This window comes from Nitrospira sp. CMX1, from assembly GCF_054902215.1.
The window spans coordinates 1-48,296 of sequence record NZ_JBUBKD010000005.1; the positions used below are offsets into that span (position 1 = coordinate 1).

Genomic DNA, 48,296 nt, shown 5'->3' on the forward strand with positions numbered 1-48,296 from the left:
GTCCGGCCGCTGCAAAGATGTCCACGATCTCATCGGACACCACGGCCTTGGAAATGATCTGACGAATCGCGTGGTCGAGTTCTTCATCAGTCCTCTGTTCGCGCGCAGTGCTTTTCGCCAGCACTGCGCGCACTGCCTGGAAGAAACCCACATCATCTCGAATCCGGAATGTCTCTTCATGCGGCACAGCCAACGCAAAGGCTTGCGAGAGATCGTTCACGGCACGAAGGAGACGTGCTTTGCCATCCTGTTGCCTCAAGATATGTTCCTGCGCGGCAGGCAACACAGACAGCCGCTCTTGCGGCTTGCCGGTCAGCCAGGGCGACCAATCAAAGCCCGGCACCATGCCAGAAGGCATCCTATATGAACCAAAGAGGCCTCGGCAGATTTCATAGTGCTTTCGGAGCGCGTCAACGGCATCCGACTGATTAATTGCCGTTTTCCCAGTTCCGCCGCTTTCCGTGTAGACCGCAAGCGCCTGCTTGAGTTCGTCGGCAAGGCCGAGGTAATCCACGACGAGTCCACCAGGCTTATCTTTGAACACGCGGTTCACACGGGCGATCGTCTGCATCAGCCCATGTCCACGCATCGGCTTGTCGATGTACATGGTATGGAGACTCGGCGCGTCAAAGCCAGTCAGCCACATGTCACGAACAATGACGAGCCGAAAGGGATGTTTGGGTGTACGAAACTGGAGCGCCAAATCCTCGCGCCATTTTTTATTCCGGATATGGCCCTGCCACTCGATTGGATCAGACGCCGAGCCGGTCATGATGACCTTCATCGATCCCTGGTGATCCTCCTCAGCATGCCACTGAGGGCGCAGAGCTGCAATCTCTCGATACAGCTCCACACAGATCCGCCGGCTCATACAGACCACCATGGCCTTCCCATCCATGGCGGCCAGGCGATCTTCGAAGTGATCAACCAGGTCTCGCGCGATCAACTTGATTCGATTTTCCGACCCCACCACGGCTTCCAGCTGCGCCCACTTGGTCTTGAGCTTTTCTTTACGCTCGACTTCTTCCCCTTCCGTCGCCTCTTCAAACTTGGGGTCAATTTTGGGCCGCTCGGACGCCTTCAGTTCGAGCTTCGCCAGCCGGCTCTCGTAGTAGATGGGGACCGTTGCCTTATCGATGACCGCCCGCTGGATGTCGTAGATACTGATGTAGTCGCCAAAGACTGCTCTGGTATTGGCATCGATCTTTTCGATGGGTGTGCCGGTGAATCCGATAAACGAGGCGTTGGGCAACGCATCGCGCATATGACGGGCAAAACCATCGATAAAGTCATACTGGCTTCGATGAGCTTCGTCCGCGATCACCACGATGTTGCGGCGATCAGACAGCACGGGATGACGGTCGCCTCTTTCTTCCGGAAAGAACTTCTGAATCGTGGTGAACACCACGCCGCCGGATGCCACGCTCAACTTGGCCCACAAATCAGACCGGTCGGTTGCTTGAACTGGGTCCTGGCGAAGCAGATCACGACAGCGAGCGAAGGTGCCGAAAAGCTGATCGTCCAAGTCGTTGCGATCGGTCAGAACCACGATAGTTGGGTTCTCCATCGTTGGATGAAGGATGACTCGCCCGGCATAGAAGGCCATCGTAAGACTCTTCCCCGATCCCTGGGTATGCCACACCACTCCGACCCGACGATCACCTGGTTCACCACCCGGCTGATGGCCAGACGTGTATTGCCCCAAGGGCTCAGCGGCCCGATGCTCCGCCGCCTGTCGGGCAGCCCGCAAGGTTTCCTCAACCGCTACATTCACCGCATGGAACTGATGGTAGCCAGCCATCTTCTTGATCAACTTTCCATGGCCCTCGTCTTCGAAGACAATGAAATGCCGAACGAGATCAAGAAACCGTCGTTTCTCAAACACGCCTTCCAGGATGACTTGTAGCTCTGTGAGCGTCGATGGCGCGTCCTCACGCCCACCGATCGTACGCCAGGGCTTGAACCATTCCTTCCCAGCCCCAAGCGTCCCAATGCGAGCCTGGACACCGTCAGAGACAATCAGCGCCGCATTGGTGGTGAAGAAGGAAGGGATCTGGGCCTGGTAGGTTTGAAGTTGGTGGTAGGCACTCCAAATCGTCGCGTCTTCGTCCGCAGGGTTTTTCAGCTCAATCACGGCAAGCGGCAGGCCGTTTACAAAAATGACAACATCAGGGCGCCTCGTATGCTGGCCCTCAGAGACGGTGAACTGATTCACTGCAAGCCAGTCATTATTGGCAGGGACATCAAAATCGAGCACCCGCGCTTGTGCCCCTGCGATTGACCCATCCCTGCGGCGATACTCAACCGTGACCCCATCGACCAACATTCGGTGCATTGCACGGTTGCGCTCTATGAGCGACGGCACATCCACGCGAATGAGCTTGCGAAAGGCATCTTCCAGTGCTTCTGCCGGCAGCTCCGGATTCAGCCGGAAGAGGGATTCCCGTAACCGCCTCTCCAGAATTGTGTCGCGATAGTTGGGATCGCTGCGCTCAGCGCCGGGTTCACCTACCGCGATGTCCGAGCCGTGCAGCACGATGTAACCGAGCGCTTCAAGCCAAGCGAGGGCGGCGTCTTCGACAAGGGACTCGGAGAAACCCATCATCAGTGAAACCGCTCCTTGACGTACGCACTCATCTCGCTCATGGGCACCTCATGGGAGGCATTCCCATTGCGCACGTAGAACCTCTCGACCTTCTGACCATTCTTGTCCTTCGCAACAAGAACAATGGGATTGCTCGCTGGTTCAACGTCGACCTGACAGACTTCGCAGCCACCGATTTCGTGAAAGGCGATTTTTACTTTGCTAGCCACGAAGGCAACGCCCAGATGTTCATTGAGGAGATTGCGGAGATGCACTTCAAATCCGTCGCGGGTAGCGCCGCCAAGGGACAGATAGTCATGCTCGAGCCCAATCACATTCCCATCGTCATCCACACCAATCACGAGCGTTCCACCCTGTCCGTTGGCCAATGCAGCCACGGTCTTGACAATGACCTCCTCCATCTTCTTGCTAGTTTCGCCGCTTTTAAGGTCCCAGCGCAGCGTGGACTTGAATTCCAGTTCATCACTTTCTCCTTCTCGAATCAGGTCCTCGATTGTGGTGGGTGCTTCCGGCTCCTGCGTAAGTGTGATCCTATTCAGGAAATCGTTGATGTTGCTCGCAAGTAGCTCGCGCCTCTTCTCCAGGAACTCTTCGTATTTCGCTAGTTGCCACAGCTCGGATTCATCGGGGATGCACTGGAGCACGAGCGCCTTTGGGAACCGAGACTTTACGTCCGCCAGGTAGACGGAGGGCTCCATTGCTAGCTTCGACCGATTCGCAGTCTGAGTCAGAAGGGCTCGGTTTGTGAACTCCTGCGCGAGCGCATACTTCACCCGGTTGCCTTTGTCGTACCCGGCCTTCTTAAGGCGTGAATATGGGAAAATGTGGTCTAATTCAAGCTGGTACTTCTTGCCCATGTTCTTCCGCAGGCTTACACCGGTGGTCAGGCAGACGGCGCCACGACTTTTCAAATACCAGCGCACCATGCTGAACAGCGGGTGCTGAATGGCACGTCCGACGAACTCCATTGGCTGGACGGTAAGCGGACGCTCCTCTGCGATCACCTGCAGGAGGTCGTCAAAGGGCTGCTTACTCTCCGTGAGAATCCTCAAATCACGGTCGAGCTTCTGCGGCAACTGACTCACGTAGCGAACACGAATCTGGGAATAATAGAACCACTTCACCAACTTGCGGGTCTCCAAATCGTTCAGGTGCTTCCCTCGCTTGTCGAAGCAGTAGACGATGATCGGCACCAATGCGTAGGGCGAGCTGATCTCATGCACGTGATCCACGAACGCGCTAGTGCGCAGCAGATTCACAACGTAGTCCAGCACCTGTGAGTCAAGGCGTTGCCACGCGTCCAATAGCGCAGCTTTGTTCTCCTCGCCGTGCAACTTGCGCATGTCGGATCCCAGGTGGTGCAGGCAGCCGAGCAGAACATACATCAGGAAATCGAGTTGGAACGCGAAACCCTCTTGCTCAAGCTGTGACAGCTTCGCTTTGAAGAGATCACGCGCCTTTGGCCAATAGCCCGAGATCTGCGCAAGAGCAAGCTCAGCATCCGTCAGGGCGACACCGCTAGCGTTGACTTTATAGAAGATGTCTATCGCCTCGCGAATATTGGCTCTCACTGGGATGGTCTGCTCCGGAAAGTCGCGCTCCTTGATACGGGTGACGGCATTGATGTTGTCGTTAAGCTTTTTGAGTTCTTCCATCCCGAGAGTTCGCTTCAGCATCTCAAAGGAAGCCTGGAGGTCGAAGGCGCTCACCTTCCCCTGGAAGACATCCGTGACGTTCTGCCAGTACGGATCATTGTCCATTCGCGTCTTCATGTAGTACGACAGCTCAAGTGTCGCAAGGTTGACATAGAGGCCGCGCGTGTCATTCATGATTTCTGCTTGCGTGTAGTACGGCGGGATCTGGCCACGAATCAGCATGTAGAGCGTGGTCACGCGCTGTTGGCCATCCAGCAATAGGCGCACCGCACCTTGCTTCTCATTGTATTTGTGTGGCCCCTTCAGTTCCGGTGGGTTCGCCGTCTCCCAAGTGAGCATCGTTCCAGTCGGGTACTCTTTGATCAGGGAATCAACCAGCATCTTCGCGTCGTCCCTCTTCCACACGTACTCGCGCTGAAACGCTGGCACGAAGAGTTGCTTTTCGTCGATCTTGTCAAGAATAGTAGAAATCTTCATCGGACTCCCTTGCGAATAGCCTCTGCTTTGAGTTCGACCACGGCAATGTCCGGCCCGTGCAGCACCTGGTAACCCATCGCTGAGAGCCAGCCGAGGGCGGCGTCCTCAACCACCGATTCTGTGAAAGTTGTGACAGCCATTGCGATTTTAGGAATACCCCCCGCCACTGCAAACGACCAACTTATTTGGTAAGTACTCGTCCAGTTTCTTGTCATTAATAAAAGTTACTCCTGCATCGGTTAGGGCCTTTACGGTTGGCTCGCTATCTACTCTGGCTGCACGAACCTTTTCGGTAAACCAACCGCGCCGATTAGCCTCATACCCCAGTAACCAATGATCTTGGTGAAATTGGTGAAAGCAGTCTTCAACTAACCATGATTCCCACAGAGGTGACGTAAAATCCTCTGCAAAGACTTTGCGCTCCTTGGTTACCATGGCTGCGACTGCAACAAAGGCGTCATCCATTCCCGCGATCGCTCGCTGAGCATCCGCAGATAAAGTCAGACCGAGTTGTAGTGCCGTCCAAATACTCCAAAGTATTTCGCTGCCATGGCCAACCGGGGCGCTGCTCACTATCAGTGCTTCGACAGCCGTTCTTGCAATATCGCTGTTAGGCTCACGAGATGCGCGATGCTTGTGTAACAACAACACATCGGTCACAAATCTCAGGCAGCCGGGATCAAGCGCAACGCTTTGCCATAAGAGAATCTGGGCAATAGACCAGCACTTTGCTGTGGCTGTAACACCTTGAAGAGCTGCGATTGCATATCGAAGGACGCCTTCCAATGGATGTTCCTTTGCGAGCATGAAGGCGTGATTGAAGTAGTCTATCCACTGGGAATTGGTTCCACCAGTTAACGTCGGTATGTGACGTCGAAGTTCCGTAACATATCTACTTTCGAGCGATTCCGGCAGTTCAAGGATTCTCGTTTTGTTCCCGTTGAGCTGAAGTTCGTATTCATAGAGCATTGACTCAAGTCGAGCGAGCGCCGCCTCCGCGTCAGCCAACTTGTGGAAGTTAAACTCCATGTCGTCGATAAATCTAACACCACCCATGATGCGACACTCATCCTTCAGCCGCCTATCAATCGGTGCGAGAAGAAGCTCAGCCACACCCAAGGAAGTATCTGGCCCAATTGCGATGCCTTTTGTCTGACCCAATTGGCAGGCTTGCAGTTCCTTATCCAAAGCATTTTCCGCAAGACTCATGTCCTTGAAGGCAGCCTTAGCCACCTGCTTAGTATGAAGTGCCCATGAGATCGTATGTGTATAGACAGAAGGATAAAACTGCGAAATATCTGCACGCAGCAAGTATCGCGCACCGACTCTCGCGTTAGCTTTAGCGATGGCACGGTCAGGTGGTTCATTCGCTATACCGCGAGGTCCGCACGTTGAGACTTTTGGCAGGGTCTGTGAGTATGGCGATTTCTTCCATTCCGCCACCAGTGCCGCATTGTGTTTGTCAAAAACTGATGCTAGCCGGAAATAATTCGCAGGGTTGGGAACGGTCAGTCGTCGCCGCAAACCTCCGACTCTTGCAAGATTGTGGTGTGTTGGCTGTGTCCAATCTGCCTTATCCTTTGTTATGCTTGTGGGCAATTCATTAGTTGAACTTGAAAGGGCCGCGAACGATTCTGACCCGAAGAGCGGCGGTAACTCCCGTGGTAAGTACCCAAAAGCAAGCAGTGGTTTAAGCATTCATGGCCTCAGAGGCTGCGATGCGAATCTCGCCCGAGATGAGCTTCGGCAGTAACGTATCGCGCAGGGTTGCGAGCGTACGGGATTCGCGCTCGCTGTCGGCAATCTTCAGCATCATTGGTCCCGTATAGCGCGAGAACACCTCAAGTATGTCTTCATTGGGGCGTATAACCTGAGTGGCCGAAACAACTTCTGGTCGAACCGCCGGATACGCCCCACCGTCTGCAAAGTGAGCTAGCGCTTGGATGTTGTCGGCTGACGTGGCTGCGAGGTAGACGAACTCCGCGTACAGATCGCTTTGCGGTCTGAGCACGGCGAACCCAGTACTGCCCGTTAGCCCATCAACCAATATGAAAGCGTAGGAGCCGTTCCCCGGACGCACAGTACCCACGATCGTGTCCCGCGACCGCAATACTCGTTGCGCTCGGCTCGGCGCATCTTCATAAGCGCAGGTTGTCACCGACTGGATTCGCCCCCACTTTGTGTTCGAGAGATCGACGTAGTTGATAAGAACGGGGCGGGTCTCCTTCGACCAGGATTCGGAGTTCAAAGTTGAGAAGTCGGCGAGGGTACCCACTTCCCACCCCCTCGGAATCTCGCCCAGCTCCGAGTCCTCGAATGAATCCGGAAAGAGGTCGGCGAGGTGTTTGGGCAAGCCAGTGTCACGGCCTTGGGCTTTGGCGCGGACGGGGTCAAAGTCCACGAACCACGACTTGAACAGCGCCCGTGCCATCGCCTCCAGCGTCTCATTCATCCGTCGGTTCAACTCGATCTTGTCGTCCAGCGTGCCAAGGATGTGGGCGATGGCGCGTTGCGCAGCAATCTGTGGAAGCGTGATGTGCATACGCCGCTGGTCGGTAAGGCTGACGTACTCAGCCATATCAGTTTGCCCCGCAACGCCTTTGAACTGAGCGAAGAATTCACTCCCGTGCATCCAGTAATAGAGGAAACGCGATTGGATCAAGGATTGATCAAGCGAGCGCCAAAAGCAAAGCTGCGGCGAGTACACAAACCGCATCGTATCCTCACGAACGAAGGCGAAGCGGCCGACAGTACCCTTCGATGTGAAGACCACGTCACCAGGTTGACTCACCTTGTTGCCAACTCTTGAGAGAGCGTCACTTGGGAAGTGATCGGCTTCAGTAAACTGAAAGCCGTTGTTGATGTTGCCAGCACGAGCAAACGGCAGACCCGTTTGAGACAGTTCGCTATTCTTGGCGCGATATCCATCGCCTATCACGAGCTTTCCGTCGGCGAGCAGTTTGCTCACTTCATGACGCTGCCACTCCAAAGACACTCTCGTTTTGCCTTCCGGCTCTTTGGCCTCCTGCACCACCACATATTCCTTCTGGATGATCTCTCGGAAGCGTTCCGGCACGTCGTCCCAGACATGGAGGTCCACCGGAAAGGGCAGATTGCTTTCGGCAAGAGCTTCTTTGAGATCCGCCACCTGTGGGCGCTGTTCAGGGGTGGTGAAAGCGACGAGATCGAGGTCAGAATTGGGACGGGCGGTCCATTTCACGCGGGACCCATAGGCCCACACGACGACACCGGGCAAGAACCGGCGCAGGAGATCGTTCAGCTGGTTGCGCTGCTCTGTTGTAAGGTCTATCGCATCCGTCATTCCCACGTGGTGCCCGACATCGTCTGGTAGAGGCCGATGGCATCGTCAATGAAGTCGCCCATGAGGGCGAGGGTTTCTTCCGCCTTCTTTCCGCTATAGTCGTGAGCGGTGCTGGTGCGGGCATCCGCGTACTTCAGCCACTGTTCCACGGAAGAGGCAAAGAGATTGTTCTGTCCAGCCAGCTTCCACAACGGCTTGGGACTGTTGGGAACATCTGGCAAGCCAATTTCTTCGATGAGGTAGCGCTTGAGATCTTTCCATAGTGTGTCGTAACAAGTTTCAAATCGCTGAATGACGGATTCCGCGATCGCTTCACGATCGATCTCGGTCAGTTCGGGACGGCTCTGCGCCTGCTGGTGGTTAGCGTATTGCAGTTCCAGATGCTTGAGGGCTTTCTGAAGCTTGTCGTAATCAATCATGTCGCTCGTCCTTGTAATGCAAGTACCGCCGACTCCATCCGCTTACCCTCCATATCCCAACTCTTTTAAATTCTCGGCGATGGCAGCATCGAGCTTGGCAGATTCCTTCTGTTGCTCGCGTAGCGTCGCGGTGAGCCGCTTCATCTTTTCATCAAATGGCTCCCCGTCGTCCTCGACGGCCTCGGCACCGACGTAACGGCCGGGGGTCAGCACGTGGCCGTGCTTGCGGATATCTTCCAGCTTCGCCGCTTTGCAGAAGCCTGGAATGTCTTCGTAAGCCGTTCGCCCTTCGACATGTTCAGGACGAACGTCTTCTTTGTCACCGCGCCAGAGATGATAGGTGCCGGCGATCTTCCCGATATCCTCTTCACTAAGCTCTCTATGGACTCGGTCAATCAGCGTGCCCATCTTGCGCGCATCGATGAAGAGTGTCTCGCCTCGACGGTCACGGAAACCCTGCCCTGAGCCTGCCGAACGGGTTCCATTCTTCTTGTTGCGTGCGAGGAACCACAAGCACACCGGAATCTGGGTGGAGTAGAACAATTGCCCTGGGAGTGCCACCATACAATCGATCAGATCCGCCTCAATGATGTTTTTGCGAATCTCGCCTTCGTTGGATTGGTTGGACGACATGGAACCATTGGCCAACACAAACCCGGCGATTCCGGTCGGCGCAAGGTGGTGGATGAAGTGCTGCACCCAGGCGAAGTTGGCGTTACCGGCCGGCGGGGTGCCATAGACCCAGCGCTTGTCGTCCTTGAGCAGTTCGCCGCGCCAGTCGCTGTCATTGAAGGGCGGATTCGCGAGGACATAGTCAGCTTTGAGATCGGGATGTTTGTCGTTGTGGAACGTGTCACCGTGGGCAATTTGCGCGTCGATGCCACGGATGGCGAGATTCATTTTGGCCAGTCGCCAGGTCGTGTAATTGGACTCTTGTCCATAGATAGAGATGTCGCCCAACCTGCCGCTGTGTGCTTCAATGAATTTCTCGCTGCTCACGAACATGCCGCCCGAACCGCAGCAGGGGTCGTAGACTCTGCCTTTGTACGGAGCCAGCATCTCGACGAGGACACGGACCACGCGGGACGGCGTATAGAACTGCCCGCCCTTTTTCCCTTCGGCGCTGGCGAACTGCGAGAGAAAATACTCATAGACACGGCCAAGTGTGTCTTTTGCACGGTCGGCTGGAGCGCCCAATGCGATGTCGCTCACAAGATTGATCAACTGGCCAAGGCGCTGCTTATCGAGACCTGGGCGGGCATAGTCTTTCGGCAGCACTCCCTTGAGCGACGGATTGTCCCGCTCGATGGCCGTCATCGCATCATCGACGATCGTCCCGATCGTCGGTTGCGGCGCGCTGGCCTTTAGATGTGACCACCGAGCCTCTTTGGGTACCCAGAAGATCCTCGCGGCCTTATATTCGTCTGGGTCTTCCGGATCAGCGCCCTGCTTTTTCTGCGCTTCAAGTTCGGCGTGCTTGGCCTCAAACGCATCCGAGATGTATTTCAAAAAGATCAGACCAAGCACGACATGCTTGTACTCCGCCGCATCCATGTTATTGCGGAGTCCATCAGCCATCTGCCACAGCTTGGCCTCAAAGCCAAGATTGGCACCGGTGTCCTGCTTAGACGCTGTCTTTTCTTTTTTTGCCATTGCTCCCCTTACCCTGTCGATCATCCCATATGCGCTGGCCCCACTCAATAATCAGCTCAGATTCCTCCCGCTCGCCTGCCGTCTACCGTATTCACGAATATGGACGAATTTTTGCCGAAGGATACCCGTTTCCCTCCAAGAAATCACGTACCAAAGGGAAGTGATGAGGACGGAGTGTTAAGTAGAGTATAGTCCGACCTGCAGCAAACGGAGTTGCGTCGAATACCTTCAGGAAGTGGTCCTTGAGAAGGAGTGAGACAGGGTTTGGACCAGACCAGTCGGATCTCGACTGGAAACAACTGGACGTCGCGGAGATCAAACACCAGTCTGCTTTAAAACGCCGCCGGCATGGTCATCGCTGAGACAATGGCACTCGAGTGTGACTGCCGTGTGTACAGCTTGAATGCCCATTTAAAAAGGTTTCCGGGATATCTCGTTATCTTCCCGCCTCAGCCTGAGGATCCGTCCCGGAACGAGTCTGACCTACATCCAGCAGGATGGCAACGAGCATGTCACTCATGACGTTCACGCCCGAACGGGCACGGGCGATGATCCAGTCCATGGTCATGATGAGCGGAATCGCGGCCAGAATGACCTGGTCCGGCAGACCGGCGGCAGCAAGAACGAGGGGCAACACGATCATGCCGGCTTCGGGAATGCCGGCGACCCCGGCCCCGGCAATGATGGAGGCGACGACGATCACGATCTGCTTCGATAATGGTAGATCGTATCCAAGGGCATGGGCCAGGAACAGTGCCGCCATCGCTTCATAGAGCGTGATGCCGTCGTTATTGAGGTTCGTTCCGACACAGGCGGCCAGACGTGCCGATTGAGAAGAGACCTGCATGCGTTCGAGACAGCGAAGCGTGATCGGGACGGTCGCCAGACTGCTGTTACAGGAAAGCGCGGTCATGATGGCATCGGCCCCTTGGCCGATGTAGACGCTGGGAGATTTCTTTCCCACCAGCCATGCGACACAGGGATAGTAAAGCAGCGCATGCACCGCGAGACCGAGAAGCATGGCCGCAAGAAAAATCCACAGGGTCGCGAAGACTCCGATCCCGGATTTACCGACGACATTGGCCACCACGCCAAACACCGCGAACGGTACGACGAGGATCACCCACCAGAGCACCGTTACGAGCCATCCATAGATTCTCTCAATGGCCCAGGCGGTGGTATCCAGCAATCTGTAAGCCCCACCGACCCTCCTCTTCGCCCACCGCAACGTCAGGCCAAGCGCAAGGGCCAGCAGCACGACTCCGATGATGTTATTGCTCCCGAATGGATCAGCGATCGTTCGAGGAATGTAGGCCATCAGGTCTTCGAGGGGATGCGCCGATGCCGTCAAGGCCGGCTTCAACGTTGTACCTGGTACGACTTGGAGTAGTTCCTCGACATGACCTTGCCAGGATTTGCCGGGCTGCCAGAGATTCATGATGACCAGGCCGATCACCATGGCCACCGAGACGTTGACGAGGCAAATCATGAGGAGCTTCGCCCCCTGGCGCAGCGGTAAACTGGCACGGATCAGCGAATCCATGATCGCAAAGAAGATAAGTGGAACCGCAAGGGTTTTCAGCAACCAGACCACCCACAGTCCGAGTTTGCCCAGCTGTTCGTTGCGCAGACCGTTCAGGTAGGGTTCTTGTCCAAAGACCACGCCCAACGTGGCTCCGCACAGGACGGCGAGGAGGACTTGAGCATAGAGAGGAAATGTACTCGTGTGTGACATCGCGAACCTCAGGTCGTGGCAGCATACATGGATGTCCGCTCAAAATCATGTTTCTACGCAGAGGGCTCATGAGTCCTTCGCCGGAACGGCGGCGTTGGGAACGAGTGCCCTGCCTGGCTCTCGCCTAGGAGAAAAAGGTTAGGTCGGAATGTCTCGGTTGCCGTCGTAGGACGTGCGAGACTGGAAGGAGAATTTCACGACATCACCGTCACGAATCGGCGAGTCTTCCGAGCCGATCTTCTTATTGATGGTGATGAGCGCTTCTCGGTTCTGAATGAACGAACGCAGTCCGCCGAGTTGAGCCGGATGAGCCTCGATGAGTTGCTTCACGGTGGTCGTCCCTGAAACGGGAATTTCGAGCTCACTCTCATCAACAGCGGCTCGCAAGGTCTGACCGAAGATCTGTATGGATACCATCAGTGAGTCACCGGGCGAATCAGCCACATACGCTCAACCTGGAAGCGCGGCTACTATACACGATTCTGGAGCGTGACTCAGCTCTTCTCATGTTCACCGGCCCGATAGGCCTCCTGAAGCAGTTGCGCGACATGCTTCACCTGGACGGAATCGTCCACCCCATTCTTGAGCTGAATCATGCAGGCCGGACAGCTGGTGGCGACGACGTTCGCGCCGGTCTTTGTGATCGCACGTGTTTTCCGCTCAAAGATCTTCTGCGAGGTGTTATAGTCCTTGACGAGATAGGTCCCTGCCCCACCGGCGCAGCGGTCGGCATCCGGCATCTCTATAAAATTCACGCCGGGCAACGCCGACAACACCTGCCGTGGCTCCTTGGTCACCCCTGCCGCACGAAGATGGCAGGATGAATGGTAGGTCACACGTTGGGTGACGCCAGAACTCTTCGCCATGGGTGGATGCTGCGACGACCGAGCAACAAACTCTGAAATGTGGATGACCTTCTTGGCCAACTCTTCCGCTTGGAGCCGCTCAGGTCCGTCGGCAAAGAGCATGGGGTAATCTTTCAACATGAGGGTGCAGGAGGCGCACCCAGTCACGATACTGTCGTAGGAAGCAAACGACCGAAGGTTGAATTGCGCCCCATCGCGCGCAAGGTCGACATGGCCATAGGTTTGTACCGGCGTCCCTGAACAACGTTGTGGCGGGAGTGCAGGCTCGACTCCGTGCTTCTTCAAGACTTCGATGACGGCATCGCCCACTCCATCGTCGAAATAATTGGCCGCACAGCCGTGGAAATAGGCCACGGATCGAGTCGGAGAAGAGTCCGCTCCATCGGGAATCAAATGGGCATATCGCTCCCGCAACTGCCGTGGTGCCAATTTCGGCAACACAAGATCGTGCGGCAATCGTGCCGTCGGAGCCAGGCCCTTCATGATCGGCGTCGTCATCCGTTCCAACAGTCGTCTGACGACGGGCCGGTCCCAGAGATGCTGCGTGGCGCCCAGAAACCGCAAAACAGATTCAAAAACGGCGCCCTTCGCCTGAAGCGTAAAGATCCAGCCGGCCAGTCTGTTGGGGTGCTCCGCACGCTTCCGAAGAATCAGATCTGACACGTCTACTCCGGCCGGACAGATCGTGCGACAGGATTTACAGTTCAGACAGGCTTCCACAACGCGTTTGGAATTCAGATAACTGTAGTCCTTTGAAGTGACAATTTCGAACCAGCCGCGTGAGCTCATGTCTTCCGATTGAAAGACATCGTACACGGGACAGACCGCATTGCACTTGGCACAGGTCGCGCAAGACTTGGAGAGTCTCGTGTAATCAATGTGGTCGGTAAAGGAGGCGTTGCTCAGCTTAATGCCAGGATTCAGAACATTCCCCGGATCAAATACCCGTTTGACCTGAACAAAGAGGTCGTATAACTCCTCACCGAACATGGTTTTTACGAATTCCGCACGAATTCGACCATCGCCGTGCTCGCCGCAAATCGATCCACCGAACCGATTCAGCACGGTCGAATGAACCTCTCGATAGGCCTGCACCATTTTGTCGAAATCACCGCGATCGTTCACATCCAACAACGGCACGATGTGCGCATTGCCGTTGCCGATATGGCCGAAGATGGCCACCGGTACGTTTTGTCCTTCAAAAAATTCTTCTAAATAGCGGATCAAATCGCTGATGCGTTGAGCCGGAACGACCACATCATCGACGAAGTTGATCGGCTTCTTTTTTGGATCAAACCGATAGAGGGTTGGATAGAGGGCCTTCCGCGCTTTCCAGAGCTGCTCCCGCCGTTCCGCATCGAACGCCAACGTCGGGGCCGAGGCCAACCGATACGGACGGCAGATCACACCCAGGGCCTCGGCCTGCGCATGTAGACCAACCGCTCCTGAGTCGGCATCCAACTCAAGCAACAGTGTAGCCGCCGCATCCTGCGGAATGCCGTGTTGACCACGCCCGATCAAATTGAGCGTATTGGCATCCATGATTTCCAAGGCACTCGGTTGCAACGTCAGCAATTGCGGCACCGCCTCGCCGACTTCTTCAAGACTCCGGAAATGAATGAGCGCGGTCAACGTCGCAGCGGGCTTCTCAGCCAATGTGAGCGTCGCCTCACTCACGACTCCCAGTGTCCCTTCGCTCCCGACAAAGAGCTTCGGTAGGTCGAACAAGCCTTGGGCAAGCCCATCAGCAAGGCCAAACAGATTGTACCCGGAACTATTTTTACTGACCGTCGGCCGTTTTGCCGCGATAAGTTCAGCATGGGCTTGTGTCAGCACCAGCACGTCACGTAATGCCGGCACCATGGTCAGCACCCGTTCAAGAACGGGATCATCGAGTCCATACGCTCGTGCCTCGATCCATGTCGACGAGGTGAGACACAGACGGAGACTCCGCACATTGTCTTTGACGGATCCATATCGAAGGGTATGAGGTCCTGAGGAATTATTTGCAATCATGCCACCGAGCTTGCACATGTCGCCACTCGAGGGATCGGGACCGAACAGCAACCCCTGGGAGCTGAGTTGTTTGTTCAACTCCACCAGCACGATGCCCGGCTGGACCCTGGCCCAACGCTCCTCTCGATTGACTTCCAGAATGCGATTTAGACGTGAGACGTCGAGAATGATTCCTGAGCCGATCGCGGACCCTGTCAGATTCGTGCCGGCCGCACGAGGAGTGAGCGGAATCCCTCGTGACACGGCATACCTGATTGTCGCGGCCATGTCGTCTTCCGACTCCACAAGAACGACAGCCTTCGGCGGAATCCGATAGATGCTGGCATCCACCGCGTACGCCGTAATGGTCGGCACATCATCTTTGACTTTCGATGAGCCCAGAAGAGCGCGAAGATCGTTGGCGATGGCACGGGAATTGGTCGGCTGAATCAGGATGGAAGATGGCATGAGAACAACCCCATTCTAAACGGCGGGTCCGGAAAGGACAAGGCTGTTGTCGATTCAGAACGTAATCTCCTACAATGTGGGGGAAGACCAGCGAACATGGATCGACCGGCACTCTACATCACGCGTCTCCTCCCTCCACCGGTGCTCGAGGCGATTCCGCAGCAGTACCGATTGCTCACCAGCCCTTCGGATGATCCACCGACCGTCACGGAACTTCGGCAAGGATTTGCGGAAGCTGACGCCGTCATCTGCACACTGAGCGATCGCATCGACGCATCGCTCTTGTCCCACGCAACTCGACTGAAGATCATCGCCAACTATGCCGTGGGGTACAACAACATTGATGTGGTGGCCGCCGCACAGCGGGGCATCGTTGTCAGCAATACACCGGATGTATTGACGGAAGCGACGGCCGACCTGACCTGGGCCCTTCTTCTCGCCGTGGCGCGACGAGTGGCAGAAGGAGATCGCTGGGTTCGAACAGGCACGTGGCCGGGCTGGAGACCGACACAGATGCTCGGAGGTGAGGTCTCAGGCAAGACACTCGGGATCATCGGGATGGGACGCATCGGACAGGCCGTGGCTCGACGCGCGGTGGGATTTGGCATGCCCGTCATCTATGCTGGACGCCATGCCGTCGTGTCCCCACCCGGCGCCGCATGGACACAGCGATCTCTTCCCGAGGTGCTTTCAGAGTCCGACTTCCTCTCACTCCACGTCCCGCTCACTGATGCGACATACCATCTCATCGGCCGACAGCAATTGACCGCCATGAAACCGACTTCGTTCCTTCTTAATACTTCAAGAGGCCCGGTCATCGACGAAACCGCATTGGTCGCGGCACTCGAAGCCCGAACTATCGCAGGCGCTGGGCTGGACGTCTACGAGCAGGAACCGGTGGTCTCATCGAGGTTATTGACTCTTCCGAATGTGGTCCTGCTTCCACACCTGGGATCCGCCACCCTGGAGACTCGCGTTCGGATGGGACTGGTGTGCGTGAAAAATGTTGCTGCCGTCTTGGATGGGAGAACGGCGCCGAATCAAGTGCGCTAAGAAGAGGAGAACCACCACAAGAGTAGTTACGAAGCGTAGCGAAAACCGATATCCCCCCCTTGTTGTTTTCCCTTGAGTGCTGCCAAGCGCTGTGGAACATCGTGAAACGACGGAATCGCTTGAAAAGCACGCGCCGCCTTCTCCCACTGTTCTTGGGCTTCATAGAGAAGTCCCAACTGATACCGAATAGCTTGCCCTTTTGCTCCTTGACAGCGAGGATCGGCTAAGACGGCTTCGAGTCCCACTATCGCCTTGCTGAGCTGTTGTTCGTCCTTCAGGCAAATGGCTGTCATCAAGGCCGAATCGAGATAGAAGGGATCACTACCCATGGAGATACGGAATGCGCTCTGAGCTTCGTCGTACAACCCCATATTCTTATAGGCCACTCCCAATGCATAGTACGTCTCGTAGTCTGGCGGTGGCTCAGCTGGTTCCTTCGCCATGCCCTGCTGCATGGTGGCGGGAATGGCCGAAGTCCGTGCGCTACTTGACGATCGATCACTCGCAGACAGAGGCAAAGGAGGGACCGATGGCTGTGTCTCCTGGACCATCACGGGGGGAGCGACAATCGGAGCAGAGAAGGTCTGTTCTTCCTGCGGATCTGTATCCATGCCTGGTGCCGCACTGAGTACCGATGACTCGTCGTCCCTTGTAAAGATGTTGGCAGAACTCGAGACGGCATCCGGTTCAGCCCCTACGATCACAACCTCTTGTGTTTCTTGCTCTACCGGCTCTCTCTTTACGACAGCTGCTTGCTGATCGATAGACGCCTCTTCGATCCGAACGTCTTCCTGTTCCCCAGGAATTGTTCCCGTGGCCCCCTTCTTCACTCGTTCGGCCAATCGATTCACGAAGTCGGCATCGGTCGACAGGGTTTTCACCTTCTCAAAGAGTTCCTCGTGGAGGCTTTCCATCCCGGGCTCTGGATGAGCTAAGAGGACTTCGACCGCCTTGGCGTATTGAAAGGCAGCCTCTGCGTGGTTGCCTTTTTCTTCGTACAGTTCGCCATTCAGTTCCAACAACGGGACGGAGTTCGGCTCTACGACCAACACTTCCTGAATCAGTGATTCCGCAAGATCCAGATCGCGGGCCCGCAACGCCGCGCCGGCCAAAAAGCGATATTCTCCGACCGCGACTTGTACATCTCCCCGTTGTAGATGCAACCGAGCCAGGAGTTGGCAGACTTGCGGGTTGCCAGGTTCTCGCGTCAACAGCTGGTTCAGAATGGCTTCTGCGCCGTTGTACTGCTTTTCCGTAATGCGCCGAACCGCTTCGGCCAGTAGATCAACCGGCTCCGTGGGTTTCTGAGTCGGTGTGAATTTCAGGGTGGATGCAGAAGCGGTCGGTTTGACGGTTTTGGCTGATCCGTTTCCACCCTGCTTGAGGCTTTCGACAAATTGCGCTGCTTCGCTGTTCTGTGGATCAATTTTCAGGACGGCCAGATAAGCATCCTTCGCCTCATCATATCGTCCTTGCGCTGACTTTTCTCGACCCAACTGGAGATAGACCTTCGTCGCTTCATCCTGCTGATTCTCCTGAACACACAGTTCGGCGACGCGTTGCTGCGCGTTGAGGTTCGATGGGTCGTGCGTGATGATCTTTTTGTAAACTTCGAGGGCGTCCTTCCCACGGCGCTCTTTGAGGTAATACTTCCCGAGGGTGAGATAATCCTGCACGGCACTGCTGGTGAGGCCTCGTTCTACATTCAAATCCCCAAGATGACGGTAGACCTCATAACGTGTCGGATCACACTTGAGCACCTTCTTGAATGCCGCGATGGCCTTGAGGGTTGCTCCTTCCGCACGAAAGGCAGAAGCCGCCTGCAGATAGGCTGCAGCTGCATCGGCCGGCACATTCCGCTTTAAGTGCAAATCACCGATCGTATTGTGGATACTGCCGTCGGACGGATTGTCGTTAGCGAGTTTTTTCCACTCCGCGATCGCAGCCTCATACTGCCCTCGAGACGACAGCAGCTGAGCCTGTTGAAGGATACGGCCTCGATCCGGTGGCACAAACATGCCCTCCATATACGGAACAGCCAAACGCTAACAGCCCCAATGGGTTTTGTCTAGAAATTGAGGGAATTAGACAGGAATCTTGCTGTGGCAGAAGAGACGACTCCCCTTGTCTACGACCAGGAGAGCCAGTCCTTCTGCCCAACAAGGCGCACGAAGAAATGACTACGAAGCAGCAATGGCTGCCTTCAGCACATTGGCCGCTTGTGGGCCCTTGGCTCCTTGCACGATATCAAATTCAACGTTTTCACCCTCTTTGAGTGTCTTGAATCCATCTCCTTGTAATGCAGAGTAGTGAACGAACACATCGTCCCCATTATCCAACCGAATAAACCCAAACCCTTTTCGATCATTGAACCACTTCACCGTACCTTTTGTCTTCACGGACTCCTCCTTTTGTCAACAACGACGAATAGTTACGTAGCGCCTCCACCCATATTTTGCTCGATGAGAGCTGAAGAAGTAGGACGAACATGCACTCGGCTGGGAGATAGGGACGGGCACCTGAAGGAGTGATGAATCGCTCACAGAACCCATACATCTCTAGTAGGATCAAATTCGCGCTGCATGTAACATAGGGCGTATGCTCTGTCAAGAAAATCTTTCCTGACAAGATTTTCTCCTGTGTTTACAAGGGAGATAGACTCTCCTATAGTGTCTTCAATTTCTCCGTCTTTAGAAACTCTGTGATCTTACGCACGCTACTTGATCGTTACATCTTCACCGAGCTTCTTTCTCCGTTCGGGCTCAGCCTCGGCGCCCTTTGTTTTGTCATGCTGACCAGAGAACTCTTGCGTCTCGTCGAGCTCTTGGTTTCCAAAGGAGTCGGGATCTGGGCCGTACTCAAAGTGATTGCCATGCTGCTTCCCTCCGGACTCGTCCTCACGCTTCCCATTGCTGGGCTCATCGCCTCGGTGACCGCCTTTGGCCGGTTGTCCTTCGATAAAGAACTGATCGCCATGCGAGCGGCCGGCCTCAGCCTCGTGCGTTTGTCGCAACCCGTGGTCTTGTTTTCTGTCTGCGTCTTTACCTTGACGTTGATCTTGTCTCAGTGGGGACAGCCCTGGAGTTCACTCAATCTCAAGAAGGTGGCGCTCAATCTGTTGAAAGATCAACTCGCGCTGGCCCTCGAACGCGGGACCTTCAACGAACCGATCCCCAATATGATGATCTATGTTCCAGAAGGTGAACAGGGACGCCCGGCGCCCGGCATCTTCATCTCGGATGAACGTCTCCCCAATGAGCCACGTGTCATTGTGGCGGAACACTATCGTATCTTTATGGATGCTGAACATGACCACGTCGCACTGCAATTGGAGAACGGCATGATTCATAGCCGTCCGCCTCAGATCGATCAGTCTCAACAGATTGCCTTTTCCAGCTACGACATCAAGATCAATCTGAACCTCAGCAGTTACGCGGCGACTGAGGAACGCCCCTCGTACGACCAAATCATGGCACGCCTCGCTGAAACCGACGGCAAAGATGCCGGCGCACTCCGGCGCATGATGGAATACTATCGAGACTTGGCCTTCCCCACGGCCTCCTTTGTCTTTTGCCTCCTTGGCGTCCCGGTTGGGATCGTGTCGAAACGATCCGGTCGTATCGGTGGCTTCGCTGTCGGTGTCGGTATCATCATCGCATTCTACATCCTGAACGTTGGATGCGATTTTCTGGTGACAGCCCTCATCCTTCATCCGTTCTGGGGGGCGTGGCTGCCCAACGTGATCTTTATGATTGTCACCCTCATGATGTTCTACCGGGTAAGCAGGCAGTAGCACGATGACGATTCTGTTCCGGTATATCCTGCGCGAGTATGCGAAAATTTTCGGTATGTGTTTTTCTGGTTTGGTGACGATCTATGTGGTCATCGATTTTTTTGAGAAAGTCCGCCGATTTCTTCGCTATGAATCCGGCATCCTGCCGATTCTGTTGTACTTCACACTGAAGATTCCCTCGATTTCTTTCCAGGTCGCCCCTTTTGCCGTGCTCGTCGCCACCCTGCTGACGCTTGGTCTGCTCTCCCGCAGCAATGAAATCACGGCCCTGCGAAGCTGTGGAGTGAGCCTGCTCTGGATGTCTTCTCCTTTTCTCCTCTTCGCCGGCAGCATGTCAGTGGTCCTTCTCAGTTTCAGCTCAACGATTATCCCGCTCGCCTCCGAAAAGGCCGAAGAGGTTCGTGCCATCCAGATCGAACAGAAACCGGCACCCGTCACCATTAAAGCCGTTCAACCATGGGCTCGCATCAGTACCAACAGCCTCATGAAGGTAGCGGAAATCGATGCCGCGGGCAAAACCTTGCGCGGGATACGCATTTTTTACTTTCGCCCGCCCTTCCAGCTCGACCGAATTACAGAGGCTGAGGAAGCTCGCTATGCGACTGACGGTTGGGTGCTTCGGAATGGGCATCACCGCCAATTTCACTCGAGCGAGAATGTCGAGCTTGCTCGGTTCTCGGAACAGCCCATCAATATTCCGTTGATTCCCGACGATTTCACGAGTTCACTCGTAGGAAACTCAGAAACGATGACCTTCCGGGACATTCACAACTACCTAGAACGGTTTCGCCATGAAGGATTCACCTTTTCCCGGTTGCTCACAGACTACCACGATCGTATGGCGCTGCCCTTGGTCACAGTCGTGATGGTCCTCATCGGCATTGCGCTGAGTCTGCGGCGAAGCGGTGTCCGTGGCGGGAATATGACGGTGGGAATCGGACAAGCCTTCATTGTGGGATTTTGCTATTGGACCACGCATTCCGTTGCCATTGCGCTAGGACGAGGAGGAGCTCTGGCACCCATCGTAGCCGGCTGGATGGCGAATGCCCTGTTCCTGAGCTTCGGTCTGTATTTGTTGCTAAAAGTTCGCCATTAGACATCCGTTTCTTAGTTGACTGTCCACCGGTCTTCCGGTAAGAAAGGCGCCGTGGCGCCACCATAAGGAGGAAGAAGCATGGCCTCACGTGTTGTGATCACAGGTCTTGGGGTGATATCTCCGATCGGAATTGGCGTCAGCGAATTCTGGAAGTCGGCTCTGACTGGTCGATCGGGAGTGACCGCCATTCCGTCCTTAGGGTGGGTCCCCATGTCGGACTACCGTTCTCGGGTCGCCGGCCAGGTCCACAATTTCTCACCGGAGCAATACCTGACCACCACCCAAGCCAGTCGTGTCGATCGTTATGCGCAGTTTGCGTTAGTCGCAGCCAAGGAAGCAGTGGCCGACGCCGACCTCAATATGGCGAAGGAACGCCCTCACCGCGTTGGCGTCATCGTCGGAGCGGGTATGGGCGGGATGGTCATGGGCGAGCGTGAGATTACGCAGCTCTTTAAAACCCAACGCCCCCATCGCGTGCATCCCAATTTTATTCCCACCATTACCCTCAATTCCGCCTCAGGGATTGTCGCCATGGCGCATGGCGCAAAAGGCCCTAACCTCACGATCTCGACGGCCTGCTCGTCCAGTGCTCATGCTCTCGGCCAAGCACTCCACTGCATCCGCACCGGTCAGGCCGATGTCGTCATTGCCGCTGGTGCCGATGCCAGTATTACCCCGCTGGTCTTTGCGGGATTCTGCTCGCTGCGCGCGCTGTCCAGTGAATTCAACGATGCCCCTGAACGCGCGTCACGACCTTTCGACCGACGTCGAGATGGTTTCGTCATGGGTGAGGGAGCAGCCGCATTAATCGTGGAATCCTTGGCGCATGCCAAGAAACGGAAGGCCAGAATCTATGCCGAGATCGTTGGATATGCGGCAACGAGTGAAGCCTACCATATGGTGATTCCTCAGGAGGATGGGCAGGAGATCAGCATGACGATGAAGATCGGGCTGGAGTCAGCCGGGATCGGCTCCGATCAGGTGGACTACATCAATGCCCATGCGACATCGACGACGATCGGAGATGCCGTTGAGACAAAGGCCATCCGAAACCTGTTCAAGAGTCGTGCAGATAAGATCGCCATCAATGCCACAAAATCGCTCGTCGGCCATACCCTCGGCGCAGCCGGCGCCATCGGGGCCGTAGCCACAACGCTCGCAATCCATACCGGGCAGATTCACCCGACAGCCAACTATGAGGACCCTGACCCGGACTGTGAGCTGGACGGCATTCGCCGCACCATTCAAGAACGAAAGATTCGGTATGCCCTCCTCAATGCGTTCGGTTTCGGCAGCAACAATGCCACCGTGGTCTTTAAGAAGTTTGTGGCGTGAGTAATGATTGATTGATCGTGAGGCACCTCCTCGTAGGCGTCGCTGCGAAGGGCCTCATTCCACTTGTGAAGGAGTATTCATAATGACTGAACGGATCGACCCCGCGATCACTGAAAAAATCGTGCATGCCTTGGCTACTTACCTGAAGCGGGATCCCGCATCGATCACGGAGAGCCACCACCTTCGAGATGATCTGGGACTCGACTCAGTCGCGGTTATTGAGTTGCTGTTCGAAATCGAAGAACGATTCAAACTTCAAATTCCGGATCAGGATCTTCCTGGACTCAGTACCGTTGGATCAGTTGCCGCCTATGTCCAAAGACGGTTGGCTGAACCGCCATCCACTCCCCAATCGGAAGCACCAATACCAGCAGCAAAGCCCGCCAAAGCAGCTCCGAAGAAACCGGTCTCGAAAAAGACAAGTTCTACAAAAGCCACCTCGAAAAAACCGTCGTCGGCAAAATCCGTCTCGGCGAAGCCCAAACCTCTCGCCGCGAAGAAACCCAAGGTGGCATTGAGCTCAAAGACGAAGAAGAAGGGGACAACACGATGAGTAGGCCTCAACTCCCCACACCACTCACGCTCGCCCAAATCCATGAAGTCGTTGGAGGGACCGTTCACGGCGACCTCCAGACACAAGTCTCGGCGCTCACAAGTCTCAGCCAAGCGAACTCCTGCGCCTTGTCCTTCGTGACCAATGACAAGATGGCCAAAGCCGCGGCGAACGTGCAGGTTGCAGCTCTTCTGATCCATCGCCATCAACCGGATCTCCCTATTCCTCAAATCGTGGTCGACAATCCCATGTTGGCATTTGCGCGGGTTGCACAGAAGTTTTTCGTGCAGACCCCGCCGCCCAGAGGCATTGCCGAACAGGTCATGCAAGGAGCTGATGTACGAATAGGAGCTGACCCATCTATCTGGCCGTTTGTGACACTGGGCGACCGCGTGACGATTGGCAATCGCGTGACCCTCTATCCGGGGGTCTTTGTCGGGGCAGACTCAACGATTGGGGATGATTGTGTGCTCTTTCCCAATGTCGTGGTCCGCGAAGGTTGTTCTCTTGGCGCTCGTGTGATCGTCCACAGCGGCACAGTCATCGGAGCCGATGGGTTCGGCTATATCCAGCATCAAGGCCGACACCACAAAATTCCTCAACTCGGCGGCGTCGTCATTGAGGACGATGTAGAGTTAGGAGCGAATGTCACGATCGACCGTGCCACATTCGGCCATACTCTGGTGAAGCAGGGAACCAAAGTCGATAATCTGGTCCAAATCGCCCACAACGTTACGGTAGGGGAGCACTGCATTCTTGTCGCACAAGTGGGGATCGCTGGGAGCACGATTATCGGCCGGCATGTCATGATCGGCGGACAAGCCGGACTCGCCGATCATCTTACGATTGGTGATCAAGTGATGATTGCGGCCAAATCCGGCGTCAATCGCAGCATTGAATCAAACCAAGTCGTCGGTGGGATACCCGCGATGCCACGTGACAAGGCCTTAAGAATTCAGGGTGGGATCTCTCAGCTTCCAGAGACACGAGAGACCGTCCGTAACCTCGAACAGCGGGTCGCGGCCCTGGAACGCCAAGCGCACACGGCATCACGACGAACGTCTGGATCAAAGAATCGTCGTACGTGACGATTCACCTCGCATCACTTTGCGACGGTAATAACTCTCCGCCAAAGGAACATCTTGGCCCAATAGAACCCCGCCCATGGCATGAGCAGGGCGGGAATCATGTGCACGCGTCCGTATGAGAAAGCGGCAATCGCACTTCCTACAAGCAGCAAAATGCCCAAGCTATAGGCTAACGGAATCAGTTGGCGCCCTGCATGTTCAATCTCCGGTGCCGAGGGCTGTTTCTTCAGTTTCCCCTTCTGTCTGTTCAAACCGTCCCGCATCCGTGCAGCTAGAACCTCGGGGAACTCTCGAAGAAGATACCGCTGGTACAGCGTTTGTGCCGCCCCCAAGCCTATGCCTGAAAGGAATAAGCCTGAACTCTGATAAAACGTATCCCACGTGTAACTCTCACTTCCGAGCAACTGGTAGCCCAACCCGCCAACGCTCCCGACTAAGCAAACCAGGCCGAGAAAGCCTGATGGAAACAGAATGTACGTCTTCACATACTCAAGCGCCTGTTGCGTCGTTTGCTGCGGATGGTGAACGGTAATAAGTTTTGGCACGCAATTCCCCTTCTCGTTCATGAATTAATCCGTCATGGTGTGAGCATTATAACGATCTCGCACTTCCCAGAAAAGTGGCGACCAGGCTCCTCACTCAGCGGACATATTCTCGTGGCTTCCTTCGTTTTTCTCAGACACAGCCGCGCAATTGCGCTATGTCATGGACATTCTTCATCTTTTGTCCGATTCCCCGTCTGAGTCAGGTTTACAGGCCTACATCTGTCCGAATACCGCGTTGACAGTCAAGTCAGACATGGAGGCTTTCCCCTGCTGTGCCACGGGAAGGATCGTAAGAGAACTATGCTCGAAAAGGAAAGGGATTGGCGAACGTGACGGACGAGCTGATTGCGACTTGATTAAGAATGACGCTTTTCGGTTTCAACGGCTTCTTGAAGAGTTGATACGATCGCATCAAGACTCTCAAGTAGGGCTGTAAAATGATCAGAAACCTCTGTCGCAGTCGTAGACAGAGGTGGCCTGGACAGGCTCACTTCTTCCTGAACCTGTCCAGCAACAGGCGACTTGAGCGTCTCCACGACCGTAATCAACGGAGTGAGGCTCAGATCCAGCTCACGAGGTTGAACACCCGCTCCTCGATCTAGCTCATTCACTCTCACGACTGGACGAAGGGGATAGCGGCTATTAATTTTCACCACGACTCCGACATCCCCAGTGGTAAGCCGAACGGTAGTTCCAACCGGATACACCGACAACTGTTCAACCAGCGCTTTAAGAATCTCTCGTGGGAAGGTGGCCCGTTCAGCGACAAGCAGTTCCTTCATGGCTTCATGCGGAAACAGCCTGGGACGATACGGACGCTCACTCACTAAGGCATCAAACACATCGACAAGTCCGCAGATTTGGGCCATCTCGTCAATCTGTCTTCCCTTGAGGCCTTGGGGATATCCCTGTCCGTTCCATCGCTCATGCGCCTGACGTGTCACTTGTGCCAACCATTGAAAGGCAGGATCACATGCGAGGATGATTTCGTACCCACGCTCCGGGTGCTGTTCGATCAGAGTCCGCTCCTCTGGCGTGAGTCGCCCCCTTTTGTTCAGCAGCGAAGCGGGCACAGAAAATAACCCAATATCATGAACAAGCCCGGCAAGTGCCAAGCGATGCAGGTCTTCTCCATAGTACCCCAATCCAATCCCAACTCGTGTACCCAAGATGGCGACATTCAGGAGGTTGGTCAGGAGTGGCGAACCCGGTGGCCCAGACAACGCTTCAACCACAAGTTCATCCGTCTTGTGCAGCGACGCCACCACGTCTGATGCAAGCACTTCAAGGCTTCGGATCGAAACCATATGCCGTCCTTGCACAGCGACCGCTGCTTCATCCAAGGTTTGAATCGCTCTCTCATACCATGCTGTCACGACGACACTCCTGCACCGAGAACAACTCGCTTGTGCTGGTCACTCGTACGCGTGCCTGACCACTGCCTACTGCGTCCGCAGATAACGCAATGCCCAACGTCCATGCTTAATCAGAAGACACCTGGCCGAGAGTTTTAACCTGGTCAGGGGAATACCACACCTTGGATGGCTAACCGTTCGACTCGCCCACTCTCTACCCACGCTTCAACGGCTTTCACACACTGGGCCAGACGCAACAGAACAGCCTCGATGCTCCGCGATGAGATCGCAACACGTTGTTGCAATACAATCCCAAGAAAACTATGCAGACCCATAAAGAATGTCACGGCTTGTGACGCATTCACCTGCTGAGCAGCCGACCACACCTGTGCGACGCGCTCCACGGCCATCAGCAGGTCACCTGAAGATACGGCAGCTGAGGTAGCACCCGATATGAGCGAACGGAGCACCCCTGCCAGATGACGCTCCTGCTGTTGAACAAGGGTGAGGAAGACTTGATCTCCCTCGGCCGACCGATCAAGAAATTCCTGAATTGACGAGACCTGGTAGTGTTCCATGCCACGCTGGATGAGGGCCTCGGCTTGAGCCACAATCGTCTGAATAAGATTTCTCGACACCGATTGTGATGAGCTGACTTTCATCTGAAGCCCCTGGAGCAGGGTCACCAGCTCTTTGGTCGGAACTGTCGGTGAAAGATTCTGTTCAGTCGTCTGTGGGGGCACCGCCTCGAACGCCACTCCTGTCGCACGAGTCAGGGCTCCGTGGATATGCCCGAGTTGCTTACATAGTGCGACAAAGTCGTTGACAGAAATTCTGGTGGAAGGATCTTGCAGGACTTCAATAAGCGGAAGGGCGGAAAAACTTGCACGTTCGACATCAGCAAGATGGACGGTCGCTGCTGACCCCCCAAGATTGGTAATCCCAACCTTGATCGTCTGAGCCAGCAGACGATGCCGGTCGGATTCCGGTGCCTGTTGGAGTTCATCCAGTGCCACATGAATCTGCTGAAGCCATTCATGAGCCTCTTGCACAAAGAGTTCAACCAGCTCTTTCTGGAACCCATCTTCCGCTTCAACAGGCATGAGTGTCGGTCCTTCACTACCGCTCGAGCCACATGAGGGCTCCGGTTATCCGCCTTACGGCTGTCCTTTTCTGCTTCCTAGCTGAGACGCTAATCCTGCGATCTCACCCAGTTTTCTCACCATTTCCTCAAATCGTTTCGTCGCACTTTCAGCAGATTGCTCTGCCTCCACTGCCCGTTGTGTCAATCCCTCATTGCGTTCACGTTCAGAGGCAAGAAGTCCCTCCAGCGCCTGGATTCTGGCAGCCGTTGTTTCCAATTCGTGTATTCGTTCCGCTGTTTCAGTCCTGCTCTTCCGTTCGGTCAAGAGCTCGGCCTGGAGGGATGCACGTGCATGTTGAAGCTCCAAGATCTGCTGCTGATCATTCGCCAACCGCGCTTCTGTCTCTTTCACTTTTGCCGAAATACCTTCCAAATCGGCAAGTTGTTGGACGAGTTGTTCGGCAGCCGCCCGTTCAGTGTCCAAGGATGATTCCAATTCTTCCACCCGGCCGGAGAGTGTCTGCGCATTCACCATGGCCTGTTTCAGTGAGTTGACAACGTCCTGTTCAGACTTGACCGCAGCTTCCAGCTCAGGAATTCTCGCAATTTGCTGCTCAAGCATGGTCAGCTTCTGCTGCAGGCTGCTGACTCGCTGACGTTCCATCGTCAGCTGAGACTCATTTTCCTTGGCTCGCGCAAGTTGTGTTGTAAGGTCTGCTACCCGCTTCGTTAGCTCTTCCGAACGCGTACGTTCTACCTGTAGCTGACGTTCAAACTCATTAATCTGACCCGTCTCCTGAGGCCCACTCTGGAGGGAATCTCCCAAGGCAGGAAGAATATTTTCCGGTGCTGCTTCTTGAGCAGAATGAGGAGAACTAGGAGCAGGATGTGACGCCTCTTGTTGTTTCGCAAGAAGCTCGAAGACTCGATCTTTAAGCGAGGTACCTTGGAAGGGTTTCTTCAAAACCCCATTGGCTCGACAGGACTCCGCCTGCCTGGTTACTTCGTCATTCACGATACCTGAAATCAGAAGCACAGGCGTCGTTGCAAGCGCAGGCTGTCCACGGACAAATGCACATACTTCATACCCGCTCTTATCCGGCATGATGACATCTGACACCACCACGTCGGGCCGTTCCTTCGCAAGATAGGCTAAGGCCTCTTCTCCGTTTGCAGCAAGCATGACACTAAAGCCAGCTTCCGCTAACAGGCGTTCCGCCACTTTTCGCACTGCAATGCTGTCATCCGCGATTAAGATCTTCGGCATGCTTGCACCTTTCCTTCGTCCAACCACCGACGGGCATGATCACGAGCCCATCCCCAATCTGGACACCGAAAGAATCGGAATCTCATCAAGGCCATTGGCATAACTTCCCTCGGCTGGCAAATCCGTGCCGCGATACGTCTGAATCATCGAGTGGTCAATAGTGTGTAGAACTGGAATCGCTTCGTCGATACACAGCGCCATGTCGCCCAAGGGATGTTTCACTCTCAAACACAATGGGTGGCTCCCCTGTACCGCACATTGAAGCAGTGCAGCCAGATCAAAAACCGGTAGTACCGCATGATCAAGACGAACAACTGCCGTGAAAAAAGGGGTTTGCCCTGACACCGGAATCGGCTGAGTCCATCCTGAAATCTCCGTCACGTCCAAAGTCTTCACTGCTAACTGTCTTCCTCCTACCCAAAACACCACCACATGCCATGAATGAGAGGCTCCGTGGTGCTGAGACTTTCCACCTGTTCTCAGCATCTCTGGCTCTTGCTCTCCACAGCTCCCTGCACAGCAGCAAGAGGCATCATTCCGCCTCGATCAGTTCTCGAGGTGACTCCCTGGATCTGGTCTTCGAGTACCCAGGTAATATTCAGAACGAGTGCCACACTGCGGACGAACGGGATCATGCCAAGGTACCATCGTTGTTCTGGCCCACGGAACTGAGCAGGCAGAGGCAGAATATGGGATCGCTGGATCTCGAGCATGCCATGAACCTTCTCAACTCGCACACTCCCGTGACGCCCATCCTTGGCAAGAAGCACCGTGCTTGTACCATCCCCGATTCCCTCGCTCGGCAGATTGAGTCGCATGGTGAGATTGACGACGTTATAGACCCTTCCTGATACAACTGGATCGCGAAAGGGGCTTACTTCTTCATTGGTCAGGACACCTTGAATCGATTCGGCATCGAACGCCAGATATCGTCCGCCAATTGTTGTGATAAGAAAACGTCGTGACGAAGTGGGGCTGGATGTCAAATTCTCCTTCTTCGTCAGAACACTCATACCAATGTCCTTCCGTTCATTTTCTGCAAGAAACCCTATTTCGTCAATCAATACAAAGCTTTCCGCAATGCTACTTGCGAAGAACTGAAGTTCGCCCAACCCATCGTTCAATCTCTTGCAGCAAAACCCGTTCTTCCACAGGCTTCGTAATGTAGGCCGTTGCCCCAATGTTAATCGCCATGTGGTGGTGTTTCTCACCAGCCCTGGTCGTCATGACCAATACAGGCGTGTCCTTAGTATCTGGTCGGCTTCTGAGTGCCTGAACAACCTCGAATCCATTGAGTTTCGGCATCTCGAGATCCGTAATGATCAGCGAGTATCGCGCGGTGGCGGCTTTTCGGAAACCATCCTCTCCATCAACCGCTGTGTCAACCTGATAGCCTGCCGACTCCAACATCTTGCCCACGAACTTGCGGATACTCAATGAGTCATCCACCAACAGCAACCGGACATCGTGTGTCCCCTCCACCGTCGACTCGAGTGATGGAACATCCTGAGCATGACGGTCCTTGCGCGAGGATGTCATCATCGCAACCGAGATCTTGGCCTCTTGTGAGAACAAGCGCGATGGGTCAATCACAAGAACGATGCGTCCCTCTGGATCGATCGTGGCACCTCCGAAAACCGACCGCTCGAACGGTTTCAGTTTTCCGAGCGATTTGATCACGATTTCTTGTCGGCCCAATAGCTCATCGACCGCTAGCCCAATAGAACCGGTGGCCATTCTAACAATGACGATGGGCATCGTTTCATCTATCAGAGCTTGTTCGCGATGCAACAGATGGCGCAATGAATGAACCGGGATCGTCTGGTCCTCAACCTGCAAGAACGTCTGATGAGTCTGCTGTTGCAGGGAGGACACTGTTGGAATAGTTACTTCCACGATGCCTGCCAACGGAATTGCATATCGTTCGGTACCTGCACGTACCAATAAAGCCGTCGCAATGAGCAGAGTGAGCGGGATATGGAGCGTAAATTTCGTTCCAGCTCCAGGCTCCGACTCCACATCGATATGCCCATTCATGCTTGTAATAGCCTGTTTGACAACGTCAAGCCCGACCCCCCGACCAGCTTGATCTCCTACTTGCTCGGCAGTGGAGAACCCTGGAAGAAAAATCAGCTGCAGCGCTTGCGTATCCGACATCGAAGCCATGTGATCAGATTGAACCAATCCCATCTTGACGGCTTTTGCGCGTATTTTCTTCAAGTCCATACCTGCCCCGTCATCCTCAACTTCAATGATGACGGAGTTACCTCGATGACTCGCGTGCAAATAGATGGTCCCGACGGCTGGTTTCCCCTTTGCAATTCGTTCGACAGATGGTTCGATACCGTGATAAACGGCATTTCGGACGAGGTGCACAAGAGGATCGACCAAGCGCTCCACAACACCGGTATCGACCTCAGTCTGTTCACCGGAGGTTACAAGGGAGACATCTTTATTCAAGGCATGTGCCGTCTCACGAATCGTTCGACGAAATCTTGTAAAAGGGGTGCCTATGGGGACCATCCGGGCACGGGCAATTTCGTCTCTCATCAACAGCGTCAGCTGTTGCAGCTGGCTCATGTCATCATGCGCACTGCGGATGGATCCATCAAGCTGCAGCATCGACTCGCTGATGTCATCCGTGATCTCTCCGATGCGCCGAGCCAGGATGTTGAAGTCATCGTACTTGTCCAGCTCGAGGTTCCCGAAATCTCCAAGCCCACTCATTCCCTGAATGGCGGGTTCTAAATGGTGACTTGGTGTTTCCTGATAAGTAAACATATGCTTGTCCGCGAATGTCTGGATGGAATCTCCTAACCGAGCTTTGAACACCAAGACTTGCTGAGACAGTTGCTCCAACACCCGCAACCGTTGCTCGAGCCGACCACGTCCGATGACCAGCTCGCCTACGAGATTCATGAGCCGCTCTAATCGAGCATGGCTGACACGGATGACATCACGGCTCTCGACTATGCCACTGGCTCCACGGTCTTGCCTCTGTGGCTCACTCGTTACGGCAATCTGGTTCTTTGACGCACTCGGCACCTGATCTGATGACCTTAAGGTGACGGCGTCGATGCTGGGACTCTGTGCGAGGTATTTCAACTCAGATTGGACTGCTTCGAATCGTTGTTTCGTGAGAACCGCGGAACCCAGATCCCCTTGTATGAGGGCTCGAACCGCATCAACGGAACGCAACATCACATCCGTATGCCCAGGCAACACAATGAGCCGCTCATCACGCACAGCCCCCATGAAATCTTCAACGTAATGGATGAGATCACCAATCGCTCTGAATCCCACAGTATAGGCTGAACCTTTCAGCGTATGGGCGGTGCGAAACAGCTGATTGATAAGTTCTCGGTTGTGAGGATCTTTCTCAAGCCTCAAGAGGTCGGCTTCTAGCGTTTCCAGATACTCTTGCGCCTCAGGCACAAAATACGACTGAACGTCAGCCTCCAGGTTTGGAAACAAATACCTATCAGGCCTCTCACCCTGGGAAGGCACATCGGAGATCTCTGTCCCACTTAGAACGGGTACTCTTTTGGTTGCCACACGTGGCTGCTGAGCCGTGGTACGGTTATCTTGCCTCCCACTCATGTGCGTCAGAACGTGCATAAGGTGAGGAACGCTGTGTTGTAGTGATTCACGCTGTGCGGGATCGCGATGCAGAATGCGTCGGATCATGCCAGATGCCTTGGACATCGCATCAAGCAAATCGTCAGTGAGTGAAAGATGTTGCTCGCGAATCGCCATCAGGCATTCTTCCATCGGATGCGCGACATCCCCAATGATCTGGAACGCCACGGTGTAGGCCGACCCCTTGAGCGTGTGCGTGGCTCGGAAAAGCTTATCGATCGCCTCACGATCATCCTTATTCCGTCGGAGAGCCTTGATCAGATCATCAATGGCAGTAAGGTATCCATCGGCCTCCGGTTGAAAATAGGCCAGTACTTCATTGTCAAGTTCAGGAACGAGATACTCCATACCGAGAGGAGATCCCTCCTGATGAGCATCACCCGGCTCATGGTGTGAGGCGAGACAGCGTTCAACCAGACGCTCATCCTCATTCTCACCTTGACTAATGGATCGAACAAGAGACTGAATAGTTTGAGTCAGCGTTCGCATATAGCCCACAATCTGTGGCCATTGCTCAGGAAGGAAGCCGGGAGCCTGCTCAAGTAAGGTTTCTAAACGTTCAGCCAACCGTGCGACTCCCTTGTAACCATACAGAGCCGCCGCTCCACGAATACGATGGGCAACTATGAACTGTACGCTTAATGGCTGTGGCGCGGGAATACTATCAGCGGATGAGCGTAACGCCTCAGTTAAGACGGCCATCCCATCCAATGCTTCCATGACGAAAATGTCGATGAGATTTTTCCGGTCAAAGTCAGAACTCATTCTTGCCTTTTATCCCGATGTCATGCTTGTCCGTGACTTCAATAAGGTGCCGCTCCCACACCATCCCTGACGGGTTCTGTCCTCCCCGGTAATCTCGTCCTAAACGTATTGAAAAACTCAGGGGCTCGGGTTCCGTTGGCGACGAAACTGCCAAGAGTCGGCGCGACGTGGGTACCCGAAACCTTGAGGAAGCGACGCATCTGTACAAAGCTCTCTCTCTGAGAGCCTCTCTACACGCGATCCTGCCAGCCAGACCTGACATGCTCCTGGCCTCATGTTTGATTATCGTGTGGCGAAGAAATCGGTGGGCTTGCCCCAGTGCTGTACCGGCCCCTGCAGGAGAATCACTCATGAATCACGCGAGTTAGGCCAGTTTAAATTGCGAGACCGATGTCGTGAGGCCTTCGGCTAACTTTGCCAACTCTTCAACCGTGACTCGGGCTGAATCTGTGGCTTTCTGTGTCGCAACTGCACCCCCTGTAAAATCTTTAATGGATCGCCCCACCTGATCGGTTGAGGACGTTTGATTGGACGCCGCTGACGCGATACTCTGTGCAAGCTCTGAGGAACGCTGGGCGATTGCGGAAATGTCCTTGAACACGTCACCAGTTCGCAGCGCCGAAGCCGATCCAGCTTCAACCGCCTGTGTTTCATGTTCCATGGCCACGACGGCATGCTGCGTCTCGCCCTGAATCACCTTCACCAGATCGGCGATTTCACGCGTCGCGTGCGTCGAGCTCTCAGCAAGCTTTCGAACTTGATCGGCCACAACGCCAAAGCGAGCACCGGCCTCACCAGCACCGGCAGCCTCGATCGCCGCATTCAACGCAAGAAGGTTGGTCTGGTTCGCAATATCACGGATTGTTGAAACGATTTGCGAAATTTCCAAGGAACGATCACCCAGCGCTTTCACCTGCTTGGACATCCGTTGGACTGCCGCTCGAATGCGCTGCATATCCTGCACCGTTTCTTGTACCGCGACCCGCCCTTCCTCTGTTGCTTTCAACACCTGACGGGCTGATTCGGATGACGCGCCGGCCGTTTCCGCAACCTGCCTCATTGATACAGCCAGCTGCTCGACCGCACCAAGCGTCTTCATCGATTCGTCAGCTTGATGCCTGGCGGTACTGGCCATTTGGCCGGCATTCTCACGCAACGCACCGGCAGATCGATTGACTCGCTCTGCTGATTCTCTCACCTGCTTCATCAACTGTGCGAATCGTTGGATCATGAGATTGAAACCATCGGCCAGGTTCCCGAACATATCGGCGGTCACCTCACCGCGTTTCGTCAGGTCCCCCTTTCCCACATCAGACACCAACACAAGAAATTGCACGAGACGTTTCTGCATAGCGTCTCGCTCCTCTTCAGTCGAGACCAAGACGGTGATTCGATCCAACATCGTATTGAACGCTCTAGCCATATGCCCCACCTCGTCCTCGCTCTGCAGTCTGGCTCTGGCTTGTAGATTCCCCGCAGCGGCCTGCGTCGCGACATCTGCGACGTGAACGATACTGTTGACAATACTACGAGCAAGGAAATATCCAATCGCCAAGGCAAGAGCCAAGGCCAACGCTGCTCCGCCCAGCATGATTTGGGTCAGAGCGTTGGCTTTTTGCTGCCCGCTTTCGTTCATCTCCTTCGCAAAGTCTCGAATAAGTTGAGCCAACCATTGGAATCGCCAGATCGCTCGGCCATGCCACATCGTGGTCTCTTCGGACAAGACGGTATAACCAAGGTCTCGCATCGATTGTCGTTGTTCAGCAGAAAGCGATGGGTCAAAACTATCATTGAAGGCGCCGACGGCGCTCTCCGCCGACCTGAAATACTCTTTGAGAGTGAACAGCAGGACGTCCACGTCTTGTCCGTCACGGCGACCATCATCGGTTTCATGAGTCGCAAACGGTCGGTAGGTTTCAAGCGGAACCAGGACTCGTTTTTTTAATTCAGCAAGCGGAATAATAGCTTCATCAAAGGCATCCTTCTGTGTTTGGCTCGCCACACTCATAAGGGCACTGTGATAGAGACTGAGGTTACTACTACTGACCGCGGTGTTGGAGATCCCGACGGTTGACTCATCGTAGATGGACTGCAGTTGGATCTTGAGCTGATGCAGCCCCATTAACCCGAGGAACCCGACTGTCAACATGGCGGTGATGATGACGGCAAAGCCGACCAGCAGTTTAGTCCTGGTTCTTAAATTCCTAAACCAACCTTGTACGGACCAATTCGAGACACGACCAAGCTTCACCATGACACTCCTCCTTACCGTCCGAAACAAGGCAGGCAATGATTAGGATTCACCTCGTGTTTCATCTCCCCGCCGTCTTCAGTACTTTCCGTTACCTACTCCCCCTCGACCATGGCTAATAGTCGGGATACCTCGAATAGTCCGGTCAACCTGGCATCAGTTTTGAAAAAAGACGAAATCAATGAAGCACCCCGAGTCCTATGATGAGCTGATGGAGCTACCAGATCATCAGCATGGATGGTGCGAATCTCCGGCACATTGTCGATCACCACACCGACCTGCTGAAGACCATGCCAAACAACAAGGGCATAGTGGTACGTATCAGCAAGCGGCAATCCAAGAAATACTCGCACATCGGCGAGCGGGACGATGACACCACGAAGGTTGGCAACGCCCACCACATGATCCGGCATGCCAGGCACCGGTGTTACCGAGGCAAGTTTGAAGACTTCACGGACTTGCCGAAGGTCAATCGCAAACCGTTCATCACCCAATGTAATTACGCAGACTTTCCAATAACTGGAGGTCTTACGTTGTTCGGGCTCCCCATCTGAAAGAAGGACAGGAAACTCCTGCAGTGAGTTCATCGTGATTCACTCCACGACATCGCAACATTCACCCTAGTGCGACTTTGACTGCCTGGAGAAGATCTTCTGACTTAAATGGTTTCACCACATGTCCGTTGGCCCCCTGTTGCTGTCCCCAAAATTTATCGCTCTCCTGTCCCTTCGACGTGCACAGGACGATAGGAACGTTCTTGAATCGCTCGTCGCCTTTGAGGTCCCGGCAGACCTGAAATCCGTTCCGACCTGGCATGACGACATCCAACACAATAAGATCGGGTTTCTCAGAGGCAATTTTTTCTTCCAACCCGTCTGCCGTTGCAAACGATAGGACCGTATGGTGAGCTGTCTTCAGATACGATTCGATCAGTTGTAACTCTGCATAGGAGTCATCGACGACCACGATTTTACTCATCGGCACTGTCCTCCCCTTTTCTCGATAGTCGGCACACTTCTGATGAACCGGCATGCCGACGCGCATCACCGCGACTTCGCCTCAACGTTCGGCGGTCGTCAGCCCGTGCCTATCATGCGAAACCACGTTTTCTATCAGCCCGCACACCAATCCTCGATGCGCCATACACCTCCCAATTTCGAAAATTCCACCCTATCAGGGACGCTGCGACTTCCCACTCACACCAGATTTTCACGAGAGCACACAACCCCGTACACCCACAGCTTGTCAGATCATCATCAGATAGAGGACAGCTCTTGGGGCTCACACAACCGATTCGGACCGCTCCTCTGCAGTGTATCGCCTTACAAACAGTTGGCAAGAAAACGGTGAATATCCGCAGGTTTTGTACAGGAGAGCCTTATCCAGACCCAACCAGGTGGGCTACGATGTTAGGAAAAACGGATATCAGAAATGCAGATTACCGGGAGACCATGCTTCACGGGCTAACCCCAGTCAACACGGAGGATAGATCGACGGATTGGGACAGATGGTCGGCCCATCGATCAAGCTCACCGTGTAGGCGAGCGGTGACCAAGGTTGACGTGTGACGCTCAAGCGGTGAAAGTCCCTTCCTCATACGAGCACGATTGAGCCAGGCACGGCGAAAATGGGGTTCATCAAATACTCCATGAATGTAGGTGCCCCACACAAGACCATCTTTCCGAATTGCCCCATCACATCCCTCCTCGGTTGGAGGTATCAGTGCATGGTCTCCTCCCGTCGGCGCATCACCACGCTGAATACGAAAACATGGCTGTTCGGTCCTACACACCGTCACTCCCATATGGACTTGATAGCCCCGGACGGTGCTTTGATCAGGCACCAGTGAATCAGTCGGAATAGCTTCGACCTGCATCGTGCACTTTCTCTTTCCAAGCACGGTCTCGACGTCTAAGTAGGCTAGACCAGAACTTATCCCGCCTCGCTCAACCGCGTATGGATCTGAGATGGTTCTGCCAAGCATTTGATAGCCACCGCAAATTCCGACAAGCTCTCTTCCGCTACAGACATGACGGTCGAGGGCAGAGTCGTACCCCTGTTTTTGCACATGGAACAGATCGGCGAGCGTATTCTTACTTCCAGGAATGATGACGATATCGGCATCGGCCAGCAACGATGGTGTGGCAATGTATTTCACGGCCACATCCGGTTCAGCGAACAACACATTGAAGTCGGTAAAGTTGCTCATATGAGGCAAGAGCATGACGCCGATGTTAATTCGGTCGGACGAAAACTCTGCCTGTCGGTGTCTTTCTAGATCCAGACTGTCTTCCTGATCCAACATCAAATCATGAAGAAACGGCACGACCCCCAATACAGGAATCCTGCTCCGAGACTCCAAGAAACTCACTCCAGCAGTAAAAAGATTCGCATCCCCTCGAAACTTGTTGATGATAATGCCAGCGACCCTAGCCCGCTCGTCCGGCTCTAACAGATCCAACGTTCCGAGTACCTGAGCAAAGACACCTCCTCGCTCGATGTCGGCCACCAAGACCACGCGGGCATCAGCTAGTTTGACGACCGGCCAATTGACCAAATCGCGGTCGCGCAGATTAACTTCGGCTGCACTCCCAGCCCCTTCGATGACGATCACCTCATACTGGCTTGCCAGCCGAGCATAGCTGTCCTTCACAATCGACCATAGTCGCGCGCTCTGATCAAAATACCTCGCAGCGTCCTGCTTACACCATACTCTCCCTCGTATCACGACTTGCGAACAATTCTCCGATTCCGGCTTGAGCAAGATTGGGTTCATATCGACATGAGGAGAAATTCCGCAGGCCTCCGCTTGAAGCGCCTGCGCTCGACCAATTTCTCCGTTCTCCGGGGTCACGAACGAGTTCAGCGACATATTCTGTGCTTTGAATGGAGCCAACCGGACGCCTGCACGATGAAGGAGTCGACAAATCCCCGCGGTGATAAGACTCTTCCCGACATCCGACCCAGTTCCAAGAACAGCCAACGCTCGTGCCGTCATCGATACAATTCCTGCCAGGCTTTTGCCTTCGCGAGTCCACGACCAACACAGTCCGTCACGACTCGTCCCATCAAGGCTCCGATGATGGTATGGGTCCCGCTATAGATGTGTGCTGGTCCCTGTCCGCGAAGGGAACAGACAATCACAACCGCATCCGTCCCGGTTCCAGTGGCTGCCGCGCCACTCTGGGGACTGCGCACATCATGATCACGTAGGACGCAGCTCTTGGCCTCTGTGACAACTTGTACCGCACCAACCATGGCGGCCTGAGACAAACTCCCGTTCGTGATAAGAATGAGGTTAATCGTCCCAGGTTTTCCCAATCTGTCGTCAGCCGCACCCTCGAGCGGCCATTCTCCTACTCGAACAGCATTCGTCACACCGACCGTTGCAAAACACTCCACCCATAGCCCGTCTGACTGGGCTCGAGCCGTCACCACTTGTGTCATGGGCACTGCAGTCATGAGCCCAACCGCAGGCGTGTGAATTCCCATGCGAACAGCCAATTCCCGTAAACAGCGGCCTGGGTCACGAAAGACCATGGACTGACTTCCGCTCGTCAACGGATTGGCCTCAACCTGATGGTTGAGGATGTAGGAAGCGACCGTGAGCCCGCCCCCTTGTGGAGCTGATGACAGCACACGCTTCCGACCGTCAAGATCGATGACAAGTGTCTGTTCTCTCACATGATAACGGGTGTGAACCCCTGAGGTGACCTCCTTCATCGCGATCTCCTATCATGGAGCAATCGAGAAAGCTCTCGAATGAGTCGGTCGTTGTCGTGAACGGTTCGCACGGCCAGCCTGATGGATCGCGAATTCATCCCAGGTACGGGCGAACAATCACGAATCAAGAAGCTTCTTGTCCGCAATTGTTTCGCGACGTCACGCGCATGCAGACCACGGGGTAACTCGACCAGGCAATAGTTCGCGTGGGAAGGGATCGTTGTACAGCCGGGTAGCGCCGCAAGCTTCGTCTGAAATCGCTCACGTTCCTGTGCCATGAATGTCAGGCTCTTTCGTGCATGGAGGTCGTCTTTCAGTGCCGCGACTGCCGCCACTTGGCCCATCACACTGACCGACCAAGGAGGCAACTGTCGCAGAATTCGTTTAATCGTTGTCTGTACCGAGACGGCATAACCCACACGCAGTCCAGGCAACGCGTAGAACTTCGTCATACTGCGCAGGACCACGACCTGTGGCCACGACCTCGCTCGCCGTAAGATAGATCTATCAGAACAGTAATCCGCGAACGATTCATCAACGATCAGCCAAAGACCGCGCTTGTGAGCAGCCCTGGCCAATCGTATAAGATCATCGACGGAACAGGCTTCCCCCGTCGGGCTGTTCGGATTGCAGAGAACCACACCGTCAAAGGGGCGGCCTTCGTTTCGTCCCATCTCCATGACCCGACAAAGTCGATCAACCGGAACGGCATAGCGGTCGATTCGCTCTGCATAGAGTGCGGTGGTGCATCCTCCAGCCCGATCCATTGCTGCGGCATACTCAGAGAAGGTGGGTTGGACAATGAGTAGGCGTTGAATCCCCAACGCACGAGGTAATGTATCAATTAACTCCGTGGAACCATTCCCAACGATAATCTGGTCTGGACTTATCTGCCAGAATGTCGCCAGGGCTCGGCGCAGGTCCCAACAGTCTGGGTCCGGATAATGACCCAGGAGATGCTTAGACGAGGCGATGGCTCTCCACACGTGGGGAGAAGGGCCTAATGGGTTGATGCTCGCGCTGAAATCCACTATCTCGCCGAGATCACATCCCAACTCTCGCGCAGCGTCATAAACATTCCCGCCATGGAGAGGCTTTGTCACAGGAGCCATCTGATTCCCACTGCCAGGAAAACACCCAACGCACTGGCCATGGCCATTACCTTGGCCGCCGGCGCAATGTCGTGAGGTCCGGCCTCTCGCCCCTCTTGGCCGAGGATTGGACGGTCGTGCGGAACACCGCCATACAAGTTGGTACCACCCAATCTCACGCCAAAAACCCCGGCCATGGCGGCCTCAGGTCTGCCGCTGTTGGGACTGGGATGTTTTCCTCCGTCCCGGCTGAACACTCGCCATCCCTGGCGGACCGGATCCAATTGGCTGGTCATCAAGCCAGCCCCAACAATCAGCAACAACGCTGTCAGACGAGCTGGAATCCAGTTGGCTACATCATCAAGTCGAGCCGATGCCCATCCAAAATCGATGTAACGTTCGTCACGATGGCCGATCATAGAATCCAGCGTGTTGATCGCCTTATACGCCAACGCTAGTGGAACACCACCAATCGCCAGATAAAATAGTGGAGCGACCACACCGTCTGCCGTGCTTTCTGCGACTGTTTCCATAGTCGCACGAGCCACTTCGGATTCGGAGAGTCCATCTGCATCTCTTCCGACAATCATCGCGACCGCTCGGCGCGCAGCTGGGAGTTCTCCAGCCTGGAGTGAGGCATCCACGGCATGAACATGATCCCACAGATCTCGTGCGGCGAGCGTCGTCGAAGCCAATCCGATAGAGAGAGCCGTTCCTAACCATCCCGCAACCCCTTCGGCCTCTTCCAGGATGACCGATGTGATCAAGAACGTCGTCATCGGAAGTCCGGCTGCAAGGCAGATCCCTGCAATACGAAGACTGACGGCATTCGGACAGATCCCCCGTATCCCAGAATCAACCCAGGTGATGCATCGTCCTATCACACGAACAGGATGCGGCAACCAGTGTGGGTCGCCAACCAGCACGTCCAATGCAGACGCTACGAGGAGTTCGCCGCCGGTCATGACAACCGGAGCAAGAGAGGAACGAATAGGAGGAACAGAATCTCGCTCACCTCGTTGGTGGCTCCAAGTGTATCGCCGGTGATCCCACCGAACCAGCTGCGGCAGCCCCACCAACCGATCAATAGAACGCACACCCCCGCCGACATAACGACACCCGCGTTGACCGCGCCAAACCCCACAACTAACCCAATGGTCACGACAAGGGTCGAGAGGACAACCTGCCGCCAGGACAGATGGGTGAGAAATGGTGCCGCTAAGCCTCCCTCCGCTCTGGCATAAGGAGACATCCATGCTGATGTCACCATGGCCCAACGACCCACCGCCGGCATACACCACAAGGCGGGGACTCGAATCTCCTGAGGAAGCGCCAACAAGCCTGCATACCGAAGCAGGATCGATAGAAAGAGCCCCGTGGCACCAAGCGCCCCGATATGAGGATCGCGCATAATCGAGAGCCGCTCAGACGGTGTCCGGCCTCCAGCCAGCCCATCCAGCATATCGACCAACCCATCTTGATGAAGCCCGCGAGTGCACAGGACCAAGAGGGTAATCAACAGCGCACTCACGACAGCCCCCTCAAAGAGCACTCGCAAGGCTACGTCGGCGGCAACTAAGCCACCACCGATCAGTAGGCCGATCACGGGGTACCAGACCATCGATGCAGCGAGCTCCGGTGCTGTCGGCTCATGATGCGCTCTGCTCAATGGAATCGTCGTCAGAAAATGCCAGGCAAAGAGAAATGGACGGGCGATGGCTCCCATAGACATCACAACTTGTTCGCAACACCGGCTTCTTCGAATGTTGCCATCTCGTTGTAGACTTTCACAGCAGCACAAACAAGATCCATCCCTAGGCAAGCCCCTGTGCCCTCACCAAGACGAAAATCAAAATCCAACAGCGGGGCCAAGTTCAACTGATCCAAAATCGCGCGATGTCCTCGTTCGACCGACCGATGTGCAGCGATCAGATACTCTCGACACAGCGGCTCAAGTCCGACGGCAATCAACGCTGCGGCACCAGCGATGAACCCGTCCAGCACGACCGGCACGCGGCAGGCCGCCGCACCGAGCATGAGCCCCGCCAACCCACCGATTTCCAACCCTCCAACCTTTGCCAAGACGCCGATCGGATCGTCCGGCTTCGGGCGATGAAGGTCGAGTGCCCGCTGAATCACCCTGACCTTATGCAACCGGTTGGACTCCTCAATGCCGGTTCCATTCCCCGTTACCTCTGCCACAGGCCGACCAGTCATCACCGCAGTAATGGCTGCACTGGAGGTCGTGTTCCCAATCCCCATCTCCCCTGTTCCAATGAGACCGATGCCTTCCTGGACGGCCTCCATGGCTAACTCAATCCCAACCATGACGGCTTGCTCTGCTTGTTCTCTGGTCATTGCGGGCTCACAGGCAAGATTCTGCGTCCCTTTCATGATCTTTCGATGAATCAATCCCGGGGCGGTTGTAAACTCGTAGTCCACTCCGATATCGACGACTCGAACAGCCACACGCGCATGCCGCGCCAGGACATTCACACCGGCTCCCCCCCGAAGGAAGTTCAGCACCATCTGAGGAGTCACCTCGCGAGGATAGGCACTCACCCCTTCAGCGGAGACGCCATGATCAGCAGCAAAGGTAAACACCATTCCATGGGGGATAGTGGGCTTCTCCTCACCGGTCATGGTGACGTAGGCAGCGGCCAATTCCTCCAGTCGACCAAGGCTGCCCTGCGGCTTGGTCAGCCGACTCAAATGGGCCTGTGCTTTTGTCTGGAGGTTCGGATCCAGCGGATGGATACGACGACACACATCTGCAATCGACATACTGCTCCTTCCTCACTTCATGCGAAGCGACAGCCCGCTGACCACCAGATAAACCTCATCTGCTTCCTGAGCAATGGACTGATTCACCCGTCCGGACAGATCACGGAAGGCTCGCGCCATCGGTTCAGCCGGAACCACGCCAAACCCCAACTCATTCGTGACGATCACCACCCTTGCCCCTGTGCCTCGCATCCGGTCCACAAGCGTCCCCACTCGCCCCAGAATGACAGGCGCTGTGAGACCGGCCCCGATCAGATTACTCAACCACAAGGTCACGCAATCGAATAAGATGGTCCTATACTCTGAGCCCTGTTTAGCGAACCATTCCTCCACATGCAGCGGTTCTTCAACGGTCTCCCAATCCGTCGACCTCGTCGCCCGATGCCGAGCAATGCGGTCTGCCATTTCATTATCGAGCCCTTGCCCGGTCGCCACGAATGCACGTGGGCCACGCGAGCCAGCACACTGGAGGGCAAATTCACTTTTTCCTGACGAGGCCCCACCCAGAACAACAATAAGACGGCCCTTCGCTCTCCCGGAAGATGGACGCTTACTCCGCTTGCTTGGCGACATTCCGCTCCCATAAGAACTCTGGTTCGCCCTGTGTTTTGGCCACCCACCGAGCCAGGACAAACAAGGCATCACTCAGCCGATTGACGAACTTGATGATGGTCGGATCGACTGGTTCAGTTTTTGAGAGCGCCACACACAAGCGCTCAGCTCGACGACAAATTGTCCTGGCTTGGTGGAGAAAACTCGACACTTTTCCTCCGCCGGGCAGGATGAATTCTTTGAGTGGTTCTAAATTCTTTTGACAACGATCGATCAGTTTTTCCAAACGCGTGACATCGCTCGCCTGAACCTGGGGCATATTCTTGAAAGTCTGTCCGGGTGCCGTTGCCAGAATGCTTCCGACGTCAAACAGTTTGTTCTGCACCCACCGCAGCTCATCCTCCAACTGGCGAGCCTGTGTGTGGTGCTCGATCATTTCTCCGTTGAGCACCCGAACAATCCCAAGTGAGGAATTCAACTCATCGATGGTCCCGTAGGCGTCGACCCGCAGACTGTCTTTCCACACCGTCTGTCCTCCGGCGAGTCTGGTTTTTCCCGCGTCGCCCGTTCTGGTGTAGACTTTTGTAATCCGCATCTCCGTTTCTCTCCTTGTCAGAACCTTGGTAGCCCCATGCCTCATAGTGAATGAGCTGATCAACTGGAATCCGGTTCCGCCATCCGGCGGTTTCCAGGTCCGGTGCTGGTTCAAACTTTGACACATACCCTAGGCACAGATAGGCCAACACGGTCAACGATTTCGGCACACCGATGACCCGTTTCAGTGCCTCATGATCGAGAATACTGACCCATCCCACCCCAATCCCTTCAGCCCTGGCGGCCAACCAGAGATTTTGAACGGCACAACAGGTACTGTATAAATCCGTCGCACGTACGGTGGAACGCCCGAGCACATCCGCCCCCCCACGCCTCCGGCTACAGGTGATGCACAAATTGATCGGAGCTTCTTCAATCCCCTCGAGTTTCAGGCGCCGATACAGTTCACCCTTCGCTCCCCTGTAACGGCGTGCAGCCTTGGTATTGGCATCAAGAAACAACTCTTTCACTGCGTGCTTCGTCTCAGGGTTACGGATCACGATAAAATCCCACGGCTGCATAAACCCAACCGACCCGGCATGATGGGCCGCCGTCAACAGTCGCCTCATCACCGCCTCAGGAATTGATCGCGGAAGAAAGTTTCGCCGCACATCTCGACGTTCAAAGATCGCCCGATAGACCGCCTGCCGTTCTGGCTCAGAAAATCGTCCCTGTGGTCGGCTCATTCCAATCTCGATTCAGCCTATCCGTCAAATAATTGATGACGATTGCGGTCCTAACTCACCGGTGGCAACTTTCCCCAGGCAAATCCGACAGAGACAGTCCTCATACCGTGCAGCAATCCAGTCCATCTGGTGCTCTGTGATCCCCAATGTGCCACACCAGCATTGGTACCCGCCACACTGGAACGGCTGTCCGCAGTGTTCACAGATCTTTTCAACAGGACCTCTCATTGCCCGTCCTCAATCAATCAGTACATGATCCAGAAGCCTACGTGGTGCTGCAACCTGCTGAATCGACCAGTGCTTTTGCACACGATGGTTGGCTGGCAAAATGCAAGTGTGTGTAAAGCCCCAACGTCTTGTTTGTAACCATTCCATCGGCCCCCTTCGACGCGCCCTGTGCATCGGTCGAGGTACATACATAAGCCAGCGAGCCTTTTGGTGAAATCGTCGAGTAGTGGAACTCATGCCCCCGTGCAGTAAGCCCAGCCGGCCCGATGACGCAGGACTGAACCACCTCAATCGAGCGATACCCCAACGTCATTCCCGTACGCTGCATGGTTGCTTCGGCCGGGAATAGGCCCACCATCTCATGCAAGCAGCCGTCAAAATCCCTCATGCTCTGTGTGAGGTACATCATGCCGCCGCATTCCGCATAAATCGTTCCGCCTTGCTCTCCAAATCGTTGGATCGCCGATTTCATGGGTCTGTTGGAAGCTAAGGCTGAACCGTGCAATTCTGGATATCCGCCACCAAGATAGAGCATGCCAAGATCATCGGGGAGCTTAGCATCATGGAGTGGAGAGAATGCAACTAGTTCGCCTCCGGCTGCTTCGAGTAATTCCAGATTATCCGCATAATAAAAGCAAAAGGCCTGGTCCTGCGCCACCCCAATACGAACGGGGTTTGGCCGACGAGACATGATGCGCGCTGAAGCCGGAGGCAACCGCGTGCACGAATTAGCAAGTGATTCAAGGCGACCCAAATCCACTGTATTCAAGGCAGCCTTGGCCAACCGATGAGAGAGACTCCGATCTCGTTGTTCGTGAGCCATTGTAAGACCAAGGTGTCGATCCGCGATGGCCACCTCTGCATCAGGGCAGAGATACCCAACCGCCACGACATCCGTCTCCTGCTCGACCGCGGCCTTCAACAATTTGTAATGACCTTCGCTGCTGACTCTGTTGAACAACACGCCGGCCACGCATACCGCAGGATCGAAGCACGCATAGCCTGCCACCATCGCGGCGGCGGAACGAGCCATAGCGCTGCCGTCGATGACCAGAATAACCGGTGCGTCCAATTGTTTGGCCAGCTCTGCCGTACTCCCAATGTCATTCAGCGGCGAGCTACCATCAAACAGGCCCATCATCCCTTCGATCACGGAGAGATCCGCATCTGCTGCAGCACGCGTAAAGCTCTCTCGATTGAGACGCTCTCCTAATATCCACCCATCGAGATTCCTCGACGGCCTTCCTGTCATCGCCTGATGATGGCTGGGATCAATGAAATCAGGGCCGGCTTTAAACGGCTGCACGAGGCGGCCCCGCTCGCGCAAGGCCGCCAGAATCGCCAATGTCGCTGTCGTCTTGCCGACACCACTCGATGTCCCAGCAATGACGAGTCGAGGATACGGCTTCATACGACTTTAAATTGGAAGATCATAATTTAACCGAACACCACCGAAGATTGAACGAATCGGAGTGCCGAAGAACAGGATTTCTTCGTACTTTTCATTGAAAATATTGTCGAAACGGATGTAGGCCTGCATATACTTCGTCACGTCATAGCTCGCTGAAAAATTCCAGATGAGAAAGGACGGAATCGGATTACTGTTTCCGACATTGTTAAACCGTTCTCCGACATATCGCCCTTCCAGATTGGCTCGCACCGCTTCGATCGGTTGATAGCTGAGAATGGCTGACCATTGATTGAGCGGCCATTTGGGGACACGGGTAGTCTGGCCATTCTCAAAGTTTTCCGTATTCGTATATGTATAATGAACCAGCAAATCGAGGCTTTTAGCCCACGGCTGGTCACGATATACATGCACTTTTACGCTTGCCTCGAAGCCTCGTGCGGTTGCAAGACCGACGTTCAAGGCGCAGAAGTTGGCTCCAAACGGTCCTGTCCCACAAGCGACTGGATCTTGCGCGGAAAGAATGAGGTCTCGATATCGTGTCCAGAAGTACCCCACACTGATGGTCCCTCGATCATTCGGCAGCGCTTGTTCAATAGCCGCGTCCAATCCCTGGCTTCTCTCCGGCTTTAAGTTAGGGTTGCCGAAATTCGGGAAGAACAGCTGGTTGATCGTCGGAGCACGAAAGCCGGTTGAATAGCTCCCGCGTAACTTCGTACCGGTTTCCTTGACCAGGTAGCCGCCAGTGACTCGATACGTCGTCGCGCTCCCGAAAACATTGTATTCGTCCTGCCGGATACCGGCAGTTGCAAACAGACGATCCCAAAGATTCAACTGCGCTTCGCCAAATCCTGCATGACTGCTGAGAATCTTGTTCGAAAAGGTCGCCGTCTGCGTGAGCAGATCGGTGTTATCGCCTTTCTGTTCGCGAAATTGATACCCACCTGTCAGCAACAAGGGTTTACCGACTTGAACATTATGTTGCCACTCCACCCGGTTACTGGTCGTTTCGATCTGCGAATTGAACGGGAAACCAACGGAGCCCGTCGCTCCAGTCACTACGTCTCGTGCAATGGTTCCGCCATTACTGACGAGAGATTCCGTCGCCCGCGACAAAGTCAGCTGTTGCGACCACCAGGTCGTAATGGGTTGTGTATAGTTGCCTGCGAAGACATATTGTTTATCTTTGGATCTTGCACCAAACACATCGGCCGGATTGGAGGCAAAGGTAGTCGAGTTAAACGCAAATCCGTCAAAATTCACACCGCCGTTCAGCCAGCGGAAGCTGAACTCCAACCTTCCATCTTTGGGAAGGTCTGCGCCTAGCCGAACAGACCCTTGCCAGTTGTGATAGCCATCTCGCTCAGCCGCCCCACGCCGATAATTGATAGCGGAAAACCCAGCCGTATCCAACCGGGTAATCGATCCGGAGAAATCTATGGGTCCCTTTTTTCCGGCTAGAGTAGCTCCTTCTCGAATCGTATTGAACGATCCATACTCGGCAAATACGGATACATTGGGTTTGTCACGGCCGCGCTTAGTAGTGATGTTAATGACACCACCCATGGCATCCGAGCCCCACAGCATACTTTGGTTTCCTCGTAGAACCTCGATCCGCTCGATATTGTCCGATGTTAAGTTGGCAAAGTCATAGTTGCCGATGGTAGCACTATTGACAATCGCACCGTCTATCAATACGAGCGTTTGCTCCGGCGTCCCTCCGCGCATCCGGACATCCACACTGGTGCCCAACCCTCCGCTCTGGTTCACGGACAGTCCTTGTGCCCAGCGTAGCGCCTCCGCAACGGTTTTGACTTTCCGCTGTTGCATCTCTTCGCCGGTGATGACCTCGACGGCACTTGTGACTTGTTTGGTTGGAATGGGAGTTTTGGTCGCACTTACCACAACATCAGGAGCCTCGACGGTTTCCTGCTGATCAGCCATGGCGATATCCTGAGCAGCTGAGGAAGGAGGAATGACGGACAGAGAAGAAGCAAAACCGAAGGCACAAACAAATATGACACGCCGATACACACGATGCATGAAAACCTCCCTTTGACTCGAAGGGTGTGAATGTTTCCCGTCCGTTGGGTCTCCTGACTTGCGGATCGTCGTTTCCCTGCGCCTTCCCATGCGTTGAAACGCACAGTGGCGTGTGGCAGAGTCACTCCCCGCTTACAGTGGCGGCACCGTGATGGAGTTGCACCATCT

40 protein-coding genes and 1 riboswitch are annotated in these 48,296 nt (G+C 54.8%); of the genes, 6 read left to right on the plus strand and 34 right to left on the minus strand.

Annotation, left to right across the window (positions count from 1 at the left end; genetic code table 11):
* The 10 genes from ACYX34_RS00665 to ACYX34_RS00710 form a co-directional block, all read right to left on the minus strand.
* Positions 1–2,605, minus strand: a 2,605-nt coding sequence (locus ACYX34_RS00665; RefSeq protein ID WP_462074621.1) for a type I restriction endonuclease subunit R, incomplete at its 3' end; no start/stop codon positions are given.
* Positions 2,605–4,737, minus strand: a complete 2,133-nt coding sequence (locus tag ACYX34_RS00670) for a GmrSD restriction endonuclease domain-containing protein (RefSeq protein ID WP_462074622.1) — start codon at positions 4,735–4,737, stop codon at positions 2,605–2,607. The genes ACYX34_RS00670 and ACYX34_RS00665, both read right to left, overlap by 1 nt.
* Positions 4,734–4,877 (minus strand): hypothetical protein, encoded by a 144-nt coding sequence (locus ACYX34_RS00675; protein WP_462074623.1) that lies wholly within the window; start codon positions 4,875–4,877, stop codon positions 4,734–4,736. Before ACYX34_RS00675 ends, ACYX34_RS00670 begins: the two co-directional genes overlap by 4 nt.
* Positions 4,878–4,884: 7 nt before the next feature.
* Positions 4,885–6,435, minus strand: coding sequence for an RNA-directed DNA polymerase (locus ACYX34_RS00680; RefSeq protein WP_462074624.1), 1,551 nt, complete (start codon positions 6,433–6,435; stop codon positions 4,885–4,887).
* Positions 6,428–8,059, minus strand: a complete 1,632-nt coding sequence (locus ACYX34_RS00685; RefSeq protein WP_462074659.1) for a restriction endonuclease subunit S — start codon at positions 8,057–8,059, stop codon at positions 6,428–6,430. The genes ACYX34_RS00680 and ACYX34_RS00685 overlap by 8 nt, the downstream gene beginning before the upstream one ends.
* On the minus strand, positions 8,056–8,478 hold the full coding sequence (locus ACYX34_RS00690) for a nucleotidyltransferase substrate binding protein (protein WP_462074625.1): 423 nt from the start codon (positions 8,476–8,478) through the stop codon (positions 8,056–8,058). Before ACYX34_RS00690 ends, ACYX34_RS00685 begins: the two co-directional genes overlap by 4 nt.
* Positions 8,479–8,520: 42 nt before the next feature.
* Positions 8,521–10,131, minus strand: a complete 1,611-nt coding sequence (locus tag ACYX34_RS00695) for a class I SAM-dependent DNA methyltransferase (protein WP_462074626.1) — start codon at positions 10,129–10,131, stop codon at positions 8,521–8,523.
* A gap of 436 nt (positions 10,132–10,567) precedes the next feature.
* Positions 10,568–11,866, minus strand: coding sequence for a dicarboxylate/amino acid:cation symporter (locus ACYX34_RS00700; protein WP_462074627.1), 1,299 nt, complete (start codon positions 11,864–11,866; stop codon positions 10,568–10,570).
* 138 nt (positions 11,867–12,004) lie between these two features.
* Positions 12,005–12,283 carry a MoaD/ThiS family protein gene (locus ACYX34_RS00705; RefSeq protein WP_462074628.1) on the minus strand — a complete coding sequence of 93 codons (279 nt, stop codon included), beginning with the start codon at positions 12,281–12,283 and terminating at the stop codon, positions 12,005–12,007.
* 77 nt (positions 12,284–12,360) lie between these two features.
* Positions 12,361–15,195: an FAD-binding and (Fe-S)-binding domain-containing protein gene (locus tag ACYX34_RS00710; RefSeq protein WP_462074629.1), complete on the minus strand. Its 2,835-nt coding sequence runs from the start codon at positions 15,193–15,195 to the stop codon at positions 12,361–12,363.
* A gap of 96 nt (positions 15,196–15,291) precedes the next feature.
* Here ACYX34_RS00710 and ACYX34_RS00715 point away from each other — a divergent pair, with 96 nt between their 5' ends.
* A complete protein-coding gene (locus tag ACYX34_RS00715) occupies positions 15,292–16,248 on the plus strand; it encodes a 2-hydroxyacid dehydrogenase (protein WP_462074630.1) in 957 nt (318 codons plus the stop codon).
* A 26-nt stretch (positions 16,249–16,274) separates the two neighbouring features.
* On the opposite strand, the gene ACYX34_RS00720 is transcribed toward ACYX34_RS00715, so the two are convergent.
* Together ACYX34_RS00720 and ACYX34_RS00725 are read right to left on the minus strand one after the other, a co-directional pair.
* Positions 16,275–18,266: a tetratricopeptide repeat protein gene (locus ACYX34_RS00720; RefSeq protein ID WP_462074631.1), complete on the minus strand. Its 1,992-nt coding sequence runs from the start codon at positions 18,264–18,266 to the stop codon at positions 16,275–16,277.
* Positions 18,267–18,428: 162 nt separating this feature from the next.
* On the minus strand, positions 18,429–18,647 hold the full coding sequence (locus tag ACYX34_RS00725; protein WP_462074632.1) for a cold shock domain-containing protein: 219 nt from the start codon (positions 18,645–18,647) through the stop codon (positions 18,429–18,431).
* Positions 18,648–18,949: 302 nt separating this feature from the next.
* Here ACYX34_RS00725 and ACYX34_RS00730 point away from each other — a divergent pair, with 302 nt between their 5' ends.
* The 5 genes from ACYX34_RS00730 (at position 18,950) to lpxD (ending at position 24,113) form a co-directional block, all read left to right on the plus strand.
* Positions 18,950–20,041 (plus strand): LptF/LptG family permease, encoded by a 1,092-nt coding sequence (locus tag ACYX34_RS00730; protein ID WP_462074633.1) that lies wholly within the window; start codon positions 18,950–18,952, stop codon positions 20,039–20,041.
* Positions 20,042–20,045: 4 nt separating this feature from the next.
* Complete coding sequence (gene lptG, locus ACYX34_RS00735) at positions 20,046–21,137, plus strand: LPS export ABC transporter permease LptG (RefSeq protein WP_462074634.1); 1,092 nt, start codon at positions 20,046–20,048, stop codon at positions 21,135–21,137.
* A gap of 78 nt (positions 21,138–21,215) precedes the next feature.
* The gene (fabF, locus tag ACYX34_RS00740; RefSeq protein WP_462074635.1) at positions 21,216–22,472 is read left to right on the plus strand and encodes a beta-ketoacyl-ACP synthase II; all 1,257 of its coding nucleotides are present in this window, start codon (positions 21,216–21,218) and stop codon (positions 22,470–22,472) included.
* 82 nt (positions 22,473–22,554) lie between these two features.
* Complete coding sequence (locus ACYX34_RS00745; RefSeq protein WP_462074636.1) at positions 22,555–23,025, plus strand: acyl carrier protein; 471 nt, start codon at positions 22,555–22,557, stop codon at positions 23,023–23,025.
* Positions 23,022–24,113, plus strand: coding sequence for a UDP-3-O-(3-hydroxymyristoyl)glucosamine N-acyltransferase (lpxD, locus tag ACYX34_RS00750; RefSeq protein ID WP_462074637.1), 1,092 nt, complete (start codon positions 23,022–23,024; stop codon positions 24,111–24,113). Before ACYX34_RS00745 ends, lpxD begins: the two co-directional genes overlap by 4 nt.
* Before the next feature lie 14 nt (positions 24,114–24,127).
* Here lpxD and ACYX34_RS00755 read toward each other — a convergent pair whose 3' ends face one another.
* The 22 genes from ACYX34_RS00755 to ACYX34_RS00860 all read right to left on the minus strand — a co-directional run bounded on the left by ACYX34_RS00755 (position 24,128) and on the right by ACYX34_RS00860 (position 48,128).
* Positions 24,128–24,658, minus strand: coding sequence for a hypothetical protein (locus ACYX34_RS00755; RefSeq protein WP_462074638.1), 531 nt, complete (start codon positions 24,656–24,658; stop codon positions 24,128–24,130).
* A 356-nt stretch (positions 24,659–25,014) separates the two neighbouring features.
* Positions 25,015–26,034, minus strand: a complete 1,020-nt coding sequence (locus tag ACYX34_RS00760; RefSeq protein ID WP_462074639.1) for an HD domain-containing phosphohydrolase — start codon at positions 26,032–26,034, stop codon at positions 25,015–25,017.
* A gap of 143 nt (positions 26,035–26,177) precedes the next feature.
* Positions 26,178–27,116, minus strand: coding sequence for a hypothetical protein (locus tag ACYX34_RS00765; RefSeq protein ID WP_462074640.1), 939 nt, complete (start codon positions 27,114–27,116; stop codon positions 26,178–26,180).
* 54 nt (positions 27,117–27,170) lie between these two features.
* Positions 27,171–28,364: a response regulator gene (locus tag ACYX34_RS00770; protein WP_462074641.1), complete on the minus strand. Its 1,194-nt coding sequence runs from the start codon at positions 28,362–28,364 to the stop codon at positions 27,171–27,173.
* 39 nt (positions 28,365–28,403) lie between these two features.
* Positions 28,404–28,850 carry a chemotaxis protein CheW gene (locus ACYX34_RS00775; RefSeq protein ID WP_462074642.1) on the minus strand — a complete coding sequence of 149 codons (447 nt, stop codon included), beginning with the start codon at positions 28,848–28,850 and terminating at the stop codon, positions 28,404–28,406.
* Positions 28,844–29,377 carry a chemotaxis protein CheW gene (locus tag ACYX34_RS00780; RefSeq protein WP_462074643.1) on the minus strand — a complete coding sequence of 178 codons (534 nt, stop codon included), beginning with the start codon at positions 29,375–29,377 and terminating at the stop codon, positions 28,844–28,846. Before ACYX34_RS00780 ends, ACYX34_RS00775 begins: the two co-directional genes overlap by 7 nt.
* A 70-nt stretch (positions 29,378–29,447) precedes the next feature.
* Positions 29,448–32,768 (minus strand): hybrid sensor histidine kinase/response regulator, encoded by a 3,321-nt coding sequence (locus tag ACYX34_RS00785; RefSeq protein ID WP_462074644.1) that lies wholly within the window; start codon positions 32,766–32,768, stop codon positions 29,448–29,450.
* Between the two features lie 364 nt (positions 32,769–33,132).
* The gene (locus ACYX34_RS00790) at positions 33,133–35,022 is read right to left on the minus strand and encodes a HAMP domain-containing methyl-accepting chemotaxis protein (protein ID WP_462074645.1); all 1,890 of its coding nucleotides are present in this window, start codon (positions 35,020–35,022) and stop codon (positions 33,133–33,135) included.
* 92 nt (positions 35,023–35,114) lie between these two features.
* On the minus strand, positions 35,115–35,606 hold the full coding sequence (locus ACYX34_RS00795; protein ID WP_462074646.1) for a chemotaxis protein CheW: 492 nt from the start codon (positions 35,604–35,606) through the stop codon (positions 35,115–35,117).
* Positions 35,607–35,634: 28 nt separating this feature from the next.
* The gene (locus tag ACYX34_RS00800) at positions 35,635–36,063 is read right to left on the minus strand and encodes a response regulator transcription factor (RefSeq protein WP_462074660.1); all 429 of its coding nucleotides are present in this window, start codon (positions 36,061–36,063) and stop codon (positions 35,635–35,637) included.
* A gap of 412 nt (positions 36,064–36,475) precedes the next feature.
* Complete coding sequence (locus ACYX34_RS00805; protein WP_462074647.1) at positions 36,476–38,017, minus strand: cobyric acid synthase; 1,542 nt, start codon at positions 38,015–38,017, stop codon at positions 36,476–36,478.
* Positions 38,014–38,742: an adenosylcobinamide amidohydrolase gene (locus ACYX34_RS00810; protein WP_462074648.1), complete on the minus strand. Its 729-nt coding sequence runs from the start codon at positions 38,740–38,742 to the stop codon at positions 38,014–38,016. The genes ACYX34_RS00805 and ACYX34_RS00810 overlap by 4 nt, the downstream gene beginning before the upstream one ends.
* A complete protein-coding gene (gene cobD, locus ACYX34_RS00815) occupies positions 38,739–39,845 on the minus strand; it encodes a threonine-phosphate decarboxylase CobD (protein WP_462074649.1) in 1,107 nt (368 codons plus the stop codon). The genes ACYX34_RS00810 and cobD overlap by 4 nt, the downstream gene beginning before the upstream one ends.
* Positions 39,842–40,798 (minus strand): adenosylcobinamide-phosphate synthase CbiB, encoded by a 957-nt coding sequence (cbiB, locus tag ACYX34_RS00820; protein WP_462074650.1) that lies wholly within the window; start codon positions 40,796–40,798, stop codon positions 39,842–39,844. The genes cobD and cbiB overlap by 4 nt, the downstream gene beginning before the upstream one ends.
* Positions 40,795–41,565, minus strand: coding sequence for an adenosylcobinamide-GDP ribazoletransferase (gene cobS / locus ACYX34_RS00825; RefSeq protein WP_462074651.1), 771 nt, complete (start codon positions 41,563–41,565; stop codon positions 40,795–40,797). Before cobS ends, cbiB begins: the two co-directional genes overlap by 4 nt.
* Positions 41,565–42,617 carry a nicotinate-nucleotide--dimethylbenzimidazole phosphoribosyltransferase gene (cobT, locus tag ACYX34_RS00830; RefSeq protein ID WP_462074652.1) on the minus strand — a complete coding sequence of 351 codons (1,053 nt, stop codon included), beginning with the start codon at positions 42,615–42,617 and terminating at the stop codon, positions 41,565–41,567. Before cobT ends, cobS begins: the two co-directional genes overlap by 1 nt.
* Positions 42,618–42,629: 12 nt before the next feature.
* On the minus strand, positions 42,630–43,190 hold the full coding sequence (cobU, locus tag ACYX34_RS00835; RefSeq protein WP_462074653.1) for a bifunctional adenosylcobinamide kinase/adenosylcobinamide-phosphate guanylyltransferase: 561 nt from the start codon (positions 43,188–43,190) through the stop codon (positions 42,630–42,632).
* Complete coding sequence (locus tag ACYX34_RS00840; RefSeq protein WP_462074654.1) at positions 43,168–43,695, minus strand: cob(I)yrinic acid a,c-diamide adenosyltransferase; 528 nt, start codon at positions 43,693–43,695, stop codon at positions 43,168–43,170. The genes cobU and ACYX34_RS00840 overlap by 23 nt, the downstream gene beginning before the upstream one ends.
* Positions 43,649–44,449, minus strand: a complete 801-nt coding sequence (gene bluB / locus ACYX34_RS00845) for a 5,6-dimethylbenzimidazole synthase (RefSeq protein ID WP_462074655.1) — start codon at positions 44,447–44,449, stop codon at positions 43,649–43,651. Before bluB ends, ACYX34_RS00840 begins: the two co-directional genes overlap by 47 nt.
* A gap of 24 nt (positions 44,450–44,473) precedes the next feature.
* On the minus strand, positions 44,474–44,677 hold the full coding sequence (locus ACYX34_RS00850) for a cysteine-rich CWC family protein (RefSeq protein WP_462074656.1): 204 nt from the start codon (positions 44,675–44,677) through the stop codon (positions 44,474–44,476).
* Positions 44,678–44,714: 37 nt separating this feature from the next.
* Positions 44,715–46,088, minus strand: a complete 1,374-nt coding sequence (locus ACYX34_RS00855) for a cobyrinate a,c-diamide synthase (protein ID WP_462074657.1) — start codon at positions 46,086–46,088, stop codon at positions 44,715–44,717.
* A 6-nt stretch (positions 46,089–46,094) separates the two neighbouring features.
* On the minus strand, positions 46,095–48,128 hold the full coding sequence (locus ACYX34_RS00860; protein ID WP_462074658.1) for a TonB-dependent receptor plug domain-containing protein: 2,034 nt from the start codon (positions 48,126–48,128) through the stop codon (positions 46,095–46,097).
* Positions 48,129–48,154: 26 nt separating this feature from the next.
* Positions 48,155–48,296: riboswitch (cobalamin riboswitch) on the minus strand. This riboswitch is flagged as partial in the annotation.

What these genes read in the sequence shown, in the direction of transcription:
- ACYX34_RS00800 (WP_462074660.1), bottom strand. Translation starts at nt 36,063, where the DNA reads ATGCGCGTCGGCATGCCGGTTCATCAGAAGTGTGCCGACTATCGAGAA.
- ACYX34_RS00770 (WP_462074641.1), bottom strand. Translation starts at nt 28,364, where the DNA reads ATGCCGAAGATCTTAATCGCGGATGACAGCATTGCAGTGCGAAAAGTG.
- ACYX34_RS00685 (WP_462074659.1), bottom strand. Translation starts at nt 8,059, where the DNA reads ATGACGGATGCGATAGACCTTACAACAGAGCAGCGCAACCAGCTGAAC.
- lpxD (WP_462074637.1), top strand. Translation starts at nt 23,022, where the DNA reads ATGAGTAGGCCTCAACTCCCCACACCACTCACGCTCGCCCAAATCCAT.
- ACYX34_RS00810 (WP_462074648.1), bottom strand. Translation starts at nt 38,742, where the DNA reads ATGAAGGAGGTCACCTCAGGGGTTCACACCCGTTATCATGTGAGAGAA.
- ACYX34_RS00715 (WP_462074630.1), top strand. Translation starts at nt 15,292, where the DNA reads ATGGATCGACCGGCACTCTACATCACGCGTCTCCTCCCTCCACCGGTG.
- ACYX34_RS00705 (WP_462074628.1), bottom strand. Translation starts at nt 12,283, where the DNA reads ATGGTATCCATACAGATCTTCGGTCAGACCTTGCGAGCCGCTGTTGAT.
- ACYX34_RS00775 (WP_462074642.1), bottom strand. Translation starts at nt 28,850, where the DNA reads ATGCTGAGAACAGGTGGAAAGTCTCAGCACCACGGAGCCTCTCATTCA.
- ACYX34_RS00860 (WP_462074658.1), bottom strand. Translation starts at nt 48,128, where the DNA reads ATGCATCGTGTGTATCGGCGTGTCATATTTGTTTGTGCCTTCGGTTTT.
- bluB (WP_462074655.1), bottom strand. Translation starts at nt 44,449, where the DNA reads ATGAGCCGACCACAGGGACGATTTTCTGAGCCAGAACGGCAGGCGGTC.
- ACYX34_RS00805 (WP_462074647.1), bottom strand. Translation starts at nt 38,017, where the DNA reads ATGACGGCACGAGCGTTGGCTGTTCTTGGAACTGGGTCGGATGTCGGG.
- ACYX34_RS00720 (WP_462074631.1), bottom strand. Translation starts at nt 18,266, where the DNA reads ATGTTTGTGCCACCGGATCGAGGCCGTATCCTTCAACAGGCTCAGCTG.
- ACYX34_RS00670 (WP_462074622.1), bottom strand. Translation starts at nt 4,737, where the DNA reads ATGAAGATTTCTACTATTCTTGACAAGATCGACGAAAAGCAACTCTTC.
- cobS (WP_462074651.1), bottom strand. Translation starts at nt 41,565, where the DNA reads ATGTCTATGGGAGCCATCGCCCGTCCATTTCTCTTTGCCTGGCATTTT.
- ACYX34_RS00710 (WP_462074629.1), bottom strand. Translation starts at nt 15,195, where the DNA reads ATGCCATCTTCCATCCTGATTCAGCCGACCAATTCCCGTGCCATCGCC.
- ACYX34_RS00790 (WP_462074645.1), bottom strand. Translation starts at nt 35,022, where the DNA reads ATGGTGAAGCTTGGTCGTGTCTCGAATTGGTCCGTACAAGGTTGGTTT.
- ACYX34_RS00675 (WP_462074623.1), bottom strand. Translation starts at nt 4,877, where the DNA reads ATGGCTGTCACAACTTTCACAGAATCGGTGGTTGAGGACGCCGCCCTC.
- ACYX34_RS00765 (WP_462074640.1), bottom strand. Translation starts at nt 27,116, where the DNA reads ATGCCTGTTGAAGCGGAAGATGGGTTCCAGAAAGAGCTGGTTGAACTC.
- ACYX34_RS00690 (WP_462074625.1), bottom strand. Translation starts at nt 8,478, where the DNA reads ATGATTGATTACGACAAGCTTCAGAAAGCCCTCAAGCATCTGGAACTG.
- fabF (WP_462074635.1), top strand. Translation starts at nt 21,216, where the DNA reads ATGGCCTCACGTGTTGTGATCACAGGTCTTGGGGTGATATCTCCGATC.
- ACYX34_RS00850 (WP_462074656.1), bottom strand. Translation starts at nt 44,677, where the DNA reads ATGAGAGGTCCTGTTGAAAAGATCTGTGAACACTGCGGACAGCCGTTC.
- lptG (WP_462074634.1), top strand. Translation starts at nt 20,046, where the DNA reads ATGACGATTCTGTTCCGGTATATCCTGCGCGAGTATGCGAAAATTTTC.
- ACYX34_RS00855 (WP_462074657.1), bottom strand. Translation starts at nt 46,088, where the DNA reads ATGAAGCCGTATCCTCGACTCGTCATTGCTGGGACATCGAGTGGTGTC.
- ACYX34_RS00745 (WP_462074636.1), top strand. Translation starts at nt 22,555, where the DNA reads ATGACTGAACGGATCGACCCCGCGATCACTGAAAAAATCGTGCATGCC.
- ACYX34_RS00680 (WP_462074624.1), bottom strand. Translation starts at nt 6,435, where the DNA reads ATGCTTAAACCACTGCTTGCTTTTGGGTACTTACCACGGGAGTTACCG.
- ACYX34_RS00785 (WP_462074644.1), bottom strand. Translation starts at nt 32,768, where the DNA reads ATGAGTTCTGACTTTGACCGGAAAAATCTCATCGACATTTTCGTCATG.
- ACYX34_RS00780 (WP_462074643.1), bottom strand. Translation starts at nt 29,377, where the DNA reads ATGAGTGTTCTGACGAAGAAGGAGAATTTGACATCCAGCCCCACTTCG.
- ACYX34_RS00700 (WP_462074627.1), bottom strand. Translation starts at nt 11,866, where the DNA reads ATGTCACACACGAGTACATTTCCTCTCTATGCTCAAGTCCTCCTCGCC.
- ACYX34_RS00795 (WP_462074646.1), bottom strand. Translation starts at nt 35,606, where the DNA reads ATGAACTCACTGCAGGAGTTTCCTGTCCTTCTTTCAGATGGGGAGCCC.
- ACYX34_RS00695 (WP_462074626.1), bottom strand. Translation starts at nt 10,131, where the DNA reads ATGGCAAAAAAAGAAAAGACAGCGTCTAAGCAGGACACCGGTGCCAAT.
- cobT (WP_462074652.1), bottom strand. Translation starts at nt 42,617, where the DNA reads ATGTCGATTGCAGATGTGTGTCGTCGTATCCATCCGCTGGATCCGAAC.
- cobU (WP_462074653.1), bottom strand. Translation starts at nt 43,190, where the DNA reads ATGTCGCCAAGCAAGCGGAGTAAGCGTCCATCTTCCGGGAGAGCGAAG.
- cbiB (WP_462074650.1), bottom strand. Translation starts at nt 40,798, where the DNA reads ATGACCGGCGGCGAACTCCTCGTAGCGTCTGCATTGGACGTGCTGGTT.